Source organism: Kocuria varians (assembly GCF_006539885.1).
In the GTDB taxonomy this organism is placed as follows: domain Bacteria; phylum Actinomycetota; class Actinomycetes; order Actinomycetales; family Micrococcaceae; genus Kocuria; species Kocuria varians.
Genome location: NZ_BJNW01000017.1, coordinates 1 through 57671, shown reverse-complemented (window position 1 = coordinate 57671; position 57671 = coordinate 1). Strand labels below are relative to the sequence as shown.

Sequence of the window (57671 nt, the reverse complement as noted above, 5' to 3'; positions counted from 1 at the left end):
AGGTGACCATGTCCATCCGCCAGCAGCTGCTGGACATCCAGACCGGCAGGGCCGAGGACACGCACGGCTGGCTCACGCGCCTCGTCTGAGGCCCGCACGGCCCTGCGCCGCTCCGGCCCCCTCCGATCCGAGGGTGCCGGGGCGGCGCTCGTGTGTAGCCTGTGACCATGCGTATCGCCCGTTTCACCCACGACAACGAAATCCACTACGGCACCGTCCACGGCGAGCCCGGTGACGAGACCCTGCAGTACCTCACGGGGGACCCGCTCTACGTGGGCGCCCAGGAGCTGGACCGCACCGTGGACGTCGCGGACGCCCGCCTGCTCGCACCGGTGATCCCGCGCTCCAAGATCGTGTGCGTGGGCCGCAACTACGCGGACCACGCGCGGGAGATGGGCAACGAGGTCCCGAGTCGCCCCATGCTCTTCTTCAAGCCGAACACCGCCGTCTCCGGCCCCGGTGACCCCGTCACGTTGCCCACGTGGACCGAGGAGGTCTCCTACGAGGCCGAGCTCGCCGTGGTGATCGGGCGCATGTGCAAGGACGTCCCCGTGGAGCGGGTGCCGGAGGTCGTCTTCGGCTACACCGCCGCCAACGACCTCACTGCCCGCGACGTCCAGCGCACGGACGGGCAGTGGGCCCGCGCCAAGGGCTTCGACGGCGCCTGCCCGCTCGGCCCGTGGATCGAGACGGAGCTGGACACCTCCGCCCTGTCGGTGCGCTCCAGCGTGAACGGCGAGCTGAAGCAGGACGGCAGCACGCAGGACATGGTCTTCGACGTGCCCACCCTCGTCTCGTACGTGTCCGAGGCGTTCACCCTGCTCCCCGGGGACGTCATCCTCACGGGCACGCCCGCCGGTGTGGGCACCGTGGACGACGGCGACCGGCTGAGCGTGGACATCGAGGGCATCGGCGAGCTCACCACGGTGCTGCGCCGGTAGCAGCGCAACCGCACGACGACGCCGCGGCCCCGGGTTCCGGGCGCCGCGGCGTCGTCGTCCCGGGGCCCGAACCGCGGGACCGCGGCGGCGGCACCCCGTAGACTGGAGCCATCATGACTGACGACTCCACCACCCTGCACCCCACCGTCCCCGAAGGCACCCCCGTGCGCGTGCGCTTCTGCCCGTCGCCCACGGGCACCCCGCACGTGGGGCTGATCCGCACCGCCCTGTTCAACTGGGCCTGGGCCCGCCACACCGGCGGCACGCTCGTGTTCCGCATCGAGGACACGGACGCCGCCCGCGACTCCGAGGAGAGCTTCCAGCAGATCCTCGACGCGCTCGGCTGGCTCGGCATCACGTGGGACGAGGGCGTCAACGTGGGTGGTCCGCACGAGCCCTACCGGCAGTCGCAGCGCGGTGAGATCTACCAGGACGTCCTGCAGCGCCTCGTCGAGGGCGGGTACGTCTACGAGGACTTCTCCACGCCGGCGGAGGTCGAGCAGCGCCACCGCGAGAAGGGCGAGGACCCCAAGCGCGGCTACGACAACTACGACCGCGACCTCACGGAGGAGCAGAAGGCGGCGTTCCGCGCGGAGGGACGCCAGCCCGTGCTGCGGCTGCGCATGCCGGACGAGGACATCTCCTTCACGGACCTCGTGCGCGGGGAGATCACCTTCAAGGCCGGTTCGGTGCCGGACTTCGTGGTGGCCCGCGCGAACGGCAAGCCCCTCTACACGCTGGTGAACCCGGTGGACGACGCCCTCATGGGCATCACCCAGGTGCTGCGCGGCGAGGACCTGCTCTCCTCGACCCCGCGCCAGATCGCCCTGTACCGGGCGCTGATGGGGATCGGCGTGGCCGAGTTCATCCCCGAGTTCGGCCACCTCCCGTACGTCATGGGCGAGGCCAACAAGAAGCTGTCCAAGCGGGACCCGGAGTCCAACCTGTTCCTGCACCGGGACAACGGGTTCATCCCGGAGGGCCTGCTGAACTACCTGGCCCTGCTGGGCTGGTCGCTCTCCGCGGACGAGGACATCTTCACCGTGGAGCAGCTCGTGGAGAACTTCGACATCCACGACGTCCTGGCCAACCCGGCGCGCTTCGACCTCAAGAAGGCCACGGCCATCAACGGCACCCACGTGCGCATGCTGGACCCGGAGGACTTCCGGGAGCGGCTGATCCCGTACCTGCGCGCAGCGGGCCTCGTGGGGGAGACCCTCACCCCGCGGCAGCGGGAGATCCTGGACCTCGCAGCACCGCTCGTGCAGGAGCGCATGAACCTGCTCGGGGAGACCGAGGGTCTGCTGGGCTTCCTGTTCCGCGCGGACGACGAGATCGTGGTCGCCGAGGACGCCGCCAAGCAGCTCAAGGACAGCGCACCGCAGGTCCTCGACGCCGCCGTGGCCGCGCTCGAGCCGCTCACGGACTTCACCGCGGCCGGCATCGAGGAGGCGCTGCGCGAGGCCATCGTGGACGGGCTCGGCATCAAGCCCCGCCTGGCGTTCGGCCCCGTGCGCACGGCGGTCTCCGGGCGGCGGATCTCCCCGCCCCTGTTCGAGTCCCTCGAGATCCTCGGCAAGGATTCCTCCCTGGCACGGATCAAGGCACTGCGGGCCACGCTCGGCGAGTGACCTCGTGACACCCTGACGCTCGGCCGCCACCCGGATCCGGATGGCGGCCGGGCGTCGTTCGGGGGAGGGTCACGGGTTTGGCAGCGCGGCCCGATACGGGTATAGTTATTGCTCGTTGCGCGGCACTGCTGGCGAAGACCGACAGGGCGGCGCACACAGTGGGATATGGTGTAATTGGCAACACAGCGGTTTCTGGTACCGCCGTTCTAGGTTCGAGTCCTGGTATCCCAGCGTTTCCAACGGTCTGAACGAGCGTGCTCGCGGCCGGGTGGAACACCGTTCCGAACGGCCACTGCGCCGAATTGGAACACCACCAAGTTGATGTTACTGTTTGGTGCGTCAACAGGGCCCGCAGGGAAATCTCCCGAGCGGTCCACGGAAAGTACACGGCCCCATCGTATAGCGGCCTAGTACGCCGCCCTCTCACGGCGGTAACGCGGGTTCGAATCCCGCTGGGGTCACGCGATACGAAGCCCCGGTTTCCTCGGAAGCCGGGGCTTCCGCATGTCCGCGAGCTGGTTCCCGGCTGGCACAATGTCCGTTGTGAACACTGACGAGACCCCGGCCGTTCCGCTCATCGAGGCGATCGAGACCGCCCGCGAGCTGCTGCGGTCCACGACCCTCCCGCTGGCCACCGCCAGCGCACCCCAGCAGCGCGAGAACGCATCCCGCGCCGTCGCCCAGCTGGACGACTACGTGCTGCCGCGCGTGCGCTCGCTCGACGCCCCGCTGCTCGCCGTCGTCGGCGGCTCCACCGGGGCCGGCAAATCCACCCTGGTCAACGCCCTCGTGGGCCACCCCGTGACCCGTTCCGGGGCGATCCGCCCCACCACGCGCCGTCCCCTGCTGATCCACCACCCGGCGGACGCCGGCGCGTTCACGACCCAGCGGGTCCTGCCGCGGCTCGCGCGTGTGCACGGCACCGTCGCGGAGTCCCCGGCCGCTCGCGACGCCCCGGGCGCCGGTGCGGACGGGCCGGTCGAGGACACCGGCTCGCTCGTGCTGCTGGCGGACCGCAACATCCCGGAGGGGCTGGCGATCCTGGACGCCCCGGACGTCGACTCGATCTCCGACGACAACAGGGCACTGGCCGCGCAGCTGCTCTCCGCCGCGGACCTGTGGCTGTTCGTGACCACCGCCAACCGCTACGCGGACGCCGTGCCCTGGCAGCTGCTGCGCAACGCGGCAGGCCGCGACATCACGGTGGCCGTGGTGCTGGACCGGGTGCAGGCGGCGTCGGCGGGGGAGATCGAGCAGGACCTGCGCCGCATGCTGGACGAGGAGGGGCTCGGCTCCGCGCCGATCTTCGCGGTCGAGGAGTCCCCGCTCAACGAGACGGGCATGCTGCCCCCGGCCGTGGTGGAACCGCTGCGGCACTGGCTCGAGGGTCTCGGGGCGGACGCGCACGCGCGCTCGGAGATCGCGGCCCGCACGCTCGGTGGGGCCGTGCGCGAGCTCGCGGACACCACCGAGCGCACGGCGGAGGCCGTGGCCGCGCAGCAGCACCTGGAGGAGCACCTGCGCCGCGAGGTCACCACGTCCTTCGACGAGGCGCTGCGGGCCGTCGTGGACTCCACCCGGGACGGCACCCTGCTGCGCGGCGAGGTGCTCGCGCGGTGGCAGGACTTCGTGGGCACGGGGGAGTTCTTCCGCAGCCTGGAGGCCGGCATCGGGCGGATGCGGGACCGCATGAGTGCATTCTTCACCGGCCGTCCGGCCCCCGAGGTGCGGGTCGAGGAGGCGATCGAGACCGGGCTGCAGGCGGTGATCGTCGAGAACACGGCGCGCGCCGCGGAGGCCACCGAGCGGCGCTGGCGGGACGAGCCGTCCGGGCAGGTGCTGCTCGCGGGCCGGGACGCCGCCGCCCTCCCTGCGGACTACGCCGAGCAGGTCGCGGAGAGCATCCGCGCCTGGCAGTCGGACGTGATGCTCATGATCCAGCAGGAGGGGGCCGGCAAGCGGAGCCGCGCCCGGGCGATGTCCCTGGGAGTCAACGCCCTGGCCGTGATCCTGATGATCGCCGTGTTCTCCACGACGGGGGGCCTGACCGGGCTGGAGGTCGGCATCGCCGGCGGTTCCGGCGTGGTGGGCATGAAGCTGCTCGAGGCGGTCTTCGGTGAGGACGCCGTGCGCCGCATGAGCGAGCAGGCACGCAGCAACCTGGAGACCCGTATCCGCGCCCTGCTGGACGCCCGTGCCAAGGTCTTTCTGGACACGATCGACGAGCTCGGAGAGCACCCGAGCGCGGAGCAGCTGCACGCCGCCGCCGAGCTCGTGCGCGCGGAGAGCGAGGCCCTGTGAGCCCCCGGAACCGTTCCGAGGCCGTGACGCTCTCCGAGCGGATCGCCGGCCTGTCGCGCGCCACCGAGATCGCGGACGGGCGCCTGGACCCGGCCGCCGTGCAGCTGGCCCGTGACACGCTCGACAAGGCCGGACGGCGTCGTGCGCTGTCCGCGGACCACACGGTCGTGGGTTTCTTCGGCGCCACGGGCTCCGGCAAGTCCACCCTGTTCAACGCGGTGGCCGGGCAGGAGCTCGCCCGCGCGGCGGCCCGGCGCCCCACCACGTCCGCACCGCTCGCCGCGATCTGGGGCGAGGAGGGCAGCGACGCGCTGCTCGACTGGCTCGACGTCACCGACCGCCGCGTGGTGGGCCCCGCGCTGAGCGTGGCCACGGGCCGCGGCCGCAGGACCACGACGGCGCAGGGCGGCCTCGTGCTGCTGGACCTGCCGGACTTCGACTCGGTGACGAGCGAGCACCGCCGGATCGTGCAGCGCATGGTGGGCATGGTGGACGTGGTCGTGTGGGTCGTGGACCCGCAGAAGTACGCGGACGCCGTGCTGCACCAGGACTTCGTGCAGCCCCTCGCGCGCCACGGTGCCGTGACCATGGTCGTGCTCAACCAGGCGGACCGGCTCGCACCGCGAGACGTGCCGGAGGTGCTGAGCTCCCTCACGGACCTCGTGCGCCAGGACGGGCTGCCCGCGACCGGGCCGAGCGCGCCCGTGGCCGTCTCCGCCGTGACCGGGGAGGGCGTCGAGCAGCTGCGCGAGCGGATCCAGACCGTGGCGGCGGGCCGTGCGGCGGCCGGTCAGCGCCTGGAGACGGACATGCGCCACGCCGCGGAGCAGCTCGCGCTCGCCGCGGGGGAGGGTGATCCGCACGGCATCGACAAGGCCGCGAGCGAACGGCTCACCGAGGGACTCGCGCGGGCCGGAGGGGTCGAGATGGTGGCCGATGCCGCCGCGCGCTCCTACCGGCTGCGGGCGGGGCGCCACACGGGCTGGATCGCCACGCGCTGGCTCTCCCGGCTGCGCAAGGACCCGTTGAAGCGGCTGCACATCGAGAGCCACGACCGTGGTGCGGACCCCGGCGTCCACCGCACGTCCCTGCCGGGCATGGACGCCTCCCGCAGGGCCGCCGCGGACTCTGCCGTGCGCGGGTTCGCGAAGGAGGTCTCGAACGGTGCCGGTGAGCCGTGGCGGCGCAGCATCCGCGGTGCCGCGCGCAGCAACGAGGCCCGCCTGCCGGACACCCTCGACCAGGCCGTGGCGCGCACCCGGTTCTCCGGCCACCGCGCCTCGTGGTGGTGGGTCGGCTTCGACGTGCTGCAGTGGATCGCGATGCTCGTGACCGTACTCGGCCTGCTGTGGTTGCTCGGGCTGTTCCTCGCGCAGTACTTCCAGATCCAGCTGCCGCCTCCCCCCACCGTGGACGACTTCCCGCTGCCCGTGCCCACACTGATGGTGGTCACCGGTGTGGTGCTCGCACTGTTCCTCGCCCTGACGGGCGCCGTGGTCGCCTCCGTGGCCTCGCGGCTGCACGCCGCCGGGGTACGACGCCGCCTGCTGCGCTCCGTGCGCGAGGCGGCCGCCGAGTCCGTGGAGACACCGGTGCGGCGGGAGCTGGAGGCCCACCGCGAGTTCGCGGAGTCGGTGGCGCTCAGCTCCCGCTGACGCGCACGGCCTCCGTGAGCTGACGGGCCGCCTGCACCACCACGTCCGCGTGCTTGTGGCCGGGCTGCTTGGACAGCCGCTCGATCGGTCCGCTGATCGAGACCGCGGCGATCACCCGGCCGGAGGGACCTCGCACCGGCGCGGAGACCGAGGCGATGCCCGGCTCGCGCTCGCCGATCGACTGGGCCCAGCCGCGGCGTCGTACCCCCGCGAGCGTGGTCGCGGAGAAGCGCGCGTGCTGCAGGCCCTCGATGAGGCGGGCGTGGTCCTCCCACGCCACCAGCACCTGGGCCGCCGAGCCCGCCTTCATGGACAGCTGCGTGCCCACGGGGATCGTGTCCCGCAGGCCGATGGGCCGTTCGGCCGACGCCACGCACACCCTCCACTCGCCCTGCCGGCGGAAGACCTGCGAGGACTCTCCGGTGCTGTCCCGCAGCTGCAGCAGCACGGGGGAGGCCGCGGAGATCAGCCGGTCCTCCCGCGCGGCCGAGGCGAGTTCCACGAGCCGCGAGCCCAGCACGAAGCGGCCCTGGACGTCCCTGCCCACGAGCCGGTGGTGGGCCAGCGCCACGGCCAGCCGGTGCGCCGTGGGGCGGGCGAGGCCGGTGGCGTCCACGAGGTCCGCGAGCGAGGCCGGTCCCGCCTCCAGGGCGTCGAGGATCATCGAGGCCTTGTCGATCACCCCCACGCCGGAGGGCGAGAACGAGGAGTCCTCCTGCATGGCGGTGCCGGTGCCCCGGCCGCCCAGAGGGGATCCCAGGGGGGCGCCGGTCGGGTCGATCGCGTGCGTGGTGTCCATGCCGTGATACTGCCGTCTCAGCATTCGAGAAGCAAGTCCAGGAAGTGGAACTGGTGCCTTCCAGCGGTGACGATGGTGTCCACGCACGCATCCGCGGTGCGGCGCCACGGCAGCAGCCGGGCGCCCGCGACCGCAGCACGAACAGGAGAGACGAGATGACGACCACCGCAGTGACCACCGCACCGCGGACCCTCGCCGAGAAGGTCTGGAACGACCATCTGGTGCGCCAGGGGGAGGCGGGACGCCCGGACCTCATCTACATCGACCTCCACCTGCTCCACGAGGTCACGAGCCCCCAGGCCTTCGAGGGGCTGCGCCTGGCCGGACGCGGGCTGCGCCGCACCGACCTCACGATCGCGACCGAGGACCACAACACCCCCACCGAGAACATCTTCTCGACCATCGCGGACGAGACCTCCCGCAAGCAGATCGAGACCCTGCGCCGCAACTGCGAGGAGTTCGGGGTGCGCCTGCACTCGCTGGGCGACTCCGAGCAGGGCATCGTGCACGTGGTCGGTCCGCAGCTGGGCCTCACGCAGCCGGGCATGACCGTGGTGTGCGGCGACTCCCACACCTCCACGCACGGTGCGTTCGGTGCGCTCGCGTTCGGCATCGGCACCTCCGAGGTGGAGCACGTGATGGCCACCCAGACGCTGTCCCTGGCACCGTTCAAGACCATGGCGATCACTGTGGAGGGCACGCTGAAGCCGGGGGTGAGCTCCAAGGACATCATCCTGGCCGTGATCGCGAAGATCGGCACGGGCGGCGGGCAGGGCCACGTGCTCGAGTACCGCGGCTCGGCCATCCGCTCGCTGTCCATGGAAGCGCGCATGACCATCTGCAACATGTCCATCGAGGCCGGTGCCCGTGCGGGCATGATCGCCCCGGACGAGACCACCATGGACTACGTCAAGGGCCGCCCCCACGCACCGCAGGGTGCGGACTGGGATGCCGCCGTCGAGTACTGGCGCACCCTGCACACGGACGAGGGCGCGCAGTTCGACCGCGAGGTGTTCATCGACGCGGACGAGCTCGAGCCCTTCGTCACGTGGGGAACGAACCCCGGCCAGGGTGTGCCGCTGTCCCAGCCGGTCCCGGACCCCGAGGACGCCGGGGACGACAACGCCAAGGACGCCGCGCGCCGCGCCCTGGAGTACATGGGCCTGGAGGCCGGGACGCCCATGAAGGAGGTCCCGGTGGACACCGTGTTCCTGGGCTCCTGCACGAACTCGCGCATCGAGGACCTGCGGGCCGCCGCGGAGATCGTCAAGGGCCGCACCAAGGCGGAGAGCGTGCGCATGATGGTGGTCCCGGGCTCGGCGAAGGTCCGGCTGCAGGCGGAGGCCGAGGGACTCGACCAGGTCTTCCGGGACTTCGGCGCGGACTGGCGCTTCGCCGGCTGCTCGATGTGCCTGGGCATGAACCCGGACCAGCTTGCACCGGGGGAGCGCTGCGCCTCCACCTCCAACCGCAACTTCGAGGGCCGCCAGGGCAAGGGCGGACGCACCCACCTGGTCTCGCCCGTCGTCGCCGCCGCGACCGCCGTGCGCGGGACGCTCAGCGCGCCGTCGGACCTCGAGCCGGTGGGCGAGCGGGTCGGCGACCCCGCCGGCCTGCAGCCCGTGGCCTGAGCGCCGTCGTCACCCGCCCTCCGTCACAGCAGAGAAGGACACAGCCATGGAGAAGTTCTCCACCCACCGCGGCGTGGCCGCGCCCCTGAAGCAGTCCAACGTGGACACGGACCAGATCATCCCCGCCGTCTACCTCAAGCGGATCACCAAGACCGGTTTCGAGGACGCCCTGTTCGCCGGGTGGCGCAAGAACCCGGAGTTCGTGCTCAACCGCCCGGAGTACCGCAACGCCTCCGTGCTGGTCGCCGGCTCCGACTTCGGCACGGGCTCCTCCCGCGAGCACGCCGTGTGGGCCCTGCGCGACTACGGCTTCAAGGCCGTGATCTCCTCGCGCTTCGCGGACATCTTCCGCGGCAACTCGGGCAAGCAGGGGCTGCTGGCGGCCCAGGTGGACCAGTCGGACGTGGAGCTGCTGTGGAAGCTCATGGAGGAGCAGCCGGGCATCGAGATCCAGGTGGACCTGGAGTCGCGCACCATCACGTGCGGCACGGTGACCGTGCCGTTCCAGATCGACGACTACACCCGCTGGCGCCTCATGGAGGGCCTGGACGACATCGGGCTGACGCTGCAGCACGAGGACGACATCGAGGCCTACGAGGCCACGCGGCCCTCGTTCAAGCCCACCACGCTGCCCTCCCGAACCTGAGCGGCGACTGGACCGGGGGAGCTTGCGAGCCGATAGAATGTCGAGGTCCCGTTCGCGTTCCGCGTGCGGGCGATGCTTCCCCCAGATCGGTAGGTCATGACTTCTCTGCGCATCACCGGCGGCGTGCCGCTGTCCGGTCAGGTCACGGTACGCGGCGCCAAGAACCTGGTTCCGAAGGCCATGGTTGCCGCTCTCCTCGGGTCCACCCCCTCCACTCTCGGCAACGTCCCCGAGATCAAGGACGTCGAGGTCGTCACGGACCTGCTCGCGCTGCACGGCGTGGAGGTCAACCGTGACGACGCCCTGGGCAACCTCACGCTGGACCCCACCAACGTCACGCGGGCCCGCCACTCGGACATCGACGCCCACGCCGGTGACTCCCGGATCCCGATCCTGCTGTGCGGGCCGCTGCTGCACGCGCTCGGCGAGGCGTTCATCCCGGACCTCGGCGGCTGCCGGATCGGGGACCGCCCCATCAACTACCACCTGGAGGTGCTGCGCAACTTCGGCGCCAAGGTGGAGAAGCTCGAGTCCGGTATCCGGATGAGCGCCCCGCACGGGCTGCAGGGTGCCAAGATGGACCTCCCGTACCCGTCCGTGGGCGCCACCGAGCAGGTGCTGCTCACCGCCACGCGCGCGGAGGGCCACACCGAGCTGCGGGGCGCGGCCACCGAGCCCGAGATCATGGACCTGATCGCCATCCTGCAGAAGATGGGCGCACTCATCACGGTGCAGACGGACCGCGTGATCCGCATCGAGGGCGTCCCCGAACTGACCGGCTACGTGCACAGTGCGCTGCCTGACCGCATGGAGGCGGCCTCGTGGGGCTCTGCGGCCCTGGCCACCGGCGGCGACATCTTCGTGGCCGGCGCCAAGCAGGCGGACATGATGACGTTCCTCAACACCTTCCGGAAGGTGGGCGGCGGCCTCGACATCCGCGAGGACGGCATCCGCTTCTACCACCCGGGCGGTGACCTGAACCCGCTGATCGTGGAGACGGACGTCCACCCCGGCTTCATGACCGACTGGCAGCAGCCACTCGTGGTGGTGCTGACCCAGGCCAAGGGCGTGTCGATCGTGCACGAGACCGTGTACGAGAACCGTTTCGGCTTCACGCGCGCCCTGAACCGCATGGGTGCCGTGATCCAGGTGCACCGCGAGTGCCTCGGCTCCGTACCGTGCCGCTTCGGTCAGCGCAACTTCCTGCACTCGGCCGTGATCTCCGGTCCCACGCCCCTGCGCGCGGCGGACATCCACATCCCGGACCTGCGCGGCGGGTTCTCCCACCTGATCGCGGCGCTCTCCGCGGAGGGCGTCTCCCAGGTGACGGGTGTGGAGCTGATAAAGCGCGGCTACGAGCACTTCACCGACAAGCTGAGCGGGCTCGGCGCGAACTTCGTCGTCGACGAAGCGTGACGCCGGCTCCGCACCGTCAGCCCGAACGCGCGTCCCGGTCCCGGGGACCGGTCGCACCCAGCGTCCACCGGCGCCCCTTCCCGGGGCGGCGCGCGCTGTTCACCGAGGAGTGGATGAGCTCATGAGCAGGACCTCCCAACGATCCGCGTTCCGCCTGCTGGCGGGCATGATCCTGCCCGTGTACCGCTCGCTCACCGTGCCGCACTGGCGCGGGCAGGAGAACTTCCCGGCGGAGGGCGGCTTCGTGGCGGTGGCCAACCACCTCACGGAGATCGACCCGATCACCGTGGCGTACCCGCTCTACAAGGCCGGGATCATGCCGCGCTTCCTCGCCAAGGAGTCCCTGTTCCGGGTTCCGGTGATGGGGACGATCATCACCCGGATCGGGCAGGTCCCCGTCTACCGCGGCACCTCGCGCGCCAAGGACTCGCTGCGTGCCGCGCGCGCGGAGCTGGACAGCGGCGGCGCGATCATCGTCTACCCGGAGGGCACCATCACGCGTGACCCCGGCATGTGGCCCATGCGCGGTCGCACCGGTGCCGCCCGGCTGGCCCTGGAGGCCAGTGTCCCCGTGGTGCCCATGGCGCACTGGGGCGACCAGGAGGTGCTGTACCGGGACCCGGAGGGTCATCGCACGTTCAGCGCGTGGCCCCGCAAGACCGTGGACGGCATCATCGGTGAGCCGCTGACCCCGGAGGACCTGGTCCCCGGCGGCCTGCAGCGTCCGGGCCACCCCTCGGCGGAGGAGCTCGCGCACGCCACGGAGGTCGTCATGGCCGCCGTGTCCCACCTCCTGGGGCAGCTGCGCGGGGAGACCCCGCCGGAGCAGCTCTTCGACCCGCGGGCACCGCGCACCGGTGAGGCCGGGACCGTGGGCAACGCCGGCGGGAGCGTGGCCCCGTGACGCGCGCGGGCGCGGGACCCGAGAAGATCACCGTTCTGGGCGCGGGTTCGTGGGGCACCACCTTCGCCAAGGTGCTCGCCGACGCCGCCGCGGAGGCCGGTGCCCGGCGCACGGTCTGCCTGTGGGGCCGCTCCCCGGAGTCGATGGCCACGCTCGCCCGTGAGCACCGCAACGAGCGCTACGTCCCGGGCGTGGACCTGCCGGAGGGGCTCGAGTACTCGAGCAACCTCGCGGCGGCACTGGACGGAGCAACGCTCGTGGTGGCGGCGATCCCCGCCCAGTCCCTGCGCGCGCAGCTGGCCGTCGCCGCACCCCACCTGGCCCCGGGCGCCGTCGTCCTCTCCCTCGCCAAGGGTCTGGAGTCGACCACCGGGCTGCGGATGACCGAGGTCGTCGCGCAAGTACTGGGCGAGACCACGGAGGAGTCCGAGCAGGAGTGGGCGCGGCGCACGTGCGTGCTCTCCGGGCCGAACCTCGCCATGGAGATCGCGCGGGAGGAGCCCACCGCGTCGGTGGTCGCCGCACCGGAGCACGGGACCGCGGCCTGGGTGGCCCGCTGCTGCGCGGCCCCCTACTTCCGGCCGTACACCAACACGGACGTCGTGGGCACCGAGATCGGCGGGATCGTGAAGAACGTGATCGCGCTGTGCGTGGGCATCTGCGACGGCCGCGGCTACGGGGACAACTCCAAGGCCTCGGTGATGACCCGGGGGCTCGCGGAGACCACGCGGCTCGCCCTGGCCCTGGGCGGGGAGCTGACCACGCTCTCGGGGCTGTCCGGCATGGGGGACCTGGTGGCCACGTGCTCCTCCTCCCTGTCCCGCAACCGCACTGCTGGCCGTCTGCTGGGCTCGGGCCTCACGCCCGGGCAGGTGCAGGACGCCATGACCCAGACCGCGGAGGGCATCACGTCCGCCCCCGCGGTGCTCGACCTCGCCCGCCGTCACGGTGTGGACATGCCCATCACGGACGCCGTGGTGAGTGTGCTGCAGGGCGACGCCCCCGTGCACGAACTGGCCCCCCGACTGCTGGGCCGAGACCTGAAATCCGAAGGGAACACCGCATGAGCACCAGCCCCGAGACCCCCGTCGCGACCACGGAGGGCGAGAAGCCGTGCGTGGCGGTCGTCTTCGGCGGCCGTTCCTCCGAGCACTCCGTCTCCCTCATCACGGCCCGTTCCGTGCTGCGCGCGATCGACCGTGACGCGTGGGACGTGGTCAGCGTGGGCATCTCCCCGGACGGTGCGTGGTTCCTGTACTCGCAGGAGGAGCTGGAGGCGCTGCTCGAGGAGCAGCCACTGGCGCAGCTCCCCGTGGGGGAGCGCCGGGTCAGTCTGCCGTTGCAGGCCGGCGAGAGCCGTCTGCTGATCCACGACTCCGGCGAGTTCGGCGGGCCCCTGACGCGTGGGCGGCACGTCGACGCCGTGTTCCCCCTGCTGCACGGGCCGTTCGGTGAGGACGGCACCCTGCAGGGCATGCTCGAGCTCGCGGACCTGCCGTACGTGGGCTGCGGCGTGGCGGCGTCGGCCATCGGCATGGACAAGCACTTCATGAAGATCGCGTTCCAGGCGGCCGGGCTGGACGTGGGCCCGTACACCGTGATCTCCGACAGGCTGTGGCGCACGGATCCGCAGACGGCGTGCGAGAACGTGGCCGCGCTCAGGTTCCCCGTGTTCGTGAAGCCGGCGCGCGCGGGCTCGTCCTTCGGGATCACGCGCGTGGACGACCCCTCCCAGCTGGACGACGCCATGGCCACGGCGCGCGAGCACGACCTCAAGGTCGTGGTCGAGGCCGCGATCGAGGGCCGCGAGATCGAGTGCGCCGTGCTCGGTGGGCACGGCACCGACGACGCCCGCGCATCCCTGCCCGGAGAGATCGAGGTGCACGGGCACGACCTCTACGACTTCGAGGCCAAGTACGTGGAGACGGACGGTGCCACCCTCTCGTGCCCCGCGCGGCTGCCGGAGGCCGTGATCGAGACCCTGCGCCGCGACGCCGTGCGCGCGTTCCACGCGGTGGACGGCGAAGGGCTCTCGCGCTGCGACTTCTTCGTCACCCCGGACGGGCGCGTGATCATCAACGAGATCAACACCATGCCGGGCTTCACGCCCATCTCCATGTACCCGCGCATGTGGGCCGCGAGCGGGCTCGAGTACAGCCAGCTGATTGACGAGCTCATCACCCTGGCGCTGGAACGGCCGGTCGGTCTGCGCTGAGTCCCCGGCCTTCACGGCTGGTTCATGACGGGTGTGTGGGGCGGCGGGAGCCCTGCCATGGCCCCGGCCCGCACGGCTGGTTCACGACACGCCTGACCGGGTCGCGGAGAGCATCACCGGTTCGTGGGGCCGCGCGGCTGCGGCGTCCTCCCACCGCGGCGTCGTCGGGGGTCCGGCGAGGCTCAGGAGGTGCCCTGCTGCTCCAGGGTGTCCTTGACCGAGAGGCACTTGTGGGTCTGCGGGATGCTCTGCACCGCGGCACCGGTGTCCACCAGCGCGGTCGAGGAGGGCACGCGGCCGCCGTCGAAGAGCACCTCCACGGCGGGGGAGCGCCCGTAGGTCACGGCGCGCCACTGGTCCTTCTGGTCCTTGACCTCGGAGATCAGCCAGTCCACGCCGTTCACGTTCGTGCAGGGGTCCGTGGTGGGGCCGGGCTCGTCCACGCCGCAGCGCACGATCATCGCGGAGGGGTCACCGTACGCCGTGGTGCCCTGGCTCGAGGTCTCGCGCTGGTCCAGGTCGCTCACCGAGCCCGGCATGGCGAGCATGACGGGTGCGCACGCGGGGTTCGCGGCGTCCGGGGCGCCGTCCACGGTCACCGTGGCACCGCACCCGGTGAGCGCGAGCGCCCCGGCGAGCAGCCCGGCGGTCCCGGCCACGCGGCGTCGTCGTGCCCGGGACGACGACGCCGCCCCGCCCTGCCCGCGCGTCCGTCCCGTGGTCTCGCCGCGCCTCCCACGTGTTCCGGCCACGGGAGCCGGGGACCGGAGCGCATGCTCCGTGGTGGGGTGCCCGGCGGCGGCGGGACGGTGTGCAGAGGGGAGAGCCATGCCCTCCAGGATAGGCGGTGGACCGTGCTCCTTCAGCGCGTCGGACCCCGTGGCTAGGGTGAGGAGCATGACGCACGAGCCCGCCGCACGGCCCGGCACCACGGTCTCCGAGCTGAGCGAGTCGCAGCTGCTGGAGGCGTTCCTCCCCGGCGCCACGACCCGCGGCGCGCAGGTCCTCACCGGTCCGGGGGACGACTGCGCGGTGGTGGCGACACCCGGGGGACGCGTGGTGGTCACCACGGACACGCTCACCGAGGGGCAGGACTTCCTCGCGGTGTGGCCGAGTGGCCGACACACGACGGGCGCGGACCTGGGCCGCAAGTGCGCCGCCCAGAACCTCGCGGACGTCGCCTCCATGGGTGCCGTTCCCACCGCGATCGTCGTGTCCCTGACCCTGCCCGGGGACACGCCGGTGCAGTGGGTCACCGACTTCGCCACCGGGCTCTCCCGCGCCTTCGAAGAGCTGGGGGCGTCAGAGTGCGCGCTCGTGGGAGGGGACCTGGGGCGCGGCACGGAGCTGTCGATCACCGCCACCGCCATGGGTCGCTGCGAGCTTCCCCCGGTGCTGCGGGCCGGGGCCACGGCCGGGGGTGTGCTCGTCCACACCGGGGTGCTCGGCCGCGCGGCAGCCGGTCTCGCCGCCCTGCTGAGCCCGGTTCCCGGTCCCTGGGACGGCGTCCCGGAGGAGCTGCGGGAGCAGCTCACCACCGCGCAGCTGCGGCCCCGTCCGCCCGTCACCGCGGGACTCGCGCTGGCGCGCGCCGGAGCCACCGCCATGCTCGACGTCTCGGACGGCCTGCTGCGGGACGCCGGGCGGCTCGCTCGTGCCTCGGGGCTCGTCGTGGACCTGGACCCTGCCGCCCTGGAAACGGCCGCCGAGACCCTGGAACCGGCCGCGCGCGCCGTCGGCGCGGACCCCTGGCAGTGGGTGCTCACGGGCGGTGAGGACCACGGTCTGCTGGCCGTCCTCCCTGTGGATTCCCCGCTTCCCCCGGGGGCTCGTGCGATAGGCTCGTGTGCACCCACGGCACCCGCCAGGACCGCCCCCGGGGTGGTCGACGAGGAGGGGACCGCGGCGCACGAGCAGCATCGCGCCGGCCCGGCCGTCACGATCGCGGGGCGCTCCCCGCGGCAGTGGTTCGGGCGCGACGTCGTCGAAGGATGGGATCATTTTGAGCCGTAAGCCCGGATCGTCCACCGCGGAGGTGCGCAGCTGGCTCGACGCCGCGCACCGCGGTCTGTGCGATCACGCGGACGTCCTGGACAACCTCAACGTCTTCCCCGTCGCGGACGCGGACACTGGCGCGAACCTCAGCACCACTCTGGGCCACGCCGCTGAGGCCGCGCACCTGATCGAGGGCAGGGACGTGGGCGAGCTGCTGCTCTACGCCGGCCAGGCGGCGCTCGAGGAGGCTCGCGGGAACTCCGGCATGCTCGCCGCCCTCACGCTCACCGCCATGGGCCACGCCGTGGAGGGCAGCGCCCGGCTCACCGCGGAGCAGCTCAAGGACGCGTTCATGGCGGCGCGGGTGCGCTGCTCGTCCGCCCTCACGGACCCCGTGCCCGGCACCATGCTCTCGGTGCTGCAGGCCGCCGGGGAGGTGCCCGTCCCGGAGGACTGCCCGGAGGGCTCCAACCAGCAGCTCGCCCAGTGGCTCGACGACATGGTCACGGCGTGTACACAGGCAGTGCTGGACACCGTGGAGCAGATCCCCGTCCTGACCGAGCGCGGCACCGTGGACTCCGGTGCGCTGGGGATGCTCGTGATCCTCTCCGCCCTGCGCTCGGAGCTCGGCGGGGAGGAGGATGCCCCGGACCCCGTGGCGGCGATCGTGCGCCACCACGCCCTGCCGCGCTCGAGCGAGCCCCAGGAGCAGATGGAGGGCTTCGAGGTCATGGGGACCATGGACCTGCACGCGCTGGATGCGGCCGAGCTGCGCCACGAGCTCGACGACGCCGGGGAGAGTGTGATCGTCAGCGCCGTGAGCGAGCACGAGGACGGCTACACGTGGCGCGTCCACGTGCACGTGGCGGACCCGGACACGGCCCTGGAGCTCATGCGCCGGCGCGGCAAGGCCCGCAACGTCACGGTCACCTCGCTCACGGCGGATCCGCGGTGACCAGCCACGACACCGCGGCCGCCGGTGCCGGAGCCGCGCCCACCCCGGTCGGCACGGGAACGGGCGTCACCGCGTTCGCGGACCTCCTCGACCAGCCCCTCACGCGCTACGTCCCGGGGAACTCGCCGCGCTCCACCGTGGCCCTGCTCGAGAAGGAGCTCGGCATCACCACCGTGGGCCAGCTGCTGGACCACTCTCCCCGGCGCTACATCCGTCGCGGGAAGATCCAGGCGCTCACGGAGCTGGTCGCGGGGGAGCGCACCTCGTTCGTCGCGCGCGTGGAGAGTTCCAGCACCCGGCGGATGCGCAGCGATCCGCGCCGCAGCCTCACGGACGTCACGGTCGCGGACGACACCGGGGCCAGCCTGAAGATCACCTTCTTCAACGCGTACTCCGCGCAGAAGGACCTCCCCGTGGGCTCGCTCGCCCTGTTCACGGGCAAACCCGAGTTCTACCGCGGCACGCTGTCCATGGCGGGCGCGGACTACGCCCCCGTGGAGGCGCCCGAGTCCCTCGAACGCTCGGAGGACGGGGAGCTGCTGCCCATCCCCGTCTACCCGGAGACCGCGAAGCTGACCACCCCGCGGATCGCCAAGGTGGTGCACCAGGTGCTGGTCACGGCGGACCTGGACTCGCTCGCGGACCCGCTCCCGCCGGAGGTCGTGGCCGCGGAGAAGCTCGTACCCCCGGGGCAGGCGTACCGGGACCTGCACCGGCCGGAGTCGGTGGCCGCGTACGAGGCCGCGCAGCGCCGCTTCCGCTTCCAGGAGGCGTTCGTGCTGCAGACGGAGCTGAGGCGTCGCCGCGCCGAGCACGCCGCGCACCCGGTGGCGCCCCGACCCGTGGTCGAGGACGGGCTCCTGGCGCGCTTCGATGCCTCCCTGCCGTTCGAGCTCACGCCGAGGCAGCGCGAGGTCGGGGAGCAGATCTCCGCGGAGCTGGCGGGCACCGCACCCATGAACCGGCTGCTGCAGGGTGACGTGGGCTCCGGCAAGACCGTGGTGGCCCTGCGCGCCATGCTGCAGATCGTGGATGCCGGCGGGCAGGCGGCCATGCTCGCGCCCACCGAGGTGCTCGCCACGCAGCACCACGAGAAGATCACCCGCGCCCTGGGTCCCCTCGCTATGCCGGGTCGGCTGGGAGGCGACGACCACGCCACGGAGGTCACCCTGCTCACCGGGAGCATGGGCGCCACGGCGCGCCGCAAGGCACTGCTGGACATCGCGAGCGGCGCGGCGGGGATCGTCGTGGGCACGCACGCGCTGATCCAGGAGGCCGTGCAGTTCGCGGACCTGGGACTCGCGGTGGTGGACGAGCAGCACCGCTTCGGCGTGGAGCAGCGCGACGCCCTGCGGGACAAGGCCGGCACGAGCCCCCACACCCTGGTCATGACCGCCACGCCCATCCCTCGCACGGTGGCCATGACGGTGTTTGGTGACCTGGACGTGAGCACGCTGCGCGAGTTGCCCGGTGGTCGCCAACCCATTGAGACGCACGTGGTGGGTCTCGCCGAGCACGGCCCCGCGTGGGAGCGCCGCGTGTGGCAGCTGGCCGCGGAGCACATTGCGAACGGTCACCAGGTCTACGTGGTCGCCCCCAAGATCGGCGACGACGCCGCCGTGCCCTCCTTCACGAGTCTGCGGGAGTCGCTCGAGGCTGATCCGGAAGAGCCGGAGCCGGCAACGGTCGCGTGGCTCGAGGAGCTCGTCACGGCCCGCCCGGAGCTGCGCGGCGCCCGGGTGGGCGTCCTGCACGGCCGCCAGGACGCGCAGGTCAAGGCCCGCACCATGGCGGACGTCGCGGCCGGGACCGTGGACGTGCTCGTGGCCACCACGGTGATCGAGGTGGGGGTGGACGTCCCCAACGCCACCCTGATGGTGGTCGTGGACCCCGAGCGGTTCGGGATCTCCCAGCTGCACCAGCTGAGGGGGCGGATCGGACGCGGCGAGCACGCGAGCACGTGCCTGCTCGTGACCCGCACGCTGCCGGAGCACCCGGCACGCACGCGGCTGGACGCCGTCGCGGCGACCACCGACGGCTTCGAGCTCGCGGAGGTGGACCTGCGGCTGCGCAAGGAGGGGGACATCCTCGGAGCGTCCCAGTCCGGTGGGCGCTCCGGCCTGCGGTGGGTGGGCGTCCTGCGGGACGAGGCCCTCGTGGCCCGCGCCCGCACCGCCGCCGAGGCCGTGATCACCGAGGACCCGCAGCTCACGGCCCACCCGGACCTGCGGGTCGCCATCGGACGGGTCCTGGACGAGGACCGACAAGCCTTCCTGGAGCGAGGATGACACGCATCATTGCCGGACGAGCCGGTGGCCAGCGGCTGCACTCCGTCCCGGGTTCGGCCACGCGCCCGACCACGGACCGGGTCAAGGAGTCGCTGTTCGCGCGCCTGGACGCCTGGGGCATGTGCGACGGCGCGCGCGTGCTGGACCTCTTCGCAGGCTCCGGCGCCCTGGGGCTGGAGGCGGCGAGCCGGGGTGCTTCGACCGTGACGCTGGTGGAGCGCGCCGGTGCCGCGGCGAAGGTCTGCCGTGCGAACGCCGAGATCCTGCGGGCCGCCTGCCCGGACACCAAGATCACCACGGTGCAGTCGGCCGTTGCCGGGTACCTGGGGCGCGCCCCGTTCCACCGCTGGGACCTCGTGCTCGTGGATCCGCCGTACCCGCTGGAGAACGACGAGCTCGCGAGCACCCTCGTGCCCCTGGCCGACCGGCTGGGTCCGGGCGGGGTGGTCGTGGTCGAGCGCTCGGCGCGCACGGAGGAACCCGCCTGGCCCGCCGGTCTGCGACGCTTCGAGGCCAGCGACCACGGCGAGACGCGCATCTGGTATCTCGAGGCGGAGCACGACGCCGCGGCGTCGTGACCCACGCCGCCGGGCGCGGGTCTGTCCCAGCCCGTCAGATGGACGCGGCCAACCCCGCCATGGCACCGCGCAGCACGTCCGTGCGCTTGCAGAACGCGAGCCGCAGCCAGTCCGCGTAGAGTCCGCGGTTGCCCGGCCCCGCGAACGCGGACACCGGTATGCCCACCACGCCGGCGGTCTCGGCCCAGTGGTGCGCGAGGCCCGTGGCGTCCTGGACACCGGCCAGCGGGTAGAGGTCGCTGACGTCCGCCACCGTGAAGAACGTGCCCTCGGGCATCGGCGGGTGCAGCCCCGCCGCCCGCAGCCCGGAGACCACCACGTCCCGGCGCTCGCGGTAGTCTCCGAGCAGCCGCTCGTAGAAGGACGCCGGTGAGCACAGCGCGGTGGCGACCGCGTGCTGCAGGGGAGCCGCGGCACTGTGGGAGAGGTAGGTCTTCACGGCGGTCACGCCGCTGACCAGGTCCCGCGGTCCGCTGACCCAGCCCACGCGCCAGCCCGTGGCCGAGAAGGTCTTGCCCGCGGAGGAGACGCTCAGGGTCCGGGCCGCCGCACCGGGCAGCTGGGCGATGGGCTCGTGGGGGCCGTCGTAGCGCAGGTGCTCGTAGACCTCGTCCGTGAGGATCACGGCGTCGAACTCCGTCGCGAGTTCCACGAGCTGCTGCTTGAACTCGCGGGAGGCCACCGTGCCCGTGGGGTTGTGGGGGTCGTTGAGGATCACGGCGCGGGTGCGCGGGGAGAAGGCGGCGCGGACGTCGTCGGGGTCGGGCGTGAAGGTGGGCGGCAGCAGCGGGACGGCCACGGGGACGGCCTGGGCGAAATCGACCACCGCGCCGTAGAGGTCGTAGCGCGGCTCGAACATCACCACCTCGTCCCCGGGCTGCAGCAGGGACAGCAGGGCCGCGGTCATGCCCTCGGTGGCCCCGGCGCACACGGTCACCTGGCCGTCCGGGTCGAGGGCGAGGCCGTAGTGCTCCCGCTGGTGCGCGGCCACCGCTTCACGCAGGGCGGGGACGCCCACGATGGGCGCGTACTGGTGGTGACCGGCGTGCAGGGCGGCCACCGCGGCGTCGACCATCTCGCGGGGCGGGTCGAAGTCCGGGAAGCCCTGGCCGAGGTTCACGGACCCCGTGCGCCGGGCCAGTGCCGTCATCTCCTCGAAGATCGTGGAGCGCAGCTGCCCGGACGGGTCCAGCAGCCCGCCCCCGTCCGCCATGCGCTGCCACGGGGCGGCGCGGAGGGGCTCCCGGCCCGCGGGGACGGCTGCTGAGCGAGGGTTCTGCGGAGTCGCGGTCATGGGAACAGTCTAGGAAAGCGGGGCGGTGCCCCCGTCACGACGACGCCGCCGGGCCAGCTTCCCGCCGTGCGGCTCGGGCGGGGCCGCTAGGGTGGAGCGCATGAAACGCGCCATCTGCCCGGGGTCCTTCGACCCGCTGCACCTGGGACACTGCGCGGTCATCCGCCGCGCCGCCCGCCTCTTCGACGAGGTGGTCGTGGCGGTGTCCACGAACCCGCACAAGTCCCACCGGTTCACGGAGCAGGAGCGGATCGCCATGGTCCGCGAGGTCTTCGCGGACGAGCCCGGTGTGGTCGTGGAACCGCTCGCCTCCGGACTCATCGCGGACTACGCGGCGCAGCGCGAGGCCGTGGCGCTTGTGAAGGGGCTGCGCAACGGTGCGGACTACGACTACGAGCTGCCCATGGCCACCATGAACCGCTCGCTCACGGGGGTCGAGACGGTCTTCCTCCCGGGGGAGCCCTCGCTGCTGCACGTCTCCTCCTCGCTCGTGATGGAGGTGGCCTCCCTGGGCGGGGACGTCGCGGAGATGGTCCCGCCGCGCGTGCTGCACGCGATCCTCACGCGCTGAGGCGGCCACGCGCCCGGGGCGAGGCGCCCCACCCGCGGGGCGGTGCGGCGTCGTCGGCCCGCGCGGGATGAAGCGCAGGCGCACTGCGTGCTAAGGTGGTCTGTCGGCCAGTGTAGTCAGCCAGGAGTTTCGTGAATCACCGCAACAGTTCATCCCTCGCGTTCGACGTCAGGGAGCTCGAACACCGTCCGGGGACCATGGAAACCCTGGACGTCGAGGTCCCCGCACCGAAGGACTTCGGGACGGCGCTCATCGGGTCCCCCGAGGGCACGCCCATGGATCTGCAGCTGCGGCTGGAATCCGTCCACGACGGTATTCTGGTCAGCGGAACCGTGATCGTCAGTGTTCACGGGGAGTGCAGCAGGTGCCTCGACCCCATTGACTACGAACTACCGGTCGACGTGCAAGAGCTTTTCGTCTTCGAACCGTCCCCCAAGGGCGACGAGAACGTCGAGGACGAGCAAGTGTATGAAGTGACGGACGAAGAGATCGACCTCGAACCGATGCTTCGGGACGCAGTGATCACTCAGCTGCCGTTCCAACCGGTGTGCCGGGCCGACTGCCCGGGCCTGTGCGCCCAGTGCGGTGCACGGCTCGAGAACGACCCGGACCACCACCACGACGTGACGGATCCCCGCTGGTCCGCCCTCAAGGCCCTGATGACCGAGTCGGATCAGGAACCGGATGCGTCGTTGCCGACAACCGACACGAGAGAAGAGAGATAGCCGTGGCTGTTCCCAAGCGGAAAATGTCCCGTGCGAATACCCGGATGCGTCGTTCGCAGTGGAAGGCGCAGGCGCCGAAGCTGGTGAAGACCGTCGAGAACGGCAAGGTCAGCTACAGCCTGCCGCACCAGGCCAAGCTGGTCTCCGATTCCGCCGGCACCCCCTTGTTCTACGAGTACAAGGGTCGCAAGGTCGCTGACGCGTAACGTGGCAACGTTGCCGGATCCCGGCGAACTGCAGAGGCGTCTCGGTGTCGACATCGACACCGAGACGCTTCGCATTGCGCTGACGCACCGTTCCTACGCCTACGAGCACCCGGGGGAGCTGCACAACGAGCGCCTCGAGTTCCTGGGCGACGCCGTCCTGCAGCTCGCCGTGACGGACGAGATCTACCACCGGTACCCGGAGTGGGACGAGGGGCGGCTCGCCAAGCTGCGGGCCTCCGTGGTCTCGGCCCGGGCACTCGCGGGCGTGGCCCGCACCTTCGACCTGGGCCCGCACATCCGGCTGGGCAAGGGCGAGATCCGCACGCACGGCAGCGAGAAGGCCTCGATCCTCGCGGACACCACCGAGGCGCTGATCGGCGCGGTCTACGAGTCCCAGGGGGCACTGCCCGCCCGGGACCTCGTGCTGCGCATGATGATCCCGCTGCTCGAGGACACGCGCGTGCTGCGCGAGGGCAAGGACTGGAAGACCCAGGTGGTCGAGCTCGCCGCCCAGCACGGTCTGGGAACCGTGCGCTATGAGGTCGAGGGCACCGGTCCGGACCACGAACGCCACTTCACGGCGGACGCCGTGGTGGCCGGGGAGATCCTGGGCCACGGCGAGGGCACCTCCAAGAAGGCCGCCGAGCGTTCCGCCGCCGCCGCCGCGTGCGAGGCGATCACCGAACGCTTCCCCGCCAAGGGCTGAGGCACTCGTGCCCGAGCTGCCCGAGGTGGAGGTGGTGCGCCGCGGCGTCGAGCGCTGGGTCGTGGGGCGCATGGTCGAGTCCGTGCAGGTCTTCGACGCCCGTTCCCTGCGCCGCCACACGGCCGGTGTCCTGGACTTCCAGGAGCGCCTGGCCGGGCTGACGGTGGACTCCGCGCAACGGCGGGGCAAGTTTCTCTGGCTCCCGCTGCGGGACGGTGCCGAGGCCGAGCCCGCGCGGTCGCTGCTCGTGCACCTGGGGATGAGTGGTCAGCTGCTCGTCGCCTCCGAGGACCAGCCCGCCCCGCGTCACGAACGCATCCGACTGGGTCTCTCTCCCTCCGCCTCCGAGACCGGTGAGCCGTTGCCCGAGCAGGCACGGTTCGTGGACCAGCGCATCTTCGGCGGCATGCTCCTGGACCCGCTCGTGCCCAGCACGGACGGTCATGGGCTGGTTCCCGAGCACGCCGCGCACATCGCCCGCGACCCGCTGGACCCGCTCTTCGACGTGGCCGCCTTCCACGCCGCCCTACGACGCCGCCGCACGGGCCTGAAGCGTGCGCTGCTGGACCAGGGGCTGATCTCCGGGATCGGCAACATCTACGCGGACGAGGCCCTCTGGGCCGCCCGGCTGCACTGGGCGGCGCCGACCGAGACGATGACCGCGCCGCGCACCCGTGAGCTCGTGGCGGCGTGCCAGGAGGTCATGCGCAGGGCGCTCGACGCCGGCGGCACGAGCTTCGACTCGCTGTACGTCAACGTGAACGGGGAGTCGGGGTACTTCGCCCGCTCGCTCAACGCCTACGGGCGGGAGGGGCTGCCGTGCCCCCGCTGCGAGGCTGCCGGTGAGGACGGGGTGATCGTGCGGGAGAAGTTCGCCAACCGGTCCTCGTACCGCTGCTCGCGGTGCCAGAAGAGGCCGCGCCGCTTCCGGCCCTGAGAAGAGAGGCCCGACAGCTCCGTGACGGGCAGTTCCATGGGCCAGGACCTCCCCGTTGGCGTCCCGGTGCTCAGTGCCCCTCGGCCACGCACGCCCCGCGCGGCGTCAGGAAGAACACCAGCACCGCCGCGCACACCATGAATGCACCGCCGGACAGACCTGCCACCTGCAGCGAGTCCGTGAGGGACAGTGCCGCCTGCTGCGCCAGCTCCGGTAGGCCCTGCTCGGTGGCGCGATGCCCATGGCCGCCCCGAGCGACTCCCGGGCCTGTTCGGCCAGCTCCGGGTGCTGCCGCTGAAGCGTGGCGAACACGGCGGAGCCCGTGAGCCCGGCGCTGAACACGAGCGCGGAGATGCTGCCCAGGATGGTGACACCGAACGTGCCGCCCAGCTCGTACGCCGTCTCCTCCAGGGCGCCGGCGTTGCTGGCCTTCTCCGGGGGAGAGCCGCCCATGATCAGGGCGGAGCCGATGGCCAGTGCTCCCATGCCCGCACCCACGAGGCACAGGGGAGCGACGACGCTCGCCAGCGTGAGGGACGGCATCGCCCCGATGAGCAGCAGCCCGATCCCCGCGAGTCCGAGACCCCCGGCCAGGACCGCCCGTGCACCGATCCAGCGGCTCACCACCGGTGCGGCCAAGGAGGAGACGGCGCCCACGACCACGATCGGGATGAGCTGGACACCGGCCTCGATGGGGCTCGCCCCCTGCACGAGCTGCAGCCACTGGGCCACGAGGAGCAGCGCGGCGGTCAGGGAGAACGTGGCGCTGAAAGCGGCGATGATGCCCGCGCTGAACTGCCGCCCGCGGAAGAGCCGGATGTCGAGCAGGGGAGTCTCGCTGCGAACGTTGCGCGTGATGAACCACGCCAGGGTGACCACCGCGACGGCCAGCGCGGTCCACGCCGGTGCCGCGGCGGCGTCGGCGTCCTTGCCGAACTGCTTCAGCGACCACACGAGCGTGGACATGCCCACCAGGGACAGCACCGCGGAGAGGCCGTCGAAGCGGCCGAGCCCGGACACGCGGGACTCGCGCAGCAGCAGGAAGCCGCCCACGGCGCTCAGGCCCACGAGGGGCACGTTGATGAGGAACGCCGAGTGCCACGAGAAGTGCTCGAGCAGGAAGCCACCCACGAGTGGCCCCGCGACCGAGCCGAGTCCGGACGCCGCTGCCCACACGCTCAGGGCGGTCGCGCGCTCCTTCGGGTCGGTGAACACCACGCAGATCAGGGACAGCGTGGTGGGCATGACCATGGCACCGCCCACGCCCAGCAGTGCGCGGATCGCGATGACCGCGCCGGGGGAGTCCGCGACGAGCACGAGCAGGGAGGCCGCCGCGAAGACGACGTAGCCGAGCAGCAGCATGCGCTTGCGCCCCCACCGGTCGGCGAGGCCGGCCACGGGCACGAGCAGCGCGGCCAGTACGAGGGAGTAGATGTCCACGATCCACAGCTGCTGGTCGGAGGACGGGTGCAGCTCCGCGGACATCGTGGGCAGGGCGATGTTGAGGATCGTCATGTCCATGGTGATGACGATCAGGTCGCGCTCAGCACGGCAAGGGCGCCCCAGCGGCGGCCGCGGGACATGGTCGGGGTGGCCTAGGTGGCGGCAGGGGCAGTGGTCACGGTCATTCGCCTTCCGCGGGGCTCGGGGACATCAGGGCACGCAGGGCGCGGGTCATCGTCGCCGTGCTGGGGGGTCCGTCGGAGAGGACGGTCTCGACGAGCGCACCGTCCACGTAGCGGGCCATGGCGCGGGCGCTCTCCGGGTCGCAGTGCGCGGTGAGGATCTCCGTGAGGCGTTCGCTCCACCGCCGGGCCAGGGAACGCAGCCGGTCGTCGTGGACCGCGGCGGTGATCATGGCGATGGACGCGTGGGCCTGCCGGATGTCGAGGTGGTCCTCGTGCATCAGCTCGGCGAGCCGCGCCGCGGGGTCCGGATGGTTGGTGAGCTCGCGCTGCACGACGTCGAGCTCCGCCTCGTTCTCGGTTCCGACCGTCTCGAGGGCGGTCTCCCGCAGGGCGTCGATCGAGGGGAAGTGGCGCGTGATGGTGCCCAGCGGGATCCCCGCGTGGGCGGCGATCGCCCGGTGGGTCAGCGCCGATGGCCCTCGGGTCACCACGATCTCGGCGGCCGCCTCCAGGATCTCCCGACGACGCCGCTCGGGGTCGCGCCTGCGCGGCGCGGCCTTCTCCTGCTCGCCCATACCGCCTCCTCTGCAAACAAACGTACGCGTACATTTGTACCGTAATAGAGTTCGAGAGCGCAAGCAGAGTCCGGGCACGCAGGAGGCCCGTCCGGTCCCAGGAGTGTCCTGGGCCGAACGGGCCTCGGTGCGCGGCGTTGCACCGCGCGGGTCAGCGGTCGCGCACGCTCTGCAGGTCGGTGGTCACACCGCTGTCCTTGGCCTCGGACGCCACGGAGGAGTCCTCGGCGCGGGCACGCTGGTCGTCCGCGACCTCCTCCACGCGGTCGAGGGAGACCGAACCCGTGTGCTTGCCGGGGCGCGGGTGGTCGCGGTAGTACTCCGCGATCCGCGCGAAACCCTCGTCCAGGCTCACGGAGGGCGTCCAGTCCAGCAGCTCGCGGGTCTCGCGCTGGTCGAACCAGTGGGCCGTGGACATCTGCTCGGCGAGGAACTCGGTCATGGGGGGCTCGTCGTCGCCGCCGCGGAACCGGGCGGGGACGTGCGGCCAGACCTTCTCGATCACGCGACCGGCGAAGCGGGCCACGGAGCCGGGCACGGAGAACGTGGGGGCGGGGACGTCCGCCGCGGCGCACATGCGTGCCACGAGCTCGCCCACGGGACGCGGTTCACCGTTCGTGACCACGAGCGCACGGCCGTGCACGGCGTCGATCCGCTCGAGCGCGCGCACGATGGCCTCGGAGGCGTTGTCGATGTAGGTGGTGTCGATCATTGCGGCACCGTGGTCGAGGTCCGGCATGCGACCCGCGGCCGCGCGGTCCACCACGCGCTCCACGAGCTGCGTGTCACCGGGACCCCACACGATGTGCGGGCGCACGGCGGCGACCTTCAGCTCCCGCTGCCCGTCCATGCTCAGGGCGAGCAGCTCGGCCGCGGCCTTGGACCGTGCGTAGTTGCCACGCGCGGTCTGCGGGTTTGCGGGTTCCGCGCCTGCGCCCTCGATCGACACGCCCTCGTGGGCCACGGAGGGGGAGGACACGAACACGACGTTGTGCACCCCGGCGTTCTGCGCCTGGCACAGCAGCACGCGCGTCCCCGTCGCGTTCACGCGCACGAAATCGGCCCAGTCCCCGGTGAAGGAGACCTTGGCGGCCAGGTGGACGACGTCGTCCACGCCGTCGAGCGCGCGGGCCACGGCCTCGGGGTCGTCCACGGAGCCCAGCACCTCGTCCACGCCTTCGCGCTCGGCGACGGCGGCGAGGCCGCGCTGGAACACGCGGACCTTCCAGCCGCGCGCGAGTAGGACGCGGGCGACGTCGCCGCCGAGCATCCCGGAGGCCCCGGTCACCAGGGCGGTGCGCCCGGTGCCGTCCAGCGCTCCCTGCGTGGCGGTGGCGCCGCCGCGCTCGGGGTCCGCGATCTGAGCCGAGCCCTGGACCTCGAAGGACGTGCCCTGGGCGGCCGGGGTCTTCCCGGTGCCCGCGGGCTCGGCGGGGTGGCTGTCCGTGGCGCGGTGGCGCCCGCGGGTCTGGTCGTCGCTCACAGGTCCCTCAGCTTTCCGGTGGCCAGCGCCTGCTCGGCCCAGTCACTCAATGCGGTCCGGTCGATCTTGGAGTTGTGGCGGATGTCCGTGGGCTGCTCGGGGAGCACCAGCACGGCGCTCACGGGCAGGCCGGTGGCGAAGGCCACCGTGCCTCGCACGCGCTCGCTCAGCTCCGCGGGAGCCACGCTCGGCTTCTTCGCGGCGGGGACCGTCTCGATCACGGCCACCGCGGACTGCGAGCCCACGGGTCCCACGCCCACCACGGCCGCGCGGCCCACACCGGGGACGCGCTGGGCGGCGTGCTCGGCCGCCACGGAGGACACGGGGCCCTGCGCCATGGTGATCACGTGCGCGAGGCGACCCTCGTACCAGAGCCGTTCGCGGGCGTCGAAGTGCCCCACGTCCCCGGTGCGGTGCCACCCCGGGGTGAGGTCCGACTCGCGCTCGGTGATCCACAGCCGGTCGTAGTGGTCCTTGGCGTGCGGTGCACGGGCCACGATCTCGCCGGTGACCCCGGGGGTCGTGACGATCTCCTCGGAGACCGAGCCGTCCGCCCGCAGCGGCAGCACGCCCAGCTGGGCGCCCTCCACGGGGGTGCCCACGCAGACGCCCCGGCCGGCGCCGTCCACGCCGCGCTGGGCGTCCTCGCGCGCGGCCCGGATGACGTCCAGGCTCACGTCCGTGAGCGGCAGGGCCTCGGTCATACCGTAGGGCGTGTGCAGCTCCGCCGCGGGCATGAGCTCCTGCAGCCGCACCAGCAGGGCCTCGGGGATCGGTGCGCCGGCGGAGAGCATGAGGCCGACCCGGGCGAGGGCGTCCCGCTCGTCGTGGGAGAGCTCGTCCGCGGTGGCGAGGACGTTCTCGATGGCCGCCGGGGATGCGAACACCGCGGACGCCTCGATGGCCATGGTGGCCTGGGCGAGGGCCTGCGCCGTGAGCGTCTTGGGGCTCGTGACGTCCATGTCCGGGGTCACGGACGCGGCACCCAGCGCGGGGCCCAGGAGGGCGAACGGTGCGAAGCCGGCCACGAGTCCGGTTCCGGCGCGCAGCCCGTAGGTGTCACGGATGGTGTCCCGCATGCCCGCCATCTGACGGTGCGTGTAGACGACGCCCTTGGCCGGGCCGGTGGAGCCGGAGGTGAACAGCACGGCGGCCTCGGCGTCAGGATCCACGTCCGGAATCTCGCCAGGGCGCACGGCGGTCACCGAGTCCATCAGCTCCGGGACGGTGTGCTCCACGCCCAGCAGCTTCTTGGAGACGGGGTCCATGGACTCCGCGGCGATCCGGCGCCCGGGCCAGCCCAGCGCGCGCGCACCCACGAGTGCCTTGCGGATCCCCACGAACCACTGCGGCGAGGAGCCGCGCAGCGCACGGGTCAGGCCCTTGCGGCCCAGCCCCTGGTCCGCCACCACGATGACCGCGCCGATGCGCAGGCACGCGTAGATCAGGGTGGTCAGCTGCGAGCCCGGGGGCACCATGAGGTTGACCCGGTCCCCTGGGCGCACGCCCGTGCGCAGCAGTGCCACGGCGAGCCGGTCCACGGAGGAGGATAGCTGCGCCCACGAGACGCTGCGCTCGATGCTCAGCTCCGGGGCGGTCCCGTCCACGGTGCCGGTCACGGGACCCATGTCCACCACGGCGGGGGTGTCGTCGTGGCGGCGCGCGTCCAGCTCGGCGAAGAACGGCACGAAGGCCGCCCGGCCCCGTGCGCGGCGTTCGCGGTGGGACTCGACCACGGCCTCGGCGGGGCCGAACTGCTCGTCGAGCCACGCGAGGATCGGGGTGGCGATGTCCCGGGCCTCGGTCAGCAGGTGCTTGGCGCCCTCGTAACGGTGCACGTCCGCGTGCGGGGCGCGGCGCATCAGGTCCTCGAGGTAGCGCTGCTGGAAGACGGGGTCGCCCGTGCCCCACAGCAGCAGGGTGGGAACCTCGCGGGCGCTCATGCGCCCGGCGATCCGCTCGTACGCGGCGTGGGAGGGGTGCTCCGGCGGCGCGGGGATGTCCGCGACGAAGTGCGCGACGCCCTCGCGGCGCTCCTTGGACGTGTAGGGGGCCTTGTACGCGCGCTTGACCGCTGCGGACGGCGCCGGGTCGCACAGGGCGAGCGTGGTGTCGATGAACGCGGTGGAACCGGTGGTCACGGGTCCGTGCACGGCCTTGTTCAGGGCCAGGCGCAGCGCGGAGGGGATGGCCTCGGCGTCGTCGTGGTGCACGGCGGTGTTCGTCATGACGGTGCCCGCGTGGATCCCGGGGTGCTCCTGGGCCCAGCCCTGGGAGATCAGCCCGCCCCAGTCGTGGGCGAGCGTGACCACGGGCAGGCCCGCCGTGTCGACGCCGAGCGCTCGGGTGAGGTCGCCGAGGTCCGTGACGCGGTCCTCCAGCCGCCGGAAGAGCCCGGTGCGCTCGGAGAAGCCCATGTCCAGCTGGTCCACGGCCACCACGCGCCATGGCCGCTCGGCCTGGGCCGCGGCCCGCAGCACGTCGCGCCACAGGTAGGACCACGTGGGGTTGCCGTGCACGGCCAGGACGATGCCCTGCGGGGTGGCACCGGAGCGGGCGATCACGTCCGCATTGTCCAGGACGTGCCAGCTGCGGGTGCGTCCGGGTACCGGCTCCACGCCGGCGGTCGAGGGCACCGGGAGGGTGCGCGACCACGCGGGGTCCAGGCCCGGCAGGGGGGTGTCCGTGAAGGGGAGGCGTGCGCCGTCCCCGGCGGGGGTGGAGGTCATGCGTGCTGCTCCGTTCTCGGGGACGCTCACCAGGCGATCTCCATGAGGGTCGTGTTCAGTCCGGACCCCACGCCCAGGCACAGCACCCGCGCTCCGGGCTCGAGCCGCTCGGCCTCCAGGGCGAGGGTCATGGGCAGTGCGGCCGCGGCCACGTTGCCCCAGTAGGGGAAGGTCAGGGGGACCTTGGTGGCGTCGAGCCCCATGTCCTCGATGAGCTTGTTCGTGTGGGAGTTGGAGACCTGGTGCGTGACGTAGGAGTCCATCTCCCGCCAGTCCCAGCCGTCCTGCTCGGCCTCGTGCCAGGCCTCCACCACGAGGCCCACGCCGTGGTTGAGCAAGCCGGTGGCGTCCGTGAACATGCCGTCGTCCCCGCCGATGCACAGGTGGTTGAACTCGGTGCCCGCACGGGTCACGGAGCCCACGATCCGGTGCCCGTCCGGGTGGCGGTCCGCGGGACCCACCACGGCGGCGGCGGCACCGCAGCCGAGCGTCAGGGTTGCGAACTCCTGGACGACCTGCTCGCGGGTGATGTCGTCCGCGCGCAGCCGCTCCACCGCGGCCTTGTGCCACGGCGAGGGGTCCTCGCCGGCGACGACGAGCGCGTACTCGATGGCCCCGGCGTCGATCATGGACGCCGCGACGGTCAGCGCGTTCACGAAGCCCAGGCACGCGTTGGTCATGTCGAAGTTCAGCGCGGAGCTGGGCAGGCCCAGGCGCTCGTGGATGCCCACCGCCACGGCGGGCTCGTAGTTGTCGCGCGTGACCGAGGCGTTGACGAATAGCCCGATCTGCTCGGGGCGCACTCCCGACTCCGCGAGTGCGGCCTCGCCCGCCTCCGTGGCACCGTCCGTGAAGTGGCGTCCCGGGGCCCACCCGCGGCGCTCCTTGATCCCGGCGAGGCGTTCCAGCAGCCCCTTGGGCATCCGCAGCCGCCGGAAGGTCTCGGCCAGCTCCTCATCGAACCGGGTGGACGGGATCACCACGTCCGCCTCCGTCTTGGTCACGGAGAGGAACGCTACGTTGCGGTTGGTGATGGTGGAGTTACCGGTCAATGTGGCGCTTTCGATCAGACGCCACCCGTACCGTCAAGGAATCGAACGTGAAGAGCCTCGGCGCCCGGGTGAAGAAGCGGGTTGGACCGGCTCAGTCTAACGGCCCCGGCTGACAGGGTGTTCCGCCCGCGCGGGACGTTCGCCCGCGGCCGGGTGTATGCCCAGGACACGCCGCCGGTGACCCGCAGGGACGGGCGGGAGCGGGCGACGTCGTCGGCCCGGGTCCGCGCGGTGGCGCCGGGTAGACTCGGGAGCCACCCCCGAACCCCGCGCCCGCTCCCTGGCCCGGCAGCCCCCTGCCGCCCGGACGCGGCGCCCCTGACACAGGAGACCCCCGGCGTGCACTTGAAGACCCTCACCGTGCGTGGTTTCAAGTCCTTCGCATCGGCCACCACGTTCCACTTCGAGCCCGGGGTCACCGCGGTGGTGGGCCCCAACGGCTCCGGCAAGTCCAACGTGGTGGATGCCCTGGCCTGGGTGATGGGGGAGCAGGGGGCCAAGTCGCTGCGCGGCGGGAAGATGGAGGACGTCATCTTCGCCGGCACCTCCGGGCGCTCGGCGCTGGGCCGCGCGCACGTCTCGCTCACGATCGACAACGCCGACGGCGCCCTGCCCATCGAGTACTCCGAGGTCACCATCTCGCGCACCCTGTTCCGCTCCGGGGGCTCCGAGTACGCGATCAACGGCCGCTCGTGCCGTCTGCTGGACATCCAGGAGCTGCTCTCGGACTCGGGGCTCGGCCGTGAGATGCACGTGATCGTGGGTCAGGGGCAGCTGGACCGGATCCTGCAGGCGACCCCGGAGGACCGCCGCGGCTTCATCGAGGAGGCCTCGGGCATCCTCAAGCACCGGCGGCGCAAGGAGAAGACCCTGCGCAAGCTCGAGTCCGTCCAGGCGAACCTGGACCGGCTCGAAGACCTCACGGGCGAGATCCAGCGCCAGCTGACGCCGCTCGGACGCCAGGCCCGCACCGCCCGCAAGGCCCAGCGCATCCAGTACGACGTGCGGGATGCCCGGGCCCGGCTGCTCGCCGACGACCTCGTGGCCGCGCGCGCCGGGTTGGACACGGACCAGGGCGCCAGTGCGCAGGCGCGGGCCCGCAAGGACGAGCTGGAGAAGTCCGCTGCGGCGCTCGCCGAGCGGCTGCACGAGACGGAGACGCGCGCGGCCCAGACGGCCCCGGCGCTCAACGCCGCCCGCACGAGCTGGTACGAGCTGAGCACCGTCCGCGACCGCTACCGGGCGCTGTCCGCGCTCGCGGGGGAGCGGCGTCGACTCCTGGGCAGTACGGAGGAGCCCGCCTCCCAGACGCGAGACGCGGACGCCCTCGAGGAGCAGGCCGCCCGCACCCGGGCGGAGACCGAGCAGCTCGCCGAGCGGGTGGATGCGGCGAGGACCTCGCTCGAGGCTGCGCAGACCGACCGTCAGCAGGCCGAGGACGACGCCCGCGGTGCCGAGGCGCGCTCCGCGGAGCTGGTGCGCCGGGCCGCGGACCGGCGCGCGGGGCAGGCCCGGCTCGCGGCGGCGGTCACGGCCGCCCGCTCGGGGCTTTCGGCTGCCGAGGCGGACGTCGAGCGCGTGCGCGGGGAGATCACCGACGTCGTGACCCGCGCCGAGAAGGCCCGTCTGGACACCGCGTCCCTCGCGGAGGCGGCGGAGTCCACGGCCGAGCGGGCTCGGCACGCGAGCGAGCGTGCACGCGAGGCCGGGGAGACCGCGGAGACGGCCCAACGCGAGAGCCGCGCGGCGGAGTCCGCACGTCAGGCCGCCGCCGGTGAGCTGAAGACCACGACCGTGCGCCTGGAGACACTGCGCCAGTCCGTGCGCCAGCCGGACGGCTCGGCCTCCGTGGCGGACGTCGTGCCCGTGCTCGGTGAGGTGCCGCGCGCCGTGCGGGTGGCACCGGGGTGGGGGCGCGCCGTGGCGGCAGCTCTCGGACCGTGGTCGGAGGCGCTCGCCGTCTCCTCCCACACCGCCGCGGCCCGCGTCTTCGCGAGGCTCACGGAGGCCGGCGCGGGGCGCGTGCACCTGGTGGTCTCGGGAGCCAACGACGACGCCCGGGACGCCACCGTCGCCCGGCTCACCCTTCCGCCGGGGTGCGTGTGCGCCGCCGACGTCGTGTCCGCGGGTGCGGACGGCCCGGAGACCACGCGCGTGCTCGCCGCGGTGCGCTCGGAGCTCGCGACCGTGGTGCTCGCGCCGGACACGGACAGCGCCGTGAAGGTCCTCGACACCGCCCTGGCCCGCGACGAGTCCACGGCGAACCTGGTGCGGGTCGCCACGAGCCGGGGGGACGTGTACTCGCGCCACCGCGCGCAGGGCGGCGCCACGGAGGCGGCCGGCTCGCTCGAGCTCTACCCGCTGATCGACACGCTGGAGGCGGACCTCGCACGGCTGCGGGAGACCGCCGAGACCGCGACCGCGGCCGCGGAGCACGCGGAGACCGAGCGGTCCCGTGCCGCCGCGCAGGCGCGGGAGGCGGCCCAGGCCTCGGACCGTGCCCAGAAGGAGGCCGCCGCGGCGGGGGCCGCCCTGAGCAGGGCGGAGGCCACGGCGTCGTCGGCGGACTCCGAGCTGCAGCGCCGCCGCGACGTGCTCGCCACCGCGGAGCAGCGTCTCGCCCAGCGCGACGCCGAGCTCCGCGAGGCCGTGGAGCGCGCGGAGGCCGTGGAGACGGGGGACAAGGAGGACCTCGAGCGGGAGCAGCTCACCGCGGCCGCCGCGAAGGACCGTGCGGAGGCCCAGGCTCGTGCCGCCCGCGAGACGGAGACCGAGGCGCGGCTGGCCCTGCGCGGTCTCGAGGAGCAGCAGCGCCACGCGGCCTCCCGGGCCGAGGCACAGGCGCGGGCCGCCCGCTCCGAACGGGCCGCCCAGGCCGAGGCCGCACGCCGGGCCGAACGACGTCGCGTCCAGGCCGCCGTGGCGCTCGCCGTGGGCACGGCCGCGGACTACCTGCGGGACCGTGCGGAGGAGTCCGCGCGAGAGGCCGCTGCGGAACGCGACGAGATCGAGACGCGACGCGCCGGTCTGGACGAGGCCGCCCAGCGTCTGCGCACCGAGCGCGACGAGGTCTCCCGCGGCCTCGCCGAGCTCACCGAGCAGCTGCACCGGGCGGAGCTGGACCTCGCCCAGCGGCGCGCCCGCGTGGAGAGCCTTGAGACCACCTCGCTCGAGGAGCTGGGCCTGACCCCGGACTTCCTCGTGGACCACTACGGCCCGCACCTGCCCGTGCCGGACGCGGACGCCGCCATCGAGGCGGCCCAGACCGCGGAGGAATCGGGCGGCTCCGTGCAATTGGCTCTGCCGAGCATGACCGATCCCGGGGCTCCCTTCCGGCGCGAGGAGCAGGAGCTGCGGCTGCAGCGCTCCCAGAAGCAGCTCAAGGCGCTGGGCAAGGTGAACCCGCTCGCGCTCGAGGAGTTCGCGGCGCTGGAGGAGCGCCACACCTTCCTGGTGACGCAGTTGGAGGACGTCAAGAACTCCCGCACCGACCTGCGCAACATCATCCGGGACGTGGACCGCCACGTGGAGGAGGTCTTCGCGGAGGCCTACCGGGACACCGCCGAGCAGTTCGTGTCCGTGTTCTCGACCCTCTTCCCCGGCGGCGAGGGCCGGCTGCGCCTGACCGACCCGGACGACATGCTCAACTCCGGCGTGGAGGTCGAGGCCCGCCCGGCCGGCAAGAAGATCAAGCGGCTCTCACTGCTCTCCGGCGGGGAGCGCTCGCTCACGGCCCTGGCCCTGCTCGTGGCCATCTTCAAGGCGCGGCCCTCCCCGTTCTACGTGATGGACGAGGTGGAGGCCGCCCTGGACGACCGTAACCTGGGACGTCTGCTCACGGTCTTCGAGCAGCTGCAGGAGAGCTCGCAGCTGATCATCGTGACCCACCAGAAACGCACCATGGAGATCGCGGACGCCCTCTACGGGGTGTCCATGCGCGGCGACGGCGTGAGCCTGGTGGTGGGCCAGCAGCTCTCGGAGCTGCGGTAGAAGTACTGACCGGGGGCGACGACGTTTGGTCGCCTCGACGGCCCACGCGTCAGCGGTCGGCGGCGGGGTGCTGAGTGGACTCTCGGGCGCGGCGGATGAGGGTTGCGGCGCGCCGCTGCACCTCGTTCTCGACGAACGGCTGTGGTGGGGCGGCATACCACCCGAGGTCGTCCCGGGCCTCTGCGTGGATGAGCGACCCGGCGTCGTGCGGCTCCGCCCGGAAAGTGGCCGCGAGGGGAAGTGCGGCCCAGCCCTTGTCCGAGGCGGACCCCTTCACCCGGTACACCTCGTCAGAGCCCATTCGCAGGTGCAGAGTCTCTGCCGACACGGTGAGCTCGGCGGCCTGATCCCGCAGTGCGTGGTCGATGCGGGCCAGTGCCTGGGAAGGGGTCAAGGGGGACTCCCACGATCCAGACCCACTGGCGGCCTCGCCGCCCGTCCCGCCGTGTCCCCGCCATGACGCTCAGCCCTTCGTCGTCTCCCCGCGTGCGCCCTCCGGCAGCGTCTCGCGCACCGGGAGCCAGGCCAGGGCGGCGAGCAGCATGAGCGATCCGGAGACACCGAAGGCCCAGCCGAAGCCCGCGGAGTCCGCCAGTGCGCCGGCGAGCACCGGGCCCGCGATCTGGCCGGCGTCCGCGCACATCTGATAGCGGGAGAGTACCTTGCCGCCGGCGCGGTCGGGGCCGATCACGTCCGCGACCGCCGCCTGCTGCCCGGGGTTCAGCGTGCCCGAGCCCACACCCGCGAGCAGGGAGAGCACGGAGAACGCGATTACTGTGGTGCTCAGCCCCACGCCGATGGTCGCGAGCCCGCACAGCACGAGCCCGGTGAGCACGAGCGGTTTGCGGCCCATCCGGTCCGTGAGCCGTCCGGTGACGGTCAGGGCGCTCGCGTTGCCCACCGCGAACAGGGCGAGCGCGAGCCCGGCGACGGCCGGTCCATCGCCCACGATCTGCGTGGCGAGCAGGGGGACCAGCGCCACCCGCACGCCCATGGCCGTCCACCCCGTGGAGAAGCTGGAGGCGAGCGCGGCACGGTACGCGCCGACGTCGAGCGCCTCGCGGACCCGCATGGCCGGCTGCGCGGCGCCCGCGCCCTTGGAGCCGAGCGTCTCGTCCTTGAGCCGCACCCAGACCACGAGCACGGCAACGAACAGCGCGCCCGCATAGATGAGGAACGGGGCGTGCATGCCCAGTCCCGCGAGCGCGCCGCCGAGCACCGGGCCCAGGATGCCGCCCAGCAGGAACGCGGTGGCGTAGTACCCGGAGACCCGCCCGCGCATGGTGCGCGGGGATAGCCGGACGATCAGGCCCATGGCGGAGACGGTGAACATGGTGGAGCCGATCCCGCCCAGGCCGCGGAAGAGGAGCAGCTGCCAGTAGCTCTGCGCGAAGGCGGTGGCCGCGGAGGACAGCGCGACCACGATCAGCCCGATCAGGTAGGTGGGGCGCTCGCCGAGCCGGTTGACCACGGCACCGCTTGCGGGCGCGAAGACCAGGCGGCACAGGGCGAAGGCGCTGATGACCGCGGAGGCCGCCGCGACGCCCACCCCGAAGCTCGAGGCGAACTGCGGCAGCACGGGTGCCACGATGCCGTAGCCCAGCGCGATCACGAAGGCCGCCGCGATCAGTACCTTGATGGGCTGGGGCACCTTCTCCCGGGCCGCGGAGGGGGACTCTGAGAGATGCGGATCGGTGCGGGGGTCGTCCGGGGTGGCCGGGACGTCGGCGTCGGCGGGATCACGGGGTTCGGGGCGGGACACGCCCAGCAGTTTATGGGAGATTAGACGGGTGATGACGACTCAACTGATGTGGATACTGGTGGTCGCCGCGGTGGTGGTGCTGCTGCTCGTGGTGTTCGGTGTGCTGCTGCTGCGCAGGCCCAAGGCACCCCGTGGCGGGTACACGGGCACGCGGGACCTGGACGACCTCCCGGACCTCGACGGCGCGGAGGTCGTGGAGGACAGCCCGGTCGCCACCCTCGAGCGTCCCGAGTCTGCCCGTGGTCGCCTGCAACGGCTGCGAGGTCGTCTCGCGAAGTCCAACACGGTGCTCGGCAAGGGCCTGCTCATGCTGCTCTCGCGCGAGCGCATCGACCAGGACACGTGGGACGAGATCGAGGACACGCTGCTGATGGCGGACCTCGGCACGGACGCCTCGCTCGAGCTCGTGGAGAACCTGAAGAAGCGCGTGCGCGTCACGGGCACCAAGGACCCGGCGGAGCTGAAGGCGCTGCTGCGCGAGGAGATGCTCGCCCTGGTGGACCCCACGCTGGACCGTTCCGTGCGCACGGAGGCCGTGCCCGGCAAGCCCGCCGTAGTGCTCGTCGTGGGTGTCAACGGCGTGGGCAAGACCACCACGGTGGGCAAGCTCGCACGCGTGCTCGTCGCGGAGGACAAGGACGTGCTGCTCGGCGGGGCGGACACCTTCCGCGCGGCCGCGGCGGACCAGCTGGAGACCTGGGGTGCCCGCGTGGGCGTGCCCACGGTGCGCTCCGAGCAGGAGGGAGCGGACCCGGCGTCCGTGGCCTACGACGCCGTCACGGCCGGCATCGAGCAGGAGGCGGACGTCGTGCTCGTGGACACCGCCGGGCGGCTGCAGAACAAGGCCGGGCTGATGGACCAGCTGGGCAAGGTCAAGCGCGTGATCGAGAAAGCCGCGGCGGTGGACGAGGTGCTGCTCGTGATCGACGCGACCACCGGGCAGAACGGCATGGCGCAGGCCAAGGTCTTCGCCGAGGCCGTGGACATCACCGGCATCGTGCTCACCAAGCTGGACGGCACGGCCAAGGGCGGGATCGTCGTCGCGATCCAGCGCGGCCTCGGCGTCCCGGTCAAGCTGATCGGCCTGGGGGAGGGACCCGACGACCTCGCCCCCTTCAACGCGGAGCAGTTCGTGGACGCGATCATCGACTGACACCGCGACCCCACGACGACGGCGCCGGTCCCCTTCCAGGGGGCTGGCGCCGTCGTCGTCTGCGCACCCGCACGCGGTCGGCCGCCCACCTGCACGGCTCCGTACTGCGGCCCCGGCTGCCGTGCCCGCAACTGTTTACACGAACGTCACACACGGGCGTGAGGCGAAACACTCCCGTCACGCGCCCGTGCCGTCCGCGGTAACACCGCACCCCTTGACTGGTCCCAGGTGGCGCAAGAGCTGTGCCCGCACGAGACAGGGACGAGGTGATCCGGGTGGAACTGACCGCCGGACACGTGTGGACCGTGGTGGCCGCGGGGCTGGTGTTCTTCATGACCCCCGGACTCGCGCTGTTCTACGGAGGCATGACCCGCGCCAAGGGTGTGCTGAACATGATGATGATGAGCTTCTCCGCGATCGCCGTGGTGGCGGTCGTCTGGGCGCTGTGGGGCGGTTCGATGCTCGCGGGGGACCCGGTGCTCGGCGGGCTGACCGGCAACCCGTTCGCCAACCTGGGTCTGCACGGGCTGCTGGGGACCGAGGGGCTGCTGTCCTCGGACTTCTCCGTGACGTTCGCAATCATCACCGTGGCCCTGATCTCCGGCGCCATCGCGGACCGCACGCGCTTCGGCACGTGGGTCGTGTTCACGCTCGTGTGGGTGACCCTGGTCTACTTCCCGCTCGCGTACATGGTGTGGGGTGACGGGCTGTTCTCCGAGGACGGCGCCCTGGGCCGGATCTTTGGCGAGCCCATCGACTTCGCGGGCGGCCTGGCGGTGCACATCAACGCGGGCATCGCCGCTCTCGTGCTGATCCTGCTGATCGGTGCCCGCCGCGGCTTCGGGCGTGACTCGGGCCAGCGCCCGCACAACCTGCCGCTCGTGATGCTGGGCTCCGCGATCCTGTGGTTCGGCTGGTTCGGCTTCAACGCCGGTGCCGCCACCACCGTGGAGCAGGCCGCGCTGATCTGGACGAACACCCTGGTGGCCCCGGCCGCCGCGATGCTCGCGTGGCTGCTCACCGAGCGCATCCGGGACGGCCACGCGACGTCGCTGGGCGCGGCCTCCGGTTCCGTGGCCGGGCTCGTGGCCATCACCCCGGCGTGCGCCAACGTGACTCCCGTGGGGGCGATCGCACTGTCCGTGGTTGCCGGTGTGTGCTCGGCCATCGCGGTGGGCCTGAAGTACCGGATCCGGCTGGACGACTCCCTGGACGTGTGCGGCGTGCACCTGGTCTCGGGCATCGTGGGCACCGTGGCGCTCGGCTTCCTGGCGATCCCCTCCGAGGGCCGCGCCGGTCTGTTCTACGGTGGGGGCTGGTCCCTGCTGGGCACCCAGCTGGCCGCGACCGTTTTCGTGGCGCTCTACACCGGGGTGCTCACCCTGGTGATCGGGCTCGTGCTCAAGGCGACCGTGGGGCTGCGCATCACCCGCCGCGACGAGGTGATCGGCGTGGACCTCACGCAGCACGCCGAGTCCGCCTACTCGCTCAAGGACGAGGCCACCGGCTACTTCGCCGGCCAGGTCCCCGCCCGCCCGCTGCCGGGGACCCCCGAGGCCCCCGTGCCCGTGACCAGCAAAGGAGACACCCAGTGAAACTGATCACCGCAGTGGTGCGGCCCGAGAAGTTCAGTGACGTCAAGGACGCCCTGGAGAGCTACGGCGTGCAGGGCATGACCGTGCTGACCGTGCACGGCTACGGCCGCCAGCGCGGCCACCGGGAGGTCTACCGGGGCGCCGAGTACACGGTGGACCTGCTGGAGAAGGTGCGCATCGAGACCGTCGTGGAGGACGGCGAGGTGCAGGACCTCGTGGACGTGATCGTCGCCTCCGCCCGCACCGGTGAACCCGGCGACGGCAAGGTGTGGGTCACCCCCGTGGAGAACACCGTGCGGGTGAGCACCGGCGAGCTCGGCGAGGGTGCCCTGTGAGCTGAGCCGCGGCGTCGTCGGCGGGTGCGTGCGAGCGCTTGCCGAGCGCCGCCAGGTGGCAGGGGAGGAGCCCCGTCCGGGAGACCGGGCGGGGCTTCCCTTGCTAACCTGGGACACTGAATTCATCCGTTGTCAGACGAAAGCAGCGACCACCCCGTGTTCAATTCACTGTCCGACCGGCTCACAGCGACCTTCAAGAACCTGCGCGGCAAGGGCCGGCTCTCCGAGGCGGACGTCGACGCCACCGTGCGCGAGATCCGCCGGGCCCTGCTCGAGGCGGACGTGGCCGTGCCCGTGGTCCGGGAGTTCACGGCGGTCATCAAGGAGCGCGCGCTGGGCTCGGAGGTCTCCGAGGCGCTGAACCCCGGCCAGCAGGTTGTGAAGATCGTCAACGAGGAGCTGCAGAACGTCCTCGGCGGCGCGACCCGGCGGATCAACCTCGCCAAGTCCGGTCCCACCGTCATCATGCTCGCGGGCCTGCAGGGCGCCGGCAAGACCACGCTCGCGGGCAAGCTCGGCAAGTGGCTGACCGACCAGGGCCACAAGCCCGTGCTCGTCGCCTCCGACCTGCAGCGCCCCAACGCGGTGACCCAGCTCCAGGTGGTTGGCCGCCGCGCCGGGGTGCCCGTGTTCGCGCCGGAGCCCGGTGCCACCTCCGAGTTCGACGACCCCACGGGTGACCCGGTCAAGGTCGCCCGGGACGGCGTGGACTTCGCGCGCTCCAAGCTCTACGACGTCGTGATCGTGGACACCGCCGGCCGTCTGGGCATCGACCAGGCCCTGATGAACCAGGCCCGTGACATCCGCGACGCCGTGGACCCGGACGAGGTCCTGTTCGTGATCGACGCGATGATCGGCCAGGACGCCGTCAACACCGCCAAGGCCTTCGACGAGGGCGTGGACTTCACCGGCGTGGTGCTCTCCAAGCTCGACGGCGACGCCCGCGGCGGTGCGGCGCTGTCCGTGCGCGCCGTGACCGGCAAGCCCATCATGTTCGCCTCCACGGGCGAGGGCGTGGACGACTTCGAGCAGTTCCACCCGGACCGCATGGCCTCGCGCATCCTGGACATGGGCGACGTCCTGTCCCTGATCGAGCAGGCCGAGCGCCAGTGGGACAAGGCCGAGGCCGAGCGCATGGCCAAGAAGTTCACCGACCAGGAGGACTTCACCTTCGAGGACTTCCTCGCGCAGATGCAGCAGCTGCGCAAGATGGGCTCCATGAAGAAGATGCTCTCCATGATGCCCGGCGCGGCCGGCATGCGGGAGCAGCTGGAGAACTTCGACGAGCGGGAGATCGACCGCGTGGAGGCGATCGTGCGCTCCATGACCCCGCACGAGCGCGTGGCCCCCAAGATCATCAACGGCTCGCGCCGCGCGCGCATCGCCCGTGGCTCGGGTGTCTCGGTCTCCGAGGTCAACCAGCTCATGGAGCGTTTCGCGCAGGCGCAGAAGATGATGAAGCGCCTCGCCCAGGGCAAGGGCGTCCCCGGCATGCCCGGCGGCATCCCCGGCATGGGCGGCGGCGGTGGCGGAGCCGCCAAGAAGGGCAAGAGCAAGAAGAAGGGCTCCCGCTCCGGCAACCCGGCCAAGCGCGCGCAGGAGCAGGCCGCGCTCGCCTCCGGGCAGAAGCCGGCCGCGAAGGGCAGTGCGTTCGGGAGCCAGGGCAAGGAGCTGGACGCCGAGTCGCTGAACCTGCCCAAGGGCTTCGAGAAGTTCCTCGGAAAGTAGGACACCATGGGCTCGTACCTCCCCGACGACGAACTGCGTGAGTTCATCGCAACCCTTCCCACCCGGCGCCTCGCCTCCGCGGCGCTGATCCGGGACGAGAACGGGCGCGTGCTCGCGGTGGAACCCAACTACAAGGACGGCTGGACCCTGCCGGGCGGCACCGTGGAGGCGGGGGAGGACCCCCGCACGGGGTGCTTCCGCGAGGTCGTCGAGGAGGTCGGGCTGCACCTGCCGGAGGGTCGTCTGCTGGCCGTGAGCCACGGGGTGGCCATGGGCATGTGGGGCGACTCCGTGTCCTTCCTCTACGACGGCGGCCGGATCCCCTCGGACACGCCCATCACGGTCCAGGAGGAGGAGCTGCTATCCTACCGCTGGGTCGCACCGCAGGACCTCGAGACCGTGATGCCCGCGAGCCTCGCCGAGCACCTGCGGGCGGCCCTCGAGGCGCTGGAGACAGGCACGGTCGTGGAGCGCGTGATGCACGGGGGCGGCCGCTCATGACGGAGCAGCCCGACACCGCATCCCGCGAGGAGCGCACCGCAGTGCTCGTCCACGTGGACGCCCCGCAGCTGCCGTTCCTCGCCGGTGCCCTGCAGCGTCCCTTCACCGCCGTGACCCGCGACGGCTGGTCCGCCGTGCTGGTCACGGACGGCATCGACCCGGTGGCGCTCGCCGCGGCCGGGGACCCGGAGAGCCTTGCGGTGGTGCTGTCCTCGGACGGCGAGAGCCGCAATCTGCGAGTGTGCCCGCCGCTGTCCGCGCTGGACGACCAGCGTGAGTGGGGAGCGCAGCTCGACGAGCTCGCCGAGGCCACGGCCCTGCGCTGGGGCCCGGCGGAGACCGACGCCGCCGCCGTGGCGTCGATCGTTTCCCTGTGCGACCTGGACCCCGCCGCCACCGCGAGGCTGGAGAACTACGCGCGCACACCGAGCTCCCCGCTCCTGCTCGAGTCGGTGCTGCAGCTGCTCGGGCTGCCCGTGATCGCCGCGAAGATCGTGGAGGGCCAGCGCGAGCTGGAGGACGTGGAGGGTGTGAGCCACCACGAGCCGCGCGGGCTGGGCCTGTCCCTGTTCGACTCCGCGAGCGTGGAGCCCAGCGGCTCGGGCCTGCTCTCCCGTGTGCAGCGGGCGTACGTCCGCCGTCCGGGGATCCTGCTCGCGCTCGGCGGCGCGGAACTCGCCGTGGGTGCGGGTCTCGCAGGTCTCGCCGCACGCGGTGGCCGCGGCTGCAGGGTGTTGGGCTCCGTCTCCGCGCTGATGCTCTCCGACGCCGCCGTGCAGGCGGCCCTCTACGCCGCGGTGCGGGCGCGCAAAACCCGCTGAGCCCGGCACGGAACGGGTCCCGGCCCACGGGCCGGAACCGCGCGGCGTCGTGCCGGGTCGGTTGACAGCTGTGGCACAATGGACGGGTACTCGAACCGTGCGGACCCTCTCACCGCGCGTGATGTCGTGTCCACAGGAGGTCCACGGACCGCCCGCCCCACGGGCAGGTGTGTGCGATCTCCGATCCATTCGAAACAGGAGTAACCACACAAGTGGCAGTCAAGATTCGTCTCAAGCGTATGGGCAAGATCCACGACCCCCGTTACCGCGTGGTGGTCGTCGATTCCCGCAAGAAGCGCGACGGTCGCGTGATCGAAGAGGTCGGCGTGTACCAGCCGACTGAGAACCCCTCGTACATCAACCTGGTGTCCGATCGCGTGCAGTACTGGCTCGGCGTGGGCGCTCAGCCGTCCGAGGCCGTGCTGGCCCTCATGAAGATCACCGGTGACTGGCAGAAGTTCAAGGGCCTCCCGGGCGCCGAGGGCACGCTGAAGCAGCCCGAGGCCAAGCGCGAGTTCGTGGCCCCGGACAACGGCTCCGTGATCATCCCCGAGGCCATCACCCCCAAGGCCGAGAAGGCCGAGGAGGCTCCCGCCGAGGAGACCGCCGCCGCGGAGGACGACGCCGAGAAGGCTGAGTGACCATGCTCGCCGAAGCCCTCGAGCACCTGGTCCGCGGCATCGTGGACAGCCCGGAGGACGTCTCCGTGCGTGCCCGTGAGGGCCGCCGCGGTGAGACGCTCGAGGTCCGGGTGCACCCCGAGGACCTGGGGCGCGTCATCGGACGCTCGGGGCGCACGGCCAAGGCCCTGCGCACCGTCGTCTCGGCCCTGGCTTCCGGCGAGAACGTTCGCGTGGACGTGGTCGACACCGACCGTCGTCGCTGAGCGAACACCTTTCAGTACGAGATCACGGCCCCCGTTCCTGCTTCGGCGAGGAACGGGGGCCGCGGTCGTCCCACGGGCCCGTGAGCGGGGCGCAGGGTGGGAGCGCAGCACGCAGCACGAGAATTCACGAGGAGGAGCAATGAGCGTTCGGGTGGCCCGGATCGGCAAGCCGCACGGGGTGCGGGGCGAGGTCACGGTGGAGCTGTTCACCGACGACCCCGAGGCGCGGTTCTCGCCGGGCTCCGTGCTGGAGGCGAAGCCGGGCAGGGCCCCGCGCGGTGCCCAGCAGGCCGCCGCGCGTGGGCCCCTGCGCCTGGACGCCGTCACGGTGGTGGGCTCGCGCTGGAACAAGGACGTGCTCGTGGCGCGCTTCGAGGAGATCGGGGACCGCACGGCGGCCGAGTCCGCGCGCGGCCTGGAGCTGTTCGCGGAGGTCGCGGACCTGGAGCTCGAGGACGACGAGTGGCACCAGGACGACCTGCTCGGCCTCTCCGTGGTGGACGCCACCCGTGACGACGCCGTGATCGGCACCGTCCGCGCCCTGATCCAGGGCTCCGCGCAGGACCTCCTCGAGGTCTCCCGGGCAGAGGGTGGCAGCCCGGCGCTGATCCCGTTCGTGGCGGAGATCGTCCCGGAGGTGGACCTGGACCGCGGCGTGGTTGTGGTGACCCCGCCGCCGGGGCTGCTCGAGCTGGGGGAGTCGGAGTAGAGCGTGCGCATCGACGTCCTGAGCATCTTCCCGGAGTACCTCGAGCCGCTGCGGCTCTCACTGATCGGCAAGGCCGTCACGGACGGTCTGCTCGAGCTCTCCGTCACCGATCCCCGCTCGTTCGCGACCGACCGGCACCGCACGGTGGACGACACCCCCTACGGCGGTGGCGCGGGCATGGTGATGAAGCCGGAGCCGTGGGCGCTCGCCCTGGAGTCCGTGCTGCAGGCCGGCCCGGGCGACGCCGCGGCGTCGCCCCCCGTGCTCGTGGTCCCGTCCCCGGCCGGTGAGGTCTTCACGCAGGACGTCGCCTACGAACTCGCGGCCGAGGAGCACCTGATCTTCGCGTGCGGTCGCTACGAGGGCATCGACGAACGGTTCCTCGAGTGGGCCTCCGGCGAGGTGCGGGTGCGCCCCATGAGCCTGGGCGACTACGTGCTCAACGGGGGAGAGGTCGCGGTGCTCGCCATGACCGAGGCCGTCACGCGGCTGATCCCCGGGGTGATCGGCAATCCCGAGTCCCTCGCGGAGGAGTCCCACACCGGCGGTCTGCTGGAGTACCCCGTGTACACCAAGCCCTCCGAGTGGCGTGAACGGTCCGTGCCGGAGACCCTGCTGTCCGGGCACCACGGGCGGATCGCGCGCTGGCACCGGGACCAGCAGCTGGAACGCACCGCGCGGCGTCGCCCGGACATGATCTTCGCGCTGGACCCCGCCACGCTGGACCGCGCGGACCTCGCGGTGCTCGCCGAGCAGGGCTTCCACCCCGAGACCGGCGCGAACGCGCGGGGCTGGCGCCGTGAGGTGCTCCACGAGGAGCCACGGAAGCCCACCGATATGGCATAATGGCGAGCTGTGTGTGCGTCGGGCACGCCCCTGCCGCAGGGGGGAGAGCGACCAACGACGCACTACCCGGACCGGCCACTTCGCGGCACGGACCGGATCTCTCGAGCGTGACCACCCCTCACGGGGCAGGACGCGGACCACACGTGGGAGACCTGCGGCGATCACGAGGAGTTACGTCATGAACATTCTTGACCAGCTTGATGCCAAGTCGCTGCGCGACGACGTCCCCGACTTCCGTCCGGGCGACACCCTGAACGTTCACGTGAACATCGTGGAGGGCAACCGCTCCCGTGTCCAGGTGTTCAAGGGCTTCGTCCTGGGCCGTCAGGGCTCCGGCGTGCGCGAGACCTTCACGGTGCGCAAGGTCAGCTTCGGCGTGGGCGTGGAGCGCACCTTCCCGGTGCACTCCCCGATCATCGACAAGATCGAGCTCGTGAGCCGCGGCGACGTCCGCCGCGCGAAGCTGTACTACATGCGCGACCGTCACGGCAAGGCTGCTCGCATCCGCGAGAAGCGCGACTCGAGCGCATCGAGCAAGTAAGACTCACCGGGTGCCACAGCACACGGAACACGCGGAGGGCCCGGCATCTGCCGGGTCCTCCGCCGTGAACAGGCCTGTTTCCACGCGCCGCTGGTGGCTGCGTGTGGTGGCCGTCTCCCTCCTTACGGCGCTCGTGCTGGCGGCCGTGGTCCGCGGCTTCGTGGCGGACGTCTACTGGGTGGGTTCCGGTTCCATGGAACCCACGCTCGAGGGCGGTGACCGCGTACTCGTGGACAAACTGGTCTCCGGCGACGACGTCCGGCGCGGGGACCTCGTGGTCTTCGACGGCCGCGGCTCCCTGGACCCCCTGCACTCCTCGGACCCCTGGTACCAGCAGGCGGTCCGCACCGCCGGACGCTGGCTCGGCCTCACCGGCTCCGACACCGCCTACGTCAAGCGCGTCATGGCGGTCTCCGGGGACACCGTGGCGTGCTGCTCCGCGGACGGCCTGCTCACGGTCGACGGCCAGGAACTCCACGAGGACTACCTCTACCCTGGGGACAGACCGTCCGACATCCCCTTCACCGTGCACGTGCCGGAGGGTCGGGTGTGGCTGATGGGTGACCACCGGCGGGTCTCGGTGGACTCACGCTCGTTGCTGGGTGCCCCCGGCGGTGGTTTGATACGCACGGAACGGATCGTGGGCACCGCCGAACGCGTGGTGTGGCCCCTGGGCCGGGCCCGCTCGTTGCACGAGTGAGGCGACGACACGGCCTCGGCCGCATCCGGACGAGGACCGGGTGACGACGACGCCGCGGCGCCGGCTCCGCGGTCCACGCACCTCGTTCCGCGCGCCCGTCCCGCGGAAGCACGACCCTCCTCCCGGGTGACCGCCCCTCACGGCGGCGGGTCCGCAGACAGAAAAGGAACGCGCAGTGGCTGAGCAGCAGGAACCTGAAGTGACGGGCACCCCCGGCCCGAGCGATGACGTGCCCAAGGCGCGCGGGGGGCGCACGCGACGTCGTCGTGGGCGGGAGGAGAAGCCGACCACCGGCTGGGGCGCGGTCCGCGAGATCCTGGTCGTGGTGGTGCTGGCGCTGCTGATCGCGTTCGTGGCCAAGACCTTCCTGATCCGCGGGTTCTTCATCCCGTCCGGGTCCATGGAGCCGACGCTCGAGCTGGACGACCGGATTTTCGTGAACGTGCTGGACGGTCGCATGGGGAACATCGAACGCGGCGACATCGTGGTCTTCGACGACACCCAGGGCTGGCTCCCGGCCGGCACGCAGAGGGCTGGCAACCCGGTGAAGAGCGCCCTCGAGTTCGTCGGCCTGCTGCCGGACAGCAGCCAGCAGGCCCTCGTCAAGCGCGTGATCGGTGTGGGCGGTGACCACGTGACGTGCTGCGACGCCTCCGGAAAGGTCACCGTCAACGGCAAGGCCCTGGACGAGCCCTACCTCTACCCGGGGGCGTCCCCGTCCGAGATCCCGTTCGACGTCACCGTGCCGGACGGCGAGTTCTTCGTGCTGGGGGACCACCGCAACGCCTCCGCGGACTCCCGGTACCACATCGAGACCGGCACCGAGTTCGTGAAGCGCGAGGACATCGTGGGCACCGCCTTCGTCATCGCCTGGCCCCTGGACCGCTTCGAGTTCCTGCACAACCCCGAGGAGACGTTCCAGGACGTCCCCGCAGCCGGCAAGTGAGTCCGGCCCGGAAACCCGCGCCCACGCTCGACGTCGAGCGCGACCTCGCCCGGACCGGCGCCCGGTACGTCGCGGGCATGGACGAGGTCGGACGCGGTGCGCTGGCCGGCCCCGCGAGCGTCGGGGTGGTCGTCATGGACATGGCGCGCTGGGTGCCCGGTGGCGAGGCCGGCTCCTCACCGTCATCGTCTGCTTCTGAATCTTCAACTGGTTCCGGCGTCCCGGTTTCGGAACCGTGGCACGGGGTCCGCGACTCCAAGGCGCTGAGCGCGGCGAGGCGCACGGCACTCGCACCCACCATTGCCTCGTGGGCGGCGGGCAGCGCCGTGGGCCACGCGCAGCCCGCGGAGATCGACGCCGTGGGCATCAACGCGGCCCTGCACCTGGCGGGCCTGCGCGCCCTCGGCGCCGTGCGTGCAGCCGGCACTCCCGTGGACGCACTGGTCCTCGACGGCTCCTACAACTGGCTGGACGTGGCTCCCGTCCTGGGGCAGGACGAGGACCCCGTGGAGCTGCCGCCGCTCGTGCGGACGCTTGTGAGGGCGGACGCCCTGTGCGTGAGCGTGGCCGCCGCGTCCATCCTCGCCAAGGTGGAGCGCGACGCCCTCATGGCGCAGCTCGCCCACGAGCACCCGGAGTACGGCTGGGACGGCAACAAGGGGTACGGCAGCGCCAGCCACCGGGACGCACTGCAACGCTTCGGTGTCACACCGCAGCATCGGCGCAGCTGGAACCTGGGGGTCTGATCGGGGCCCAATGCCCAGGGCGGCCTGGGCGGGAGATCCATCCTCCACATCTGCCGCTGGGCCTGGGTACTGCGTGCACGGCCGGTCACAGTAGGCCCATGACTCTTCCCTCACCCGTGCCGTCGCCTTCCGCCCCACCGTCCTCCTCTCCGTCCCCGCCCGCACCCCACCTCGGCGTGGGGCGTGCGGGGGAGGAGCTGATCGCGGGGCTCCTGGAGCGCTCGGGCTGGGAGGTCCTGCACCGGAACTGGCGTCCCGCCCGCGTTCCCGGCGCGCCCTGTGGCGAGCTCGACATCATCGCCTCCCGCGACGGCCGCGTAACCGTCTTCGAGGTCAAGACCCGCTCCGGCAGCGACTACGGCCACCCCGCGGAGGCCGTGGGGGCGGAGAAGCTACGACGGCTGCACGTGCTCGCGAGGGCCTGGGCGCGGGAAAACCGGGTGCCGGGTGTGCCGGCGGTGGACGTCGTCGCGGTGCACTGGCCCCGTGGCGCCTCACCGCGGGTGGAGCACGTGGCGTCGGTGGGGTGGCTCTGACACGGACCACGTGATGTCTCGGCATGACGTCCTCGGCGATGCACGTCACAGCAGGCGCCTCCGGTCTCCTATGATGGAAGCGCGTGAGCGCGTCGCTGACCGTGGACCTCCGGCGGGGTGGGGAACCGGTGCGGGAAGGTCGGTGCGCGGCGCTCGTCGGGGGCAGCATCGGGACATGATCGGAGGGTCGGATGAAGACCGCTTCATGGTTTCCCCACGTGCTTTCCGCCTCCGTCCTCACACTGACCGTTTCCCTGTGCCTCGTCTCCTGCGGGGACAGCGCGGATCATGCCGATCCCGCAGTCGTCTCCGCCTCACCCTCGACCGCGGACGGGAGTCTGCACCCCGGCACTTTCAGGGCCATGCTCCCCGGCGGCGCGAGCGTGCGGATCACCCTGCCGGCCGTGGGCACCCCGGACGAGGCGATCGACCGGCTGCGGCAGGACGCCAAGGTGGGGCGCGCCACGTACGCCACCGTGGAGATCGACAACCGCAAGGGACGCTCTCCCATCTCCGTGAGCCGTCTGGTGCTCAAGATGCAGGACGGCGCGTCGTACCAGCTCGAGCACGTGTCGCGCGCCGTCGAGAAGTGGACCCCGAAGGCGACCCAGGGCACCTACCACGCGCGTGACGGGTCCACGATGACCGAGGGGGCGGCCCGGAAGCTGTCCTCCCGGCTTCGGGACGCCGGGGCGAGAGCCACCGGTGACGTCGCCGTGGGGCACCGGAACACCAACCTGCTCGTGGGGGACATCTCGCGGGTCCCGCAGAACTTCGTGAGTCTCGAACTGATCCCCAAGATCGGTGACCGGGAGGTTCCGCCGGTGCAGGCGCACCCCGAGGGGCAGAAGAGCTCCTCGAGCGAGTCCGGAGCGGGCGGGTCGTCCCGCGGCACGGCGGAGGACGCTGTCCCGGACTCCACGGCCATTCCCGAGGATCCGGAGGGTCCCGTCGATCCCGGTGATCCGACGCCGGCACCGTCCGCGGACCACCCCGCCGTCGATCCCCCGGACCCGGTGGTGCCTGTGGACCCTGATCCCGTGGTCCCGAACCCTGTGCCAACCAATCCCGTGGTCCCCGACCCCGTGGTGCCCACCGATCCTGTCCCCCCGGACCCGGTGGTGCCCGAACCCGGTGATCCGGGCACGCCCGCTCCCGCCACCACCGGTGTTGCCGGCCCTGATCCCGAGGTGCCGGCTCCGGTCGTGACCGACGTCCAGAGCTCCCTCCCGGTGGAACCCACGGCACCGGCGGTTGAGTCACCGCTGCCGGGCGCCGTTGAGGCGGGTTCCCTGGCGGCGCTGCCGTCCGAGACGGGTACCCCTGTCCCGGGGTTGATGACCCAGGCCATGCCTCTGCCGCTCGTGGAGACCGCAGAGGACCAGATTTCCTCTTCGGCCAGCCCCGCGTCCATCGAGCGCCGGACGGACCGGACCGGCACTGCCGAGCAGGCCCTCGCTCCGGAACCCACCGGGACCCCGGCCCCACCCCTGGAAACTCGCGCGACGAGGTCGCCGGCCGGCCTGCGGACCGACCCCTCCGACTGGGCGACGCCGGTCTCGGTGATCAAGGACGCCCGAAACTGACCATGCAGAGGTGGCCGTTCACCGAGGCACCGTGAGCGCCACCTCCCGGTGGGAGGGCGCACCGAGAGGCGGCCTCGCCGCACGGTGAACATCCTCCACATCTCTCGTTCCCCGAGTGTTTCGAGCGGGGGCGTCGGCACGCTGGATGCATGACTTCTCGAGTGGAACGATCCCTTCACACGAACTCAACGGGTGAGGCCCGGTGAGCGGGTTTGCCCGCAGCCGCAGCGTCGCCCTGGTGGGGCTGGACGGTCACGTGGTGGACGTCGAGGCCGACATCGGTCAGTCCCTTCCAGCGTTCACAATCATCGGTCTTCCGGACCAGGCGGTGAACGAGTCCAGGGAGCGGATCCGCTCGGCGGCGCGGCACGCGGGCGTCCCGCTGCCTGCCCGCAAGATCACGGTGAATCTCTCTCCGGCCACGCTGCCCAAGAGGGGATCGCACTTCGACGTCGCCGTGGTGATGGCCGTGCTGGCCGCCCAGGGCGTCGTCCGCGTCCCGTCCGACACGGTGTTCTGCGCGGAACTGGGGCTCGACGGCTCCCTCCGCCCGGTGCGCGGAGTCCTCCCCGCCGTGCTCGCCGCGGTCCGGTCCGGCGTGACCCGCGTGGTCGTGGCGGAGGAGAACCGCGCGGAGGCCGAACTCGTCTCCGGGGCCTTGGTGAGCTCGGCGCGCCACCTGGCCGAGCTGCTGGTGGACCACGGTGCGGACCCCGTCCTGTTGGAACGGGCGCGCATTCCGCAGCCACCGGCCGTCACGACCGGCTCCGATGGAACGGAGGGTGCGGGCGAACCGGTGCCCGCCCCGGACCTGGCCGACGTCGTGGGACAACTCGAAGGTCGTCAGGCCCTGGAGATCGCGGGCGCAGGCGGACACCACCTGCTCATGGTCGGCCCGCCGGGTGCGGGCAAGACCATGCTGGCGGAGCGGCTGCCCGGCATCCTGCCGGACCTCGGGGACGACGACGCGCTCGAGGTGACCTCCGTGCACTCCCTCCGGGGTGACGACGGGTGCTCGGCCCTCGTGCGGCGCCCGCCGTTCCAGGCGCCGCACCACAGCATCACGCTGCCCGCCCTGTGCGGGGGCGGCAGCGGCATGCCCCGGCCCGGTGCGATCTCCCTGGCCCACCGTGGCGTGCTGTTCCTGGACGAGGCGCCCGAGTTCGACCGGCGCGTGCTCGACGCCCTGCGGCAGCCTCTCGAATCGGGGACCGTGACCATTGCCCGGGCGCAGTCGGTCGCGCACTACCCCGCGCGGTTCCAGCTCGTGCTGGCCGCCAACCCCTGCGCGTGCGGCAACGCGGGAGGCACGGGGCAAGCCTGCACGTGCAGTGCGGTGCAACGACGCCGCTACTTCAGCAAACTCTCCGGCCCACTCCTGGACCGGGTGGACCTGCAGCTACGGGTCCCCGCCGTCACCTACCGGGAGCTCAGCTCCGTCGGGGGCGCGCCGCCGGAGGACAGCGCCACCGTGGCCGCGCGCGTTGCCTCCGCCCGGGACGCCCAGGCCGAGCGGCTCACCACCCTGGGGCTCCGGCTCAACAGCACCGTGCCGGGGTCGCTGCTGCACCGACGGCTCTCACCCGGTGCCCGGGCCGTGGAGCCTCTGCGGGCGGCCATGGACCGCAAGACCCTCACGGCGCGCGGGTTCGTGAAGGTCCTGCGCGTCGCCTGGACCCTGGCGGACCTGGCCGGTGCCACCGTCCCCACCCCTGAGCACGTGCAACTGGCCCTCTACTTCAAGACGACGGTAACCTCATGAACGACCAGTACGACGCGCACCCGGACACCCGTGCCCCCGGGCCCTTTCGTGACAGCGTGCGCGCCTGCCGGGTGCGGCTGGCACGAGTGATCGAGCCGAGCGACACCGCCGGGCTCGTGCTGCTGCGCGCTCTCGGCCCGGAGGTGCTCTGGCGCAGCATCACCGAGCTGGACGCCCCGAGTGCCCCTCTGGCGTCCGTGTACCGCAGGGCGGCGGGTGAGGCCCTGCCGGGGGCAAGGGTTCCCGACCTCGCTCGACGCTTCGCGGCATGGCGTGCGCGGCTGCCGGTGGCCGAGCCCGCCGTCGATGCCCGCCACGCGGAGCTGATCGGGGCGTGGACCGTCATCCCGGAGGATCCCGACTGGCCGGAGCAGCTCGCGGACCTGGGGCTGCAGGAGCCGATCGTCCTGTGGGGCCGCGGTCGGCGGGAGGCCCTGGGGCATCTGGAGCGCGGTGTGTCCGTCGTCGGGTCGCGGCACGCAAGTGCCTACGGGGCCGCAGTTACGCGGATGATCGTGGGGGAGGTGAGCGAGGCGGGCTGGTGCGTGGTTTCCGGCGGCGCGTACGGCATCGACGCCGTCGCGCACCAGACGGCCCTGGAAGTCTCCCCGGCCACGACCCCCACCGTGGCGGTGCTGGCCTGCGGGGTGGACCGCTTCTACCCCGTGGCCAACGCCGAGCTCCTGGCACGGATCTGCGACCGGGGCGCAGTGCTGAGCGAGGTGCCCCTCGGCTGCGCGCCCACCCGGTACCGCTTCCTGCAGCGCAACCGGATCATCGCGGCGCTGTCCCGCGCCACGGTGGTCACGGAGGCCGCCTGGCGCTCCGGTGCACTGAACACGGCCCGTCACGCGGCCGGTCTCTCCCGGGAGGTCGCCGCCGTGCCGGGGGACGTGCTCGTGGGCGGCTCGGCCGGCTGCCACCGTCTCGTGCGGGAGGACCACGCCGTGCTCGTGAGCAACGGGGCCGAGGTCCTCGAACTCGTGGGTGCACTCGGCAACGACGCCACCCGGGACACCGTCTCCCGGAACGAGAACCTCGACCGCCGCCCGGAGGACTGCCTGGATCCCCTCCAGCTGCGCGTCTTCGACGCCCTGCCCCTCCACACCGATGTGGAACCCGACCGCATCTGCCGGGTGTCCGGTCTCGGCCCGGGGGAGGTGCTCGCCGCGCTCGCCACCCTCCGGGAGCTGGGCCTCGCGGCGGACTCGCTGCTCGGATGGCGCCGGGTAGGCTCGCCGCATGGACGCAAGAGCACGGACCACGGGAGCGCCTGAGGAGGGCCCCGACCGGGGAGTCGGGGGCCTCCAGCAAGCAGAGGGGCACCCTGGAGCGCAGGGGCATCCGGGACCACGGGGGCGCCGGAACGACGGGGACTCCCCGCGGTCCCGGCCCCTTGAATCGCCGGGCAGCGTGTCGGACCGGGGTCCAGCCCCGCGAGAGACCGTCCCTCCCGGCCCGCTGGAGTCGTACCTCCCGCAGTTTCGGGCCTACCTGGCACTGGAGCGCTCACGCAGTGAGAACACCGTCCGGTCCTACGCCGCCGACGTCACCGACCTCTCCGACTGGATGCGTAAGAACGGCGTCGACTCCATCGACCTGCTCGACCGTGACGCGCTGCGCGGATGGCTCGCCCAGCGACACCAGCGAGGACTGGCACGCAGCTCCGTGTCCCGGGGCATCGCCGCCGTCCACACGTTCTTCCGCTGGGCCGTGGACACCCAGGGACTGCGGCACGACCCCGCGGCCGGGCTGCGCGGTCCACGCCCCGCCAGGCACCTCCCGGACGTCGTCGGCGCCTCCGCCCTCGCCACCATGCTCGACGACCTCGCGGACGCCGCCTTCGGCGAGCACGAGGACGAGCAGTCGGCGGCCCTCGCGGCGCGGGACTGGGCCCTGCTGGAACTGCTCTACGCAACGGGTGCCCGGATCAGCGAACTCGTGGGCCTCGACCGCGCGCACGTGGACGAGACGAACCACGTCCTCACCGTCACGGGCAAGGGGGACAAGCAGCGCCGCATCCCCTACGGAGACACCGCGGGGGAGGCGCTCGCGGTGTGGGACCGGCGTCGGGTGGTGCTTGCGGCACCCGCCGCGGGCGACGCCGTGTTCGTGGGCGCGCGTGGGGCACGGATCGATCCGCGCGTGGCCCGTCGCGTGGTGAGCACGGCACTCGAGACGGTCCCGGACTCGAGCGCCCGCGGACCCCACAGTCTCCGTCACAGTGCCGCGACCCACCTGCTGGACGGGGGAGCGGATCTGCGCTCCGTGCAGGAGCTGCTCGGCCACGCCACCGTGGCCACCACGCAGATCTACACCCACGTGTCCGTGGAGCGGCTGAAGAGGGCTTACTCACAGGCTCACCCGCGCGCTTGACTTTCGTCGCCCGACTACTCCCGGGTTGACCGGGCGCACACCCTGCTGGACAATGAAACGGACTGGGTCTCGGCATGCGGCCTCGAATCCGCACCGCCCGACTCCCGGTCGACTCAAACTTCATACGGGCGCCGTGGAACATGCACCGGCCCTCCGAGCAGGACGTTGGGGAAGACGTACCTACACAACGGAGGAGCGGGCTATGTCTTTACCCACCACGAGGGGAGTGCTCTACGTGCACTCCGCCCCGCAGGCGCTGTGCCCCCACATCCAGTGGGCCCTGGAATCCGTGTCGCGTGGGCGAACGGATCTCGAGTGGACCCCTCAGAACGCCGAGCCCGGATGCGTCCGTGCGGAGCTGGAGTGGTCCGGCCGCGCCGGGACGGGTGCCCTGCTGGCCTCCGCCCTGCGCACGCTCGGCCGCATCCGCTTCGAAGTCACCGAGAACCCGAGCCAGGGAAGCGACGGCTCCCGGTGGTCCTTCACCCCGGACCTGGGCATCTTCCACGCCACCACGGACGCCGCCGGCAACATCTGCGTGAGCGAGGACCGCATCCGCTACGCCTTCGAGTCCGCGGGGGGTGACCCCTCCGCGGTGGTCACCGAGCTGTCCCTCGCGCTCGGGGAGGCGTGGGACGAGGAGCTGGAGCCCTTCCGCCACGCGGCGGAGGGTGCCCCGGTGCGCTGGCTGCACCGCGTCGGCTGACCACACGGCGTCGGCCGACCACCAGGGGAGCGCGACGTCGCTGTCCGGCCGGTCCCGCGAGCCCGCCGCACATCCGTGCGCCCGGTAACCACCACGGCGCAGCCCTGTATCCGTTGCAGGGCCCACCGTGAACGACGAACCCCGGCACCTCACTCAAGAGGCGCCGGGGTTCGTCGTGTCCGGGGGGACGGGCGGAACGGTCAGAGCGAGCGGAACGCCGCCACCGAGTTGTGCCCGCCGAAGCCGAACGAGTTGGAGATCGCGACCATGTCCCCGGAGGGCAGCTCGCGGGCCGTGGTGACCACGTCCAGGTCGATCTGCGGGTCCTGGTTCTCCAGGTTGATCGTGCACGGAGCCATGCGCTCGGTCAGGGCCAGGACGGTCAGGACACCCTCCACGGCGCCGGAGCCGCCGAGCAGGTGCCCGGTCATGGACTTGGTCGCGGACACGGCCATCTGGTCCACGGCGGAGCCGAAGGCGGCCCGCAGGGCACCGGCCTCGGGGATGTCCCCCACGGGAGTGGAGGTCGCGTGGGCGTTGACGTGCTTGATGTCCTCGGGGGCGATGTCTCCGGAGACCATGGCCTCGCGCAGCGCGCGGGCGGGGCCACCCTCGTCGCCCGTGGCCGGGGCCGTGATGTGGTGGGCGTCCGCGCTGAGACCCGCACCGGCGAGCTCGGCGTAGATCCGGGCGCCGCGGGCCTTGGCGTGCTCCTCGGACTCGAGCACCACCGCACCGGCACCCTCGCCCATGACGAAGCCGTCACGGTCGATGTCGAACGGACGGGAGGCGTGCTCGGGGTCGTCGTTGCGGCGGGACAGCGCCTGCATCGAGTTGAAGGCGGCGATGGTCATGGGGTGGATGGCGCTCTCGGCGCCGCCCACGATCACCACGTCCGCCTTGCCGGAACGGATCAGGTTGAAGCCCTGGAAGAAGGCCTCGGTGCCGGAGGCGCACGCGGAGACCGGTGTGATGGCGCAGGCGCGGGCCTTGAACTCCATGCTGACCGAGGAGGCGTTGCCGTTGGGCATGAGCATGGGAACGGTCATGGGCTTGACGCGCCGGGGGCCCTTCTCGATCAGGGTGTCCCAGGCGTCCAGCAGCGTCCAGACGCCGCCGATCCCGGTGCCGAAGGCCACGCCCACGCGGGTGGGGTCCAGCTCGTCGCTGGTGTCCGCGTCCGTGCCGGAGAACCCGGCATCCGTCCAGGCCCCGCGGGCCGCGGCCACGGAGAGCTGTCCCGAGGGGTCCAGCCGCTTGGCCTGCACCCGGGAGACGACGTCCTCGGAGGGCTTGGGGGACATGGCGCCGATGCGCACGGGCAGGTCGTACTTCTCCACCCAGTCCTGGGTCAGGGCGTGGACGCCCGACACGCCCTTGAGCGCGTTCTTCCAGGTCTTCTGGACGTTCTCACCGATCGGCGTGATGGCGCCCAGGCCGGTGATCACTACTTTGCGGGACATGTATGCACTTCCTCGTGTCCGGGATCGCAGGTGTTCCAGGGGGCGCACATGGCCCGCCGCCTGGTGTGACGGAGGTGGCGTGTCCCTCGTGCGAACGAGGGACACGCCACCACGCGCCGGGG

The 57671-nt window shown here is 72.1% G+C and carries 52 protein-coding genes and 2 tRNA genes (1 of these 54 running past the window's edge); 43 read left to right on the top strand and 11 right to left on the bottom strand.

Features of this window, described 5'->3' with window-relative positions:
- The 7 genes from KVA01_RS09765 to KVA01_RS09735 form a co-directional block, all read left to right on the top strand.
- On the top strand, window positions 1-89 hold the final stretch of the coding sequence (locus tag KVA01_RS09765) for a branched-chain amino acid aminotransferase (RefSeq protein WP_068469496.1). It extends 1009 nt beyond the left edge of the window; 89 of the gene's 1098 nt are visible here — the last part of the coding sequence; the start codon falls outside the window, past its left edge; it ends in the stop codon at window positions 87-89.
- 78 nt (window positions 90-167) lie between these two features.
- Complete coding sequence (locus tag KVA01_RS09760) at window positions 168-941, top strand: fumarylacetoacetate hydrolase family protein (protein ID WP_141270014.1); 774 nt, start codon at window positions 168-170, stop codon at window positions 939-941.
- Window positions 942-1054: 113 nt separating this feature from the next.
- Window positions 1055-2572, top strand: a complete 1518-nt coding sequence (gene gltX / locus KVA01_RS09755; protein ID WP_141270012.1) for a glutamate--tRNA ligase — start codon at window positions 1055-1057, stop codon at window positions 2570-2572.
- A 159-nt stretch (window positions 2573-2731) separates the two neighbouring features.
- Window positions 2732-2803: transfer RNA gene (locus tag KVA01_RS09750), tRNA-Gln, on the top strand.
- Between the two features lie 157 nt (window positions 2804-2960).
- Window positions 2961-3033, top strand: a tRNA-Glu gene (locus KVA01_RS09745).
- Between the two features lie 73 nt (window positions 3034-3106).
- On the top strand, window positions 3107-4873 hold the full coding sequence (locus tag KVA01_RS09740; protein WP_141270010.1) for a dynamin family protein: 1767 nt from the start codon (window positions 3107-3109) through the stop codon (window positions 4871-4873).
- Window positions 4870-6528, top strand: coding sequence for a GTPase (locus KVA01_RS09735; RefSeq protein WP_068469502.1), 1659 nt, complete (start codon window positions 4870-4872; stop codon window positions 6526-6528). The genes KVA01_RS09740 and KVA01_RS09735 overlap by 4 nt, the downstream gene beginning before the upstream one ends.
- On the opposite strand, the gene KVA01_RS09730 is transcribed toward KVA01_RS09735, so the two are convergent.
- A complete protein-coding gene (locus KVA01_RS09730) occupies window positions 6515-7327 on the bottom strand; it encodes an IclR family transcriptional regulator (RefSeq protein ID WP_082810350.1) in 813 nt (270 codons plus the stop codon). The two genes, KVA01_RS09735 and KVA01_RS09730, sit on opposite strands and share 14 nt — an antisense overlap.
- A 155-nt stretch (window positions 7328-7482) precedes the next feature.
- Here KVA01_RS09730 and leuC point away from each other — a divergent pair, with 155 nt between their 5' ends.
- The 6 genes from leuC to KVA01_RS09700 all read left to right on the top strand — a co-directional run bounded on the left by leuC (window position 7483) and on the right by KVA01_RS09700 (window position 14139).
- Window positions 7483-8958, top strand: coding sequence for a 3-isopropylmalate dehydratase large subunit (leuC, locus tag KVA01_RS09725; protein ID WP_068469504.1), 1476 nt, complete (start codon window positions 7483-7485; stop codon window positions 8956-8958).
- Window positions 8959-9004: 46 nt separating this feature from the next.
- The gene (gene leuD / locus KVA01_RS09720; RefSeq protein ID WP_068469506.1) at window positions 9005-9604 is read left to right on the top strand and encodes a 3-isopropylmalate dehydratase small subunit; all 600 of its coding nucleotides are present in this window, start codon (window positions 9005-9007) and stop codon (window positions 9602-9604) included.
- Window positions 9605-9700: 96 nt separating this feature from the next.
- Window positions 9701-11020 carry a UDP-N-acetylglucosamine 1-carboxyvinyltransferase gene (gene murA, locus KVA01_RS09715; RefSeq protein WP_068469507.1) on the top strand — a complete coding sequence of 440 codons (1320 nt, stop codon included), beginning with the start codon at window positions 9701-9703 and terminating at the stop codon, window positions 11018-11020.
- 121 nt (window positions 11021-11141) lie between these two features.
- A complete protein-coding gene (locus tag KVA01_RS09710; RefSeq protein ID WP_068469510.1) occupies window positions 11142-11924 on the top strand; it encodes a lysophospholipid acyltransferase family protein in 783 nt (260 codons plus the stop codon).
- A complete protein-coding gene (locus KVA01_RS09705; protein ID WP_141270008.1) occupies window positions 11921-12991 on the top strand; it encodes an NAD(P)H-dependent glycerol-3-phosphate dehydrogenase in 1071 nt (356 codons plus the stop codon). The genes KVA01_RS09710 and KVA01_RS09705 overlap by 4 nt, the downstream gene beginning before the upstream one ends.
- Window positions 12988-14139: a D-alanine--D-alanine ligase family protein gene (locus tag KVA01_RS09700; protein ID WP_141270006.1), complete on the top strand. Its 1152-nt coding sequence runs from the start codon at window positions 12988-12990 to the stop codon at window positions 14137-14139. The genes KVA01_RS09705 and KVA01_RS09700 overlap by 4 nt, the downstream gene beginning before the upstream one ends.
- 182 nt (window positions 14140-14321) lie before the next feature.
- Here KVA01_RS09700 and KVA01_RS09695 read toward each other — a convergent pair whose 3' ends face one another.
- Complete coding sequence (locus KVA01_RS09695) at window positions 14322-14969, bottom strand: DUF3515 family protein (protein WP_307723026.1); 648 nt, start codon at window positions 14967-14969, stop codon at window positions 14322-14324.
- Window positions 14970-15036: 67 nt separating this feature from the next.
- On the opposite strand from KVA01_RS09695, the gene thiL reads away from it, so the two are divergent.
- The 4 genes from thiL to rsmD are packed head-to-tail and all read left to right on the top strand — an operon-like array spanning window position 15037 to window position 19955.
- Window positions 15037-16152 (top strand): thiamine-phosphate kinase, encoded by a 1116-nt coding sequence (thiL, locus tag KVA01_RS09690; protein ID WP_068469517.1) that lies wholly within the window; start codon window positions 15037-15039, stop codon window positions 16150-16152.
- Window positions 16142-17089 carry a DAK2 domain-containing protein gene (locus tag KVA01_RS09685; RefSeq protein WP_082810351.1) on the top strand — a complete coding sequence of 316 codons (948 nt, stop codon included), beginning with the start codon at window positions 16142-16144 and terminating at the stop codon, window positions 17087-17089. The genes thiL and KVA01_RS09685 overlap by 11 nt, the downstream gene beginning before the upstream one ends.
- Complete coding sequence (locus KVA01_RS09680; protein ID WP_141270004.1) at window positions 17086-19377, top strand: ATP-dependent DNA helicase RecG; 2292 nt, start codon at window positions 17086-17088, stop codon at window positions 19375-19377. Before KVA01_RS09685 ends, KVA01_RS09680 begins: the two co-directional genes overlap by 4 nt.
- Entirely contained in the window at window positions 19374-19955 is a 582-nt protein-coding gene (gene rsmD / locus KVA01_RS09675; RefSeq protein WP_068469519.1) for a 16S rRNA (guanine(966)-N(2))-methyltransferase RsmD, read from the top strand. The genes KVA01_RS09680 and rsmD overlap by 4 nt, the downstream gene beginning before the upstream one ends.
- A 34-nt stretch (window positions 19956-19989) precedes the next feature.
- Here the strand turns inward: rsmD and KVA01_RS09670 are convergent, their stop codons facing one another.
- Entirely contained in the window at window positions 19990-21168 is a 1179-nt protein-coding gene (locus tag KVA01_RS09670) for an aminotransferase class I/II-fold pyridoxal phosphate-dependent enzyme (RefSeq protein WP_068469521.1), read from the bottom strand.
- A 181-nt stretch (window positions 21169-21349) separates the two neighbouring features.
- Between KVA01_RS09670 and coaD the strand changes: the two genes are divergently transcribed.
- The 5 genes from coaD to mutM all read left to right on the top strand — a co-directional run bounded on the left by coaD (window position 21350) and on the right by mutM (window position 24394).
- A complete protein-coding gene (coaD, locus tag KVA01_RS09665) occupies window positions 21350-21820 on the top strand; it encodes a pantetheine-phosphate adenylyltransferase (protein WP_068469523.1) in 471 nt (156 codons plus the stop codon).
- Between the two features lie 131 nt (window positions 21821-21951).
- Window positions 21952-22545 carry a YceD family protein gene (locus tag KVA01_RS09660; RefSeq protein WP_068469524.1) on the top strand — a complete coding sequence of 198 codons (594 nt, stop codon included), beginning with the start codon at window positions 21952-21954 and terminating at the stop codon, window positions 22543-22545.
- A gap of 2 nt (window positions 22546-22547) precedes the next feature.
- On the top strand, window positions 22548-22751 hold the full coding sequence (rpmF, locus tag KVA01_RS09655) for a 50S ribosomal protein L32 (RefSeq protein WP_012398114.1): 204 nt from the start codon (window positions 22548-22550) through the stop codon (window positions 22749-22751).
- 1 nt (window position 22752) lies between these two features.
- The gene (rnc, locus tag KVA01_RS09650; protein ID WP_068469526.1) at window positions 22753-23457 is read left to right on the top strand and encodes a ribonuclease III; all 705 of its coding nucleotides are present in this window, start codon (window positions 22753-22755) and stop codon (window positions 23455-23457) included.
- Between the two features lie 7 nt (window positions 23458-23464).
- Entirely contained in the window at window positions 23465-24394 is a 930-nt protein-coding gene (mutM, locus tag KVA01_RS09645; RefSeq protein ID WP_068469528.1) for a bifunctional DNA-formamidopyrimidine glycosylase/DNA-(apurinic or apyrimidinic site) lyase, read from the top strand.
- 105 nt (window positions 24395-24499) lie between these two features.
- Here the strand turns inward: mutM and KVA01_RS09640 are convergent, their stop codons facing one another.
- From KVA01_RS09640 to KVA01_RS09620, 5 genes are all read right to left on the bottom strand, one after another.
- Window positions 24500-25915 (bottom strand): MFS transporter, encoded by a 1416-nt coding sequence (locus KVA01_RS09640; RefSeq protein WP_231860648.1) that lies wholly within the window; start codon window positions 25913-25915, stop codon window positions 24500-24502.
- Between the two features lie 103 nt (window positions 25916-26018).
- A complete protein-coding gene (locus KVA01_RS09635) occupies window positions 26019-26597 on the bottom strand; it encodes a TetR/AcrR family transcriptional regulator (RefSeq protein ID WP_141270002.1) in 579 nt (192 codons plus the stop codon).
- 151 nt (window positions 26598-26748) lie between these two features.
- Window positions 26749-27912 carry an NAD-dependent epimerase/dehydratase family protein gene (locus KVA01_RS09630; RefSeq protein WP_371858583.1) on the bottom strand — a complete coding sequence of 388 codons (1164 nt, stop codon included), beginning with the start codon at window positions 27910-27912 and terminating at the stop codon, window positions 26749-26751.
- Between the two features lie 164 nt (window positions 27913-28076).
- Complete coding sequence (locus tag KVA01_RS09625; protein WP_141269998.1) at window positions 28077-30809, bottom strand: alpha/beta fold hydrolase; 2733 nt, start codon at window positions 30807-30809, stop codon at window positions 28077-28079.
- A gap of 26 nt (window positions 30810-30835) precedes the next feature.
- Window positions 30836-31861 carry a 3-oxoacyl-ACP synthase III gene (locus KVA01_RS09620; protein ID WP_141269996.1) on the bottom strand — a complete coding sequence of 342 codons (1026 nt, stop codon included), beginning with the start codon at window positions 31859-31861 and terminating at the stop codon, window positions 30836-30838.
- A 339-nt stretch (window positions 31862-32200) separates the two neighbouring features.
- Here KVA01_RS09620 and smc point away from each other — a divergent pair, with 339 nt between their 5' ends.
- Complete coding sequence (smc, locus tag KVA01_RS09615; protein WP_141269994.1) at window positions 32201-35851, top strand: chromosome segregation protein SMC; 3651 nt, start codon at window positions 32201-32203, stop codon at window positions 35849-35851.
- A 49-nt stretch (window positions 35852-35900) separates the two neighbouring features.
- Here the strand turns inward: smc and KVA01_RS09610 are convergent, their stop codons facing one another.
- Both KVA01_RS09610 and KVA01_RS09605 read right to left on the bottom strand, forming a co-directional pair.
- Window positions 35901-36245 (bottom strand): hypothetical protein, encoded by a 345-nt coding sequence (locus KVA01_RS09610; protein ID WP_068469538.1) that lies wholly within the window; start codon window positions 36243-36245, stop codon window positions 35901-35903.
- Between the two features lie 69 nt (window positions 36246-36314).
- Window positions 36315-37613: an MFS transporter gene (locus KVA01_RS09605; RefSeq protein ID WP_267899943.1), complete on the bottom strand. Its 1299-nt coding sequence runs from the start codon at window positions 37611-37613 to the stop codon at window positions 36315-36317.
- 31 nt (window positions 37614-37644) lie between these two features.
- Here KVA01_RS09605 and ftsY point away from each other — a divergent pair, with 31 nt between their 5' ends.
- The 20 genes from ftsY (at window position 37645) to KVA01_RS09505 (ending at window position 56086) form a co-directional block, all read left to right on the top strand.
- A complete protein-coding gene (ftsY, locus tag KVA01_RS09600) occupies window positions 37645-38766 on the top strand; it encodes a signal recognition particle-docking protein FtsY (RefSeq protein WP_141269992.1) in 1122 nt (373 codons plus the stop codon).
- A gap of 275 nt (window positions 38767-39041) precedes the next feature.
- Complete coding sequence (locus tag KVA01_RS09595) at window positions 39042-40361, top strand: ammonium transporter (RefSeq protein ID WP_231860649.1); 1320 nt, start codon at window positions 39042-39044, stop codon at window positions 40359-40361.
- Window positions 40358-40696 carry a P-II family nitrogen regulator gene (locus KVA01_RS09590; protein WP_068469544.1) on the top strand — a complete coding sequence of 113 codons (339 nt, stop codon included), beginning with the start codon at window positions 40358-40360 and terminating at the stop codon, window positions 40694-40696. The genes KVA01_RS09595 and KVA01_RS09590 overlap by 4 nt, the downstream gene beginning before the upstream one ends.
- A gap of 156 nt (window positions 40697-40852) precedes the next feature.
- A complete protein-coding gene (gene ffh, locus KVA01_RS09585; protein ID WP_141269990.1) occupies window positions 40853-42424 on the top strand; it encodes a signal recognition particle protein in 1572 nt (523 codons plus the stop codon).
- Window positions 42425-42430: 6 nt separating this feature from the next.
- Window positions 42431-42925, top strand: a complete 495-nt coding sequence (locus tag KVA01_RS09580) for an NUDIX domain-containing protein (RefSeq protein WP_068469549.1) — start codon at window positions 42431-42433, stop codon at window positions 42923-42925.
- Window positions 42922-43746 carry a hypothetical protein gene (locus KVA01_RS09575; RefSeq protein WP_141269988.1) on the top strand — a complete coding sequence of 275 codons (825 nt, stop codon included), beginning with the start codon at window positions 42922-42924 and terminating at the stop codon, window positions 43744-43746. Before KVA01_RS09580 ends, KVA01_RS09575 begins: the two co-directional genes overlap by 4 nt.
- A gap of 212 nt (window positions 43747-43958) precedes the next feature.
- Entirely contained in the window at window positions 43959-44387 is a 429-nt protein-coding gene (gene rpsP, locus KVA01_RS09570; protein WP_141269986.1) for a 30S ribosomal protein S16, read from the top strand.
- A 2-nt stretch (window positions 44388-44389) separates the two neighbouring features.
- Window positions 44390-44632, top strand: a complete 243-nt coding sequence (locus KVA01_RS09565) for an RNA-binding protein (RefSeq protein WP_068469636.1) — start codon at window positions 44390-44392, stop codon at window positions 44630-44632.
- A gap of 139 nt (window positions 44633-44771) precedes the next feature.
- Window positions 44772-45341 (top strand): ribosome maturation factor RimM, encoded by a 570-nt coding sequence (gene rimM / locus KVA01_RS09560; RefSeq protein WP_068469556.1) that lies wholly within the window; start codon window positions 44772-44774, stop codon window positions 45339-45341.
- Between the two features lie 3 nt (window positions 45342-45344).
- On the top strand, window positions 45345-46187 hold the full coding sequence (gene trmD, locus KVA01_RS09555; RefSeq protein ID WP_141269984.1) for a tRNA (guanosine(37)-N1)-methyltransferase TrmD: 843 nt from the start codon (window positions 45345-45347) through the stop codon (window positions 46185-46187).
- A 178-nt stretch (window positions 46188-46365) separates the two neighbouring features.
- Window positions 46366-46728 (top strand): 50S ribosomal protein L19, encoded by a 363-nt coding sequence (rplS, locus tag KVA01_RS09550; protein WP_068469560.1) that lies wholly within the window; start codon window positions 46366-46368, stop codon window positions 46726-46728.
- A gap of 64 nt (window positions 46729-46792) precedes the next feature.
- Entirely contained in the window at window positions 46793-47428 is a 636-nt protein-coding gene (lepB, locus tag KVA01_RS09545) for a signal peptidase I (RefSeq protein ID WP_068469562.1), read from the top strand.
- Window positions 47429-47603: 175 nt separating this feature from the next.
- Window positions 47604-48374, top strand: a complete 771-nt coding sequence (lepB, locus tag KVA01_RS09540; RefSeq protein ID WP_141269982.1) for a signal peptidase I — start codon at window positions 47604-47606, stop codon at window positions 48372-48374.
- On the top strand, window positions 48371-49120 hold the full coding sequence (rnhB, locus tag KVA01_RS09535; protein WP_068469564.1) for a ribonuclease HII: 750 nt from the start codon (window positions 48371-48373) through the stop codon (window positions 49118-49120). Before lepB (KVA01_RS09540) ends, rnhB begins: the two co-directional genes overlap by 4 nt.
- A gap of 98 nt (window positions 49121-49218) precedes the next feature.
- The gene (locus tag KVA01_RS09530) at window positions 49219-49656 is read left to right on the top strand and encodes a YraN family protein (RefSeq protein WP_082810357.1); all 438 of its coding nucleotides are present in this window, start codon (window positions 49219-49221) and stop codon (window positions 49654-49656) included.
- A 218-nt stretch (window positions 49657-49874) separates the two neighbouring features.
- The gene (locus KVA01_RS09525) at window positions 49875-51242 is read left to right on the top strand and encodes a hypothetical protein (protein ID WP_141269980.1); all 1368 of its coding nucleotides are present in this window, start codon (window positions 49875-49877) and stop codon (window positions 51240-51242) included.
- Between the two features lie 202 nt (window positions 51243-51444).
- Entirely contained in the window at window positions 51445-53004 is a 1560-nt protein-coding gene (locus tag KVA01_RS09520) for a YifB family Mg chelatase-like AAA ATPase (RefSeq protein ID WP_141269978.1), read from the top strand.
- Window positions 53001-54281: a DNA-processing protein DprA gene (gene dprA / locus KVA01_RS09515; protein ID WP_068469571.1), complete on the top strand. Its 1281-nt coding sequence runs from the start codon at window positions 53001-53003 to the stop codon at window positions 54279-54281. Before KVA01_RS09520 ends, dprA begins: the two co-directional genes overlap by 4 nt.
- A 136-nt stretch (window positions 54282-54417) precedes the next feature.
- Window positions 54418-55380 (top strand): tyrosine recombinase XerC, encoded by a 963-nt coding sequence (locus tag KVA01_RS09510; RefSeq protein ID WP_233438837.1) that lies wholly within the window; start codon window positions 54418-54420, stop codon window positions 55378-55380.
- A gap of 202 nt (window positions 55381-55582) precedes the next feature.
- On the top strand, window positions 55583-56086 hold the full coding sequence (locus KVA01_RS09505) for a DUF3145 domain-containing protein (RefSeq protein WP_141269976.1): 504 nt from the start codon (window positions 55583-55585) through the stop codon (window positions 56084-56086).
- A 200-nt stretch (window positions 56087-56286) separates the two neighbouring features.
- On the opposite strand, the gene KVA01_RS09500 is transcribed toward KVA01_RS09505, so the two are convergent.
- Window positions 56287-57549 (bottom strand): beta-ketoacyl-[acyl-carrier-protein] synthase family protein, encoded by a 1263-nt coding sequence (locus KVA01_RS09500; RefSeq protein WP_141269974.1) that lies wholly within the window; start codon window positions 57547-57549, stop codon window positions 56287-56289.
- Window positions 57550-57671: the final 122 nt, after the last annotated feature.

Excerpts from the sequence above, each read along its gene's own strand:
- KVA01_RS09575 (WP_141269988.1), top strand. The coding sequence starts at position 42,922 with ATGACGGAGCAGCCCGACACCGCATCCCGCGAGGAGCGCACCGCAGTG.
- KVA01_RS09640 (WP_231860648.1), bottom strand. The coding sequence starts at position 25,915 with ATGGACATGACGATCCTCAACATCGCCCTGCCCACGATGTCCGCGGAG.
- KVA01_RS09740 (WP_141270010.1), top strand. The coding sequence starts at position 3,107 with ATGTCCGTTGTGAACACTGACGAGACCCCGGCCGTTCCGCTCATCGAG.
- rimM (WP_068469556.1), top strand. The coding sequence starts at position 44,772 with ATGAGCGTTCGGGTGGCCCGGATCGGCAAGCCGCACGGGGTGCGGGGC.
- coaD (WP_068469523.1), top strand. The coding sequence starts at position 21,350 with ATGAAACGCGCCATCTGCCCGGGGTCCTTCGACCCGCTGCACCTGGGA.
- KVA01_RS09700 (WP_141270006.1), top strand. The coding sequence starts at position 12,988 with ATGAGCACCAGCCCCGAGACCCCCGTCGCGACCACGGAGGGCGAGAAG.
- KVA01_RS09695 (WP_307723026.1), bottom strand. The coding sequence starts at position 14,969 with ATGGCTCTCCCCTCTGCACACCGTCCCGCCGCCGCCGGGCACCCCACC.
- KVA01_RS09635 (WP_141270002.1), bottom strand. The coding sequence starts at position 26,597 with ATGGGCGAGCAGGAGAAGGCCGCGCCGCGCAGGCGCGACCCCGAGCGG.
- gltX (WP_141270012.1), top strand. The coding sequence starts at position 1,055 with ATGACTGACGACTCCACCACCCTGCACCCCACCGTCCCCGAAGGCACC.
- leuC (WP_068469504.1), top strand. The coding sequence starts at position 7,483 with ATGACGACCACCGCAGTGACCACCGCACCGCGGACCCTCGCCGAGAAG.
- ftsY (WP_141269992.1), top strand. The coding sequence starts at position 37,645 with ATGACGACTCAACTGATGTGGATACTGGTGGTCGCCGCGGTGGTGGTG.
- KVA01_RS09580 (WP_068469549.1), top strand. The coding sequence starts at position 42,431 with ATGGGCTCGTACCTCCCCGACGACGAACTGCGTGAGTTCATCGCAACC.
- KVA01_RS09505 (WP_141269976.1), top strand. The coding sequence starts at position 55,583 with ATGTCTTTACCCACCACGAGGGGAGTGCTCTACGTGCACTCCGCCCCG.
- KVA01_RS09710 (WP_068469510.1), top strand. The coding sequence starts at position 11,142 with ATGAGCAGGACCTCCCAACGATCCGCGTTCCGCCTGCTGGCGGGCATG.
- thiL (WP_068469517.1), top strand. The coding sequence starts at position 15,037 with ATGACGCACGAGCCCGCCGCACGGCCCGGCACCACGGTCTCCGAGCTG.
- KVA01_RS09530 (WP_082810357.1), top strand. The coding sequence starts at position 49,219 with ATGACTCTTCCCTCACCCGTGCCGTCGCCTTCCGCCCCACCGTCCTCC.
- KVA01_RS09760 (WP_141270014.1), top strand. The coding sequence starts at position 168 with ATGCGTATCGCCCGTTTCACCCACGACAACGAAATCCACTACGGCACC.
- leuD (WP_068469506.1), top strand. The coding sequence starts at position 9,005 with ATGGAGAAGTTCTCCACCCACCGCGGCGTGGCCGCGCCCCTGAAGCAG.
- rsmD (WP_068469519.1), top strand. The coding sequence starts at position 19,374 with ATGACACGCATCATTGCCGGACGAGCCGGTGGCCAGCGGCTGCACTCC.
- KVA01_RS09500 (WP_141269974.1), bottom strand. The coding sequence starts at position 57,549 with ATGTCCCGCAAAGTAGTGATCACCGGCCTGGGCGCCATCACGCCGATC.
- KVA01_RS09730 (WP_082810350.1), bottom strand. The coding sequence starts at position 7,327 with ATGGACACCACGCACGCGATCGACCCGACCGGCGCCCCCCTGGGATCC.
- rplS (WP_068469560.1), top strand. The coding sequence starts at position 46,366 with ATGAACATTCTTGACCAGCTTGATGCCAAGTCGCTGCGCGACGACGTC.
- KVA01_RS09565 (WP_068469636.1), top strand. The coding sequence starts at position 44,390 with ATGCTCGCCGAAGCCCTCGAGCACCTGGTCCGCGGCATCGTGGACAGC.
- KVA01_RS09670 (WP_068469521.1), bottom strand. The coding sequence starts at position 21,168 with ATGGCGGACGGGGGCGGGCTGCTGGACCCGTCCGGGCAGCTGCGCTCC.
- KVA01_RS09625 (WP_141269998.1), bottom strand. The coding sequence starts at position 30,809 with ATGACCTCCACCCCCGCCGGGGACGGCGCACGCCTCCCCTTCACGGAC.
- dprA (WP_068469571.1), top strand. The coding sequence starts at position 53,001 with ATGAACGACCAGTACGACGCGCACCCGGACACCCGTGCCCCCGGGCCC.
- murA (WP_068469507.1), top strand. The coding sequence starts at position 9,701 with ATGACTTCTCTGCGCATCACCGGCGGCGTGCCGCTGTCCGGTCAGGTC.